Origin of the sequence: Salipiger sp. CCB-MM3, from assembly GCF_001687105.1 — a bacterium.
Classification (GTDB): Bacteria; Pseudomonadota; Alphaproteobacteria; order Rhodobacterales; family Rhodobacteraceae; genus Salipiger.
The window spans coordinates 427501-484159 of the sequence record NZ_CP014596.1 but is presented as its reverse complement, the minus strand read 5'-3'; the positions used below and the strand labels follow the sequence as shown (position 1 = coordinate 484159).

The window sequence follows — 56659 nt, the reverse complement described above, 5'->3', positions numbered from 1 at the left end:
CGCACGCCGACGTACCAATCGTGCACATTGGCGGTGGGATCGCAGTGGCCGGGCACGAGCCTCAGCTTGTCGCCCACCTTCAGCACGCCGCTCGGGTCGGCGATCACGCCATGCTCGTCCGAGCATTTGGTGTAGTCCACGTCGGTCCGGCCAAAGATCACCGGCAGGCCGCTGTCCACCGACTGCGCCTTGAGGCCCGCGTCACAGACCGCGATCTCGGGCTTGGCGTGGCTCATCACCTGCGTGAGGATGAAAAAGGCGTTTTCCCACTCGCCGTTGTCGATGCGGTTGCCGTCCTTGTCGCGGATGCGGCCATAGTCCGCATCCATGAAGGCGTAAGACCCGCACTGCAGCTCGTTGTAGACGCCCGAGTTGCTCTCGAAATAGTAGCTGCCGGTGCCGCCGCCCGAGACCAGCTCGGGCTTCAGCCCCGCTGCCTCCAGCGCCGCCACGGCCTCTTCGACCTGTGCGATGGCGATGGCCAGTTTCTCGCGCCGCGCCTCATAGCTGTCGAGGTGCTGCATCGCGCCTTGGTACGCCTGAATGCCGGTGAATTTGAGCCCCTCGGCGGCGTCGATGGCCTGCGCGATCTCTACCACCGCCGTGGCGGTGGTCACGCCGCAGCGGCCTGCGCCGCAGTCGATCTCGACAAAGCACTCGAGCGTGGTGCCGTGGCGCTGCGCGGCCTCCGACAGCTCGGCGACATTGGCGAGGTCATCGATGCAGACAATGATCTTTGCGCCCAGTTTCGGCAGCCGCGCCAGCCGGTCGATCTTGCGCGGATCGCGCACTTGGTTTGAGACCAGCACGTCCTTGATGCCGCCGCGCACGAAGACCTCGGCCTCCGACACCTTCTGACAGCACACGCCGACCGCGCCGCCAAGCCGCATCTGCAGCTTCGCCACGTCCACGGATTTGTGCATCTTGCCGTGCACGCGGTGGCGCATGTTGTGGGCGCGGGCGTAGTCGCCCATCTTGCGGATGTTGCGCTCGAGCGCGTCCAGATCGAGCACGAGGCAGGGCGTCTGGATGTCTGCCTCGTCCATGCCGGGCAGCGCCGGCACGTCATAGCCCACCTCGAGTTGGTCGAAAGTCACGGGTGCGTTCATGGCTCAGGCTCCTTTGGTCCAGGGCAGGCGGTCGAGATCGACATTGCCGCCGGTGATGATGAGACCGACGCGCTTGCCAGCGAAACGGTCGCGGTTCTTGAGGAGGGTGGCAAGCGGCACGGCGCTGCTGGGCTCCATCACGATTTTCATGCGCTTCCAGATCAGCTTCATCGCGTCGATGATTTCGTCTTCAGACGCGGTGAGAATGTCGCTCACATGGCTCGAGACGAAATGCCACGTCAGATCCTTGAGTGGCACCTTCAGCCCGTCGGCGACGGTCTCGGGGGCGTCATCGGCGATGATGTGCCCGGCCTTGAAGCTGCGGTAGGCGTCGTCGGCCTGCTCGGGCTCGGCGGCGATGACCTGCACCTCGGGGGCCAGCGTGGAGAGCGTCAGGCAGGTGCCCGAGATCATCCCGCCGCCGCCGATCGGGGCGAGCACCATGTCGAGACCATCGGTCTGTTCCATGAACTCGCGCGAGCAGGTGCCTTGCCCCGCGATGACGCGCGGATCGTTGTAGGGGTGGATGAAATCGCCGCCCGTGGCCGCCTGCACCTCGGCGAACACCGCCTCGCGCGACGAGGTGGACGGCTCGCATTCGGTGATGATCCCGCCGTAGCCGCGCACTGCGTCCTTCTTGGCCTGCGGCGCGCTGCGCGGCATGACCACATTGCACGGGATGCCGCGCCGCCCGGCGGCGTAGCTCAGCGACAGCGCATGGTTGCCCGAGCTGTGGGTGCAGACGCCCTTGGCTGCCTCGGCCTCGGTCAGGCCAAAGACCGCGTTGGACGCGCCGCGCACCTTGAAGGCCCCGGCCTTCTGGAAGTTCTCACACTTGAAGAACAGCTGCGCGCCGGTGAGCTCGTTCAGCAACGAAGAGGTCAGCACCGGGGTGCGATGGATGTGCGGTGCGATGCGATCATGCGCCGCCAGCATGTCGTCATAGGTAGGGATGTTCAGCGCGATATCTTTCATCACGCGGCCTCCTGACTGGCGGTGCGGGCGGTGGCGGTGCTGGTGCGGTAAACCTCCTGCGCCGCCGCGACACCCGAGCCCAGAGTGATCTTCAGCCCCAGATCCTTCATGCACATCTCGGCCGTGGCAAGACCCGACAGCGCCATGACGTCGGTCAGGCTGCCCAGATGCCCGATGCGGAACACTTTCCCGGCAACCTCGCCAAGCCCCGTGCCGAAGGCGACGCCATAGGTCTGCGCGGCGTGGCTGACGATATCGGTGGCGTTGAACCCTTCCGGCGTGCGGATCGCGCTGACCGTGTCCGAATAGAGATCGGGCGAGGCGGCGCAAAGCTCCAGCCCCCATGCGCCGACGGCGGCGCGCACGCCCTCGGCGATGCGGTGGTGTCGGGCAAAGACATTCTCCAGCCCCTCGTCCAGCAGCATCCGGCAGGCCTCGTTGAGCCCGTTCAGCAGGCCGACGGCGGGCGTGTAGGGGTAGGCATCATTGGCATAGCCCTTGGCCATGTCATGCACGTCGAAGAACGTGCGCGGCAGTTTTGCGGTTTGCGTCGCCGCCATGGCCTTCTCGCTGAAGCCGGTGATGGCAAGGCCCGGAGGCAGCATGAAGCCCTTCTGCGAGCCGGTGACGGCGACATCGACGCCCCAGTCGTCAAACCGGAAATCCATCGAGGCGATCGAGCTGACGCCATCGACAAACAGCAGCGCCGGGTGATCCACGTCGTCGAGCGCGCGGCGCACTGCGGCGATGTCCGAGCGCACGCCGGTGGCGGTCTCGTTGTGAGTGGCGAGCACGGCCTTGATGCGGCGGCTTTTGTCGGCGGCGAGGATCTCGGCGTAGCGGTCTGCGGGCAGGCCCTCGCCCCACGCGGTTTCCACCACTTCGACGGTCAGCCCGTGGCGCTGGCACATGTCGATCCAGCGGTGGCTGAACATGCCATTGCGCGCCGCCAGCACGGTATCGCCCGGCGAGAGCGTATTGGTCAGCGCCGTCTCCCAGCCGCCAGTGCCGGTCGAGGGAAAGATGAACACCTCGGCGCTGGCGCTCTTCAGCACACGGCGCACGCGCTCGCGCGCGGGGTGCAGGATCTGCCCAAACAGCGGCGAGCGATGGTCGATCGTCGGCATGTCGCAGGCCTTGCGCAGGCTCTCGGGGATGTTGGTCGGGCCCGGAATGAAAACGGGGTTCTGAAAGCTCATGGCCACCTCCTTTGGTCGCTGAAAGCCACCGTAGCCGGGCTGTCCGCGTGTGGAAATTTTTTTGAAATCGTTTTTCAAAAATGTAATTGTCGAGAAGATCAAGCGTTGTCAGAGGGTTGATTTTTTCATATCGTGAATTCGGCTTTCAAGTAGAATGAAAGAGATTTGATGGATTCTCCGAAAGATGCCGAAACCAGCCCCCGCCGCGCGCGTGGCAGGCCGCGCGGCTGGGAGGACAACAGCGCGCAGAACACCATCAAATCGCTCGACCGGGCGATGGAGGTGCTGGACTACCTGAGCGCCCATCCCGGCCTGACCCTCTCGGAACTGGCGGGCGACCTGCGGCAGTCTCCGGCCACGGTTTACCGTATTCTGGTCACGCTCGAGGGGCGGCGGCTGGTCGAGTTCGATCCTGCCGAACAGCTTTGGCACATCGGCCCGCAGGCCTTCGTCATCGGCGCGCGCTTCCTGCGGCGCACCAGCCTTGTGGAGCGGGCCCGACCGATCCTGCGCGCACTGATGGAGGAGACCGGGGAAACCGCCAACTTGGGCATCGTGCGCGAAGCCTCGGTGCTGTTTGTCAGTCAGGTCGAAACGCATGAGAGCATCCGCGCCTTCTTTCCGCCGGGCACGCTGTCGCCGCTGCATGCCTCGGGCATCGGCAAGGCGCTGCTGGCCGAGATGGCTGGGGAGCGTTTGGAGAAGCTGCTGGCGCGTAAGATGGAGCGGTTCACCGCGCATACGCTGGCCGAGCCCGAGGCGCTGCGCGCCGATCTCGCGGCGATCCGGGCGCGGGGCTATTCCATTGATGCAGAGGAAAAGAACCTCGGGATGCGCTGCATCGCGGCGGCGGTCTTCGATGCCTCGGGCGAGGCGGCGGCTGGGATTTCCGTCTCCGGCCCGACGATCCGCATGCGCGAGGACATGACGGATGAAACGAGCCGCGCGGTGATGCGCGCGGCTCGGGAATTGACGTCGGCGATTGGTGGGGTCACTCCGCCGGAGCGCTGATCTTCTTTGCCGCAGGCATGGGCTGGGCGGCGCCAGAGGGGCGCAGCGCCATATGCCGGTTCACGTCCTTGTAGAGCAGGTAGCGGAAGCGGCCCGGCCCGCCCGCGTAGCAGGCCTGCGGGCAGAAAGCGCGCAGCCACATGTAATCCCCGGCCTCGACCTCGACCCAGTCCTGATTGAGCCGGTAGACCGCCTTGCCCTCCAGTACGTAAAGCCCGTGCTCCATCACATGGGTCTCGGCAAAGGGGATGACCGCGCCGGGCTCGAAGGTCACCACGGTGACATGCATGTCATGACGCAGGTCGCTGGGGTCGACGAAACGGGTGGTCGCCCATTTGCCGTCGGTGCCGGGCATCGGGGTGGGCGCGATGTCCTGCTCGTTGGCGATGATCACCTCGGGGTGGGGCAGGCCGGGCACGGCCTCATAGGCTTTGCGGATCCAATGGAAGCGCAGGGTGTCATCACCCTTGTTGCGCAGGGTCCAGAGCGTGGCGGGCGGCAGGAAGGCATAGCCGCCTTCGCGCAGCACATGGCTCTCGCCCTCGACGGTGAGCGTAGCTTCGCCCTCCACGACGAAGAGCACACCCTCGGCGCCCGCTTCGGTTTCGGGATGGTCCGAGCCGCCGCCCGGCTGCACTTCCATGATGTACTGTGAGAAGGTCTCGGCAAAGCCGCTGAGCGGGCGGGACAGAACCCAGAGGCGGGTTTCTTCCCAGAAGGGCAGGAAGCTGGTGACGATGTCGCGCATCGTGCCCTTGGGGATCACCGCGTAGGCGTCGGTGAACACCGCGCGGTCGGTCAGCAGTTGGCTCTGCGGTGGGTGGCCGCCGGTGGGGGCGTAGTAGTTGGGGGTCATTTCTGGTTCCGGTCGGAGAGGCATTGCCCCGAGTATGGGCGGCGGCTGCGCCGGGCGCGACAGGGCGCGAGACGAAAGGTCTTTCTTGGAAAACAAGAAAATCGTGCCCGGTTTTTCGGCAATGCAGAAAGGAAAAGCCGCTCTGCCGGCCCACCAGCGGCGGGCCGGCCTTGCGCGTCAGGCCGGCTGCAACGCCGGTTGCCTCGCCGCGCGCGCGCCGATCTTCTGCGGGGTGCCAGCCACATAGGTCTCAGCCACCGCACGATCATCACCCAGCATTTGCAGCACAAAAAGCTCTTCGCTCAGCGTCTCGGCCCGCTGCATCCGCAGCGCCATCGGCTCGGTCGCCGCGCTGTCGAGCACCACGATATCCGCCTCGGTCCCCGGCTCAAGCGTGCCGATCTTGTCTTCCAGCCCCAGCGCCACGGCATTGCCGCGGGTGATCCAATGGAAGGCACGCAACGGGTGCAGTTTCTGGCCCTGCAACTGCAGCACCTTGTAGGCCTCGTTCAGCGTTTGCAGCATCGAGTAGCTGGTGCCCGCGCCGACATCCGTCGCGATGGCATTGGTGATCCCACGGCCGCGCAGCCCCGCATCGTCAAAAAGCCCGCTGCCAAGGAAGAGGTTCGAGGTCGGGCAGAACACCGGCTTCGCGCCGGTCTCGGCCAGCAGGTCAATCTCGCGCGGCTCAAGGTGGATCGAATGGCCCAGCAGCGCCTTGGGGCCAAGCAGGCCATAGCGCTCATAGACGCCAAGGTAGTCGGGCGCCTCGGGATAAAGGCTCAGCGTATAGGCGATCTCGTCGCGGTTTTCTGACAGGTGGGTCTGCACATAGCACTCGGGGTGCTCGGCGGTGAGCGCGCCCGCCATCTCCATCTGCTCGGGGCTCGAGGTGATGGCAAAGCGCGGCGTGATGGCATAGCTGGCGCGGCCCTTGCCATGCCAGCGGGCGATCAGCCGCTTGGTGGCGTCATAGCCCGATTGCGGCGTGTCGCGCAGCGCCTCGGGCGCGTTGCGGTCCATCATCACCTTGCCGGTGATCATCCGCATGTCGCGGCGCGCGGCGGCGCTGAAGAACGCCTCGGCAGAGGTCTCATGCACCGACGCATAGGCAACGGCGCTGGTGGTGCCATGGGCGCAAAGCTGGCCCATGAACCAGTCTGCCGTGGCTTCGGCATGGGCGGGGTCGGCGAAACGGGTCTCTTCGGGGAATGTGTAGCTGTTAAGCCAATCCAGCAGTTGCGCGCCCCAGGAGGCGATGACCTGCACCTGCGGGAAATGGATGTGGGTGTCGATGAAACCGGGCATAAGCAGATGCGGGCGGTGGTCCACCACCGGCACGCTCGGCGCTTGCCGGGCCAGCTGATCGTAGCTGCCGGTGCCACGAATGATCCCGCCCGCGATCAGGATCGCCCCATCCTCGATATAGCGATAGGCGGCATGATCCTCGGGGCCCTGCGGTTCGGCAGTGAAACTGAGGATGCGTCCGCGCAGGAGCACTTGGTCGGTCTTCATGGGGATACCTTTCGGGAACGGGCGGGGAGGGAAAGAGCGGCGCGGGCCGGGATGGGGCCCGCGCCGCCAGAGAGTGTGTCGCGGTTATTCGGCGGGCGCGGCGGGCGGTTCTTCGACCACCAGATGTTCGTTGTGCGCAGCGCCCTCGCGGTGGAACAGCGGGTAGATATAGAGGAAGGCGGCGGCGATCAGGTAACCGGCCGACACCGGGCCGAGCGCGGGCCAATGCAGGCTGGCACCGTGGATGATCCCCACCAGCGACATCAGCGCGGCAGCGAGCGCGAAGCCCCCGGCGTTGCGGAACCTCCCGTCGATCACGCTGGCGACGATGGCGCCCCAGATGAGCCCGGTCAGGATCGCGCCTTGGCTCAGCGAGAGATGCCCGGCGAAATGCGCGCCCTGTTGCAGCAGCGCGGCGGTCAGCGCCTCGTCACCAAGCTGCGGCAGGCCCTCGACGCCGGTCGCCTGCAGCGCGCCCATCAGCGCCCCCCATTTGATCATCAGGAAGGACGAGACATGCGGCATCATCGCGATGGTGACGGCAGCCATATGCGCGGGCTTCACGCAATGGGCGGTGTTGGTGATCAGGCTCAGCGCCACGAAGACCAGAACCGGTGCGGCGGCGGCCTCGGGGATCAGGTTGTTGAGAAAGGCCAGCAGGCCAAGGAAGGCAGCGAGCGGGATCACCGTGCCGACACCGATGATATAGCCCGCATGCGCGCCCATACGCTTATAGGCCGGGTGGCCGATATAGGCGGTTGTGGGGAAGGGCGAGCCAAAGACCGCGCCGATCATCGTGCCAAGCCCGTCGGTGATCTGGCAGACGCCGACCGGGTAGTGATCCCCGGCGCTTTCGGCGCTCTCGACGTTGTTCATCGTTTCGATGAAATTGTAGATCTGCACGGGCACCAGCACGAGGAAGAGCTCGGGGTTGGCAAAGAGGTGCAGAATGCCCGCGATCAGATCGCCCACATAGGGCAGCGGCGGGTAAAAGCCGGTGCCCTCGAGGCTGATCCGCGCCTCGCCGATGCTGAAGGCCACGGCGGTGCCGACGATCAGCGCCAGCAGGCCCGCGGGAATGTTGAACGGCAGGCGGAAGCGCCCGACAAGGCCCCAGAGGATGATGATCAAAGAGGCAAAACCGATGTAGGGCTGCTCGAAGATCGTCGCCAGCGGCACGGTGCCGATGAACACCAGCGCGATGCCGCAGAGCGTGCCAAGCATCCCGGCGCGCGGGGTGACCCGCTTCAGCCAAGGCCCGACGATGGCCCCGAAGGCGGCGACGATGCCGCCGATGAAGCCCGCGCCGATGCCCACCTGCCACGCCAGCGTGGGATCGTTGGTGGCCCAGTAGATCGGGCCGATGACCCCGAAGAGATAGACGAACATCACCGGCGTCGAGATGCCGTAGGGCAGGGCGGTGACATCGCGCCCGTGGCGCGCAGCGGCGCGTTTGGCCAGCACCACATAGGCCGCGACGCCCGACAGGATCGCCACTGCCGCGCCGGGCAGGATGCGGCCATAGACGATCTCGGACGGCATGCCAAAGACGAACTGGCAGACACCCGCCAGCACCATCAGGTTGATCAGATTGTCGGTGAACAGCGCCCAGAAGGCGCTGAAATCGCTGCGTGAGAACAGCTTGTAGGTGTAACTCCCTTCCCGCATGTGGGATCTCCTCGGGTTGCTTGCGATTGTCCCGCGCCGCCCGCTCCTCTTCGGGCGGGCGCGGGGGTTACTCGGCGGCGATGGCCACGGGCTGCGCCGTGGCCTGCTGGCGGGTGAGGGCGGTCAGCACCTCGGCCACCACGAAGGCGGCGATCACCTCGGGGCGTTTGTCGCGGCTGCCCTGTGCGCCGATCGGGCAGGTGAGCGCGTGGGTCTCCAGCCCATCGCACTGATCCCGCGCGAAGCGGCGGAACTTCTCGCGTTTTGTGGCCGACCCGATCAGCCCGACGTAGCGCGCATCATCCCGCTGCAGCGCCGCCGAAGCGCAGAGAAAGTCGAGCGCATGGTCATGGGTCAGCACGACGAAGGCGCTGCCCGGTGGGGCCATGGCGATCTCAAGTTCGGGCAGGGGGGTGAGACGGGTCTCGACCCGCGCGGCGCTCAGCGCCAGTTCCTCTGCACGGCTGTCGATCAGAACGCAGCGCACCGGCAGGTGCTGCAGCAGATCCGCCAGCGCCCGGCCCACGTGGCCCGCACCGTGGATTTGCACCATGGGCAGCGCAGCGGCCTCCTCTGCCGCCCGCGCCTGCGCCGCGTGCCGGTCCTTTGCGCTCATGCGGCTCAGCGAGACCTCGACCCGCCCACCGCAGCATTGCCCGATCTCGGGACCGAGCGGCACATCCAGCGTCTCGGCCAGATCGCCGCGCGCCAGCAGCGCCCGCGCCGCGGCGATGGCCCGGTGTTCGAGCTGGCCGCCGCCGATGGTGCCATGGCGGGAGTTCTCGCCGACATACATCTCGCATCCTGCCTCACGCGGCGAGGAGCCGCGCACCCGGCTCAGCCGCACCCGCGCGAGCGGGCCGGGTGCGCTCAGGAAGGCGTCGAGCGTGCTCATGACCGCCCCGCCAGCCGTTCGACCGCCAGCAGCACGCGCTCGGGCGTGGCGGGGGCGTCGAGGCGCGGGCATTCGCGGTAGTCCGCGACGCTGGCGACGGCCATCGACAGCGCCTCAAAGACCGAGATGCCCAGCATGAAAGGCGGCTCGCCCACGGCCTTGCTGCGCTTGATGGTGCGCTCGCGGTTTTGCGACCATTCGGCGAGGTCCACGTTGAAGACGCGCGGCCGGTCCGAGGCGAGCGGGATCTTGTAGGTCGAGGGCGCATGGGTGCGCAGCGCGCCCTTGTCGTCCCACCACAGCTCTTCGGTGGTCAGCCAGCCCATGCCCTGAACAAAGGCCCCCTCGACCTGCCCGCGGTCGAGCACCGGGTTCAGCGAGCGTCCCACGTCGTGCAGAATATCGGTGCGCTCGACGCGGTACTCGCCGGTCAGCGTGTCGATGGTGACCTCCGAGCAGGACGCGCCATAGGCGAAGTAGTAGAAGGGCCGCCCCTTGCCCGCCGCGCGGTCCCAATGGATGTCGGGCGTCTTGTAGAACCCCGCCGCCGAAAGATGCACGCGCGCCATATAGGCAGCCTTGATCACCTCGTTCCACGGCAGCAGTTGCGCGCCGACCTGCAGATGGCCCGGCACAAAGCGCACCTCTTCGGGGCGCACGCCCCAATGCCCGGCGGCAAAGTCGATCAGCCGTGCCTTGATCTGATCGGCGGCATCCAGCGCCGCCATGCCGTTGAGATCCGAGCCCGACGAAGCGGCGGTGGCCGAGGTGTTGGGCACTTTCTCGGTGGTGGTGCGAGTGATCTTGATGCGCTCGAAATCCACTTGGAAGGCGTCGGCCACCACCTGCGCGACTTTGGTGTTGAGCCCTTGGCCCATCTCGGTGCCGCCGTGGTTGAGGTGGATCGAGCCGTCCGAATAGACGTGGATCAGCGCGCCTGCCTGATTGTAGTGGGTTGCGGTGAAGGAGATGCCAAACTTCACCGGGGTCAGCGCGATCCCCTTGCGCAGCACGCCGCCCTGCGCGTTGAACGCGAGGATGTCACGGCGGCGCTGCTGGTAGTCGCAGCTCTCTTCCAGTTCCGAGACCACGCGGCCGATGATGTTGTCGGCCACTTCCTGATGGTAGGGCGTCAGGTTCCGCCCATCATGCGCGTCGCCGTAGAAGTTCGCCTTGCGGACCTCCAGCGGGTCCTTGCCGAGCGCATAGGCGATCTCTTCGATCATCCGCTCGGCGGCGACCACGCCCTGCGGCCCGCCGAAGCCGCGAAAGGCGGTGTTCGAGACGGTGTTGGTCTTCATCGGGCGGCTCTGCAGGCGGACGTGCGGGTAGAAATAGGCGTTGTCGGCGTGAAAGAGCGCGCGGTCGGTGACCGGACCCGACAGATCCGACGACCAGCCGCAGCGCGCGGCAAAGCTGCCGTCCACCGCGCGGATGCGGCCCGCGCCGTCAAACGCTACGTCGTAATCGATGACGAAGTCGTGCCGCTTGCCGGTGGCGGTCATGTCCTGATCGCGGTCGGGGCGGATCTTCACCGGGCGGTTCAGCCGCTTGGCGGCCATCGCCGCGACCACGGCGAAGAGGTTCATCTGGCTTTCCTTGCCGCCAAAGCCGCCGCCCATGCGCCGCACGTTCACCACCACGGCGTTCGAGGGCACGCCCAAGACATGCGCCACCATGTGCTGCGCCTCGCTCGGGTGCTGGGTCGAGCAATGCACGATCACGTCTTCATCTTCGCCGGGCAGGGCAAAGGCGATCTGCCCTTCGAGGTACATGTGATCCTGCCCGCCCACCGCGAGCCGCCCCTGCAGCCGGTGCGGAGCGGTGGCCATCGCGGTCTCGACCTCGCCACGTTCGAGCTTCAGCGGGTCGGTGATATGCGGATAGCCCGCCTCCTGCGCTTCGATCGGACCCAGCGCATGGGGCAGCACTTCGGCCTCGACCTTGGCAAGCGCGGCGGCCCGGCGGGCGGCATCGCGGGTTTCGGCGATCACCGCAAAGAGCGGCTGGCCGTGAAACTCGATCTTCTCGGTGGGGAAGACCGGCTCATCGCCGCGCCCGGTGGGGCTGATGTCGTTGTGCCCGGGAATGTCGGCGGCGGTGAGCACATCGACCACGCCGGGGGCAGCACGCACGGCGGAAAGGTCGAGCCCCTTCAGCGTGGCATGGGCCACCGAAGAGACCCCGAGATAGGCGTGCAGCGTGCCAATGGGTTCGGCGATATCGTCGGTGTATTCGGCGAGGCCGCGCACATGTTTGATCGCGCTGTCGTGCTGGCGATCCTCGTGGACCGCGCCGCGGATGTTGGGCTGGTGTTTCATGTCTCTCCTCCCTCAGGCGCTCAGACGGACGGGCTGGCCATCCTGTTCGAGAAAGAACCGCCGCAGCAGGTTCTGGGCGACGCGCATCCGGTAGCCTGCCGAGGCGCGCCAGTCGCTGAGCGGCGCGAAATCTTCGGCCATGGCGCGGGCGGCAGCGGCAAAGCTGGCCTCGCTCCACGGCTGGCCCAGCAGCGCGGCCTCGGCCTTTCCGGCGCGTTTCGGGGTGGCCGCCATCCCGCCAAGCGCGATGCGGGCGCTCTGGATCACACCGCCCTCGACGCTGACGCTGATCCCGGCGGCGACGGCAGAGATGTCTTCGTCGCGGCGCTTCGAGATTTTATAGGCGGCGCAGCGCGTGGCGGGCGATGGCAGCGGCACGCGGATGCTTTCGACGAACTCACCGGGGCGACGGTCCTGCTTGCCATAGTCGATAAAGAACGCCTCGAGCGGCAGGGTCCGGCGGGTTTGACCGTGGCGCAGCGTGACCTCGGCTCCAAGCGCGATCAGCACCGGGGGCGTGTCGCCGATGGGCGAGCCATTGGCGATATTGCCGCCGACCGTGCCCATGTTGCGCACCTGCCAGCCCGCGATACGGTTCCAATATTCCTGAAGATGCGGCAGATGCTCGGCGATCAGCGGCTGCACTTCAGAATAGCTGACGCCTGCGCCAAGGGTGATCGCGCCTTCGGTGACCTCCACGGCTTTCAACGCATCGAGATGGGCGATGAAGATCGCGGGCGAGATCGGGCGCAGGAACTTGGTGACCCAGAGGCCCACATCGGTCGATCCGGCAATCACCGTCGCCTGCGGATGCGCGGCATAGGCGTCCGCGAAATCATCCAGATCGGCGGGCAGGATCGCGCGGTCGCCGTCGGGGCCGGTCTCGACCCGGCGTCCATCCTTGAAGGCAAGCAGCTCCGCCGCCACGCGCCCGCGCTCTTGCATCAGATGATCCGCCTCGGGCGTTCCATACTCGCTCACCGCCACGGCGGCGCGAATGATCGGCGCGTAGCCGGTGCAGCGGCAGAGGTTGCCCTGCAGTGCCGTCTCCACCTGCGCCTCGCTCGGTTGCGGGGTCTGCATCCAGAGCGCATAGAGCGACATGACGATGCCCGGCGTGCAAAAGCCGCATTGCGCGCCGTGATGCTCGACCATCGCCCGCTGCACCGGGTGCAGCGCGCCGTCCGGGCCCGTGAGGTGCTCGACCGTCACCACGTGGCAGCCATCGAGCGAGGCGACGAAGCGGATGCAGGCGTTGACCGCCTCATATCGCAATGCGCCCTCATGCAGACGCCCGACCAGCACGGTGCAGGCCCCGCAGTCACCCTCGGCGCAGCCTTCCTTGGTGCCGGTGAGGCGACGATCAAGCCGCAGGAAATCGAGCAGGGTCTGCGTCGCCGGAACCTGAGGCAGGCTCACGGTCCTCCCGTTGAGCAGAAAACGGATCTCGCTCCGGTGCGTCATGCATCCCTCCGTGGCTGAGCATGTGGCTGGGTTTACGGAGGGGGACGCTAGCAGCGCGCACTCTCTCTGAATACGCGTGGTTTCGCCAAGGACTTTATACGGATTGTTGATAATAATCTGTCGCCCGCCGTAGTATGCCGGGGGCACGGAGGTCAGCAATGCAATATATCGAAAGCCTGCGGGTCTTTGTCCGGGTGGTCGAACTGGGCAGCATCACCTCGGGCGGGCGCGACCTGCGGCTGACGCCCGCGGTGGCCAGCAAGCGGATCAAGGAACTCGAAAGCCGCCTTGGCGTGCGCCTGTTCAACCGCACCACACGCTCCATCAGCCCGACAGAGGTGGGGCGGGTGTTCTACGATCAGGCCAAGACGGTGCTGGCCTCGGTCGATGAGGCCGAAGCGGTGGTGGCCAATTTCTCGGAAACACCTCGCGGGGCGGTGCGCGTGACCGCGCCGCTTGGCATCGGACGCCGGATCATCGCGCCGCTGGTGCCCGCCTTCACTGAGAAATACCCCGAGGTGCAAGTGCAGATGCGCCTGTCGGACCGGCAGGTCGACCTGATGGCAGAGCGGCTGGATGTGGCATTCTTCCTGGGGGTGGCGAAGGATTCCAACTTCAAGCTGCGACAGATCTACGACTGCCCGCGCGTGCTTTGCGCAGCGCCCTCCTATCTCGAAAAGCGCGGCATGCCCGAAACGCCCGAGGACCTTCTGGGCGGGCGGCACAACTGCCTGTTGCTGCGCTACCCGCGCTCGCCCGAATACTTCTGGCAACTGAAGACCGAGACCGGGCTACGCCGTCTTGAGGTCGCCGGCCGGTTCGATGCCGACGACGGCGATGTGCTGACCGCCTGGGCGCTGGAGGGGCATGGAATCGCCAATCGACCACGGCTGGAGGTGGCGCGCCACCTGGGCAGCGGCGCGCTGGTCGAAGTGCTGCCCACAACGCCACCGCTGCCGTCGACCTTTGGCTGCCTCTTCCTGCACAGAAAGCTGCAGGACCCCAAGATCCGCCTCTTCGTCGACTTCATGGCCGAAGCGGCCCGCGAGCGGATTGCGCGGCTCGACAGCTGACGGCCTGTGGCACCTCAAAAATTTCCTCGATTTGTCAGGCGGTTTCTCGCGGATCAATACCTGATCAAAATACACGGTATTGTAAGTTGACCAAATTTGTAGTGATTGATAGCGCGAAGGAACGGCGCGCGCCGCGCCACCCTGCATTGCAAAGCCGGAGCATCGAGCATGACGACCCCCGAGCAAATTTGGCCCGAGAAACTGGCGCAAACCTACGTCGAAAAGGGCTATTGGCAGGGCGAAACCTTCGGTCAGATGCTCGACCGGCTGGCGCAGGCGTATCCCGAGCGCATGGCCGTGATCGCCGGTGAGGCCCGTTGGAGCTATGCCGAACTGGCGCGCCGCGCCCGGATCGCAGCCGAGGGCTTTGCCGAACTGGGGCTGGAGCCGGGCGAGCGGGTGCTGCTGCAGATGCCGAACCGGGCCGAGTTCCTCGCCGCAGCCTTCGGTCTCTTCTATGCGGGGCTGATCCCGGTCTACGCGCTGCCCGCGCACCGCGAGACCGAGGTGCTCCATCTCGCCGCCAAATCCGGCGCGCGCGCCTATGTGGTCGCTGACCGGCACGACGGGTTCGATTATCTGCCGCTTGCCCGCCGCGTGCTGGCCGAGGTCGAGGGCGTCGAGCATGTGATCGTCGCGGGCGATCCCGGCGAGTTCACCGCGTTTGACGCGCTGGGCGGGGAGGGGCTGAGCGCCCCGGTGCCGCGCGATCCGCAGGCGGTGGCCTTTCTGCAGATCTCCGGCGGCTCCACTGGCCTGCCGAAGCTGATCCCGCGCACCCATGACGATTATCTCTATAGCGTCCGCGCCTCGGCCGAGATCTGCGGGCTGAGCGCGCGCAGCGTCTATCTCTGCGCGCTGCCCGCGGCGCATAACTTCCCGATGAGTTCGCCCGGCTATCTTGGCGTGCTGCATGTGGGCGGCACCGTGGTCATGAGCCCGAACCCGCAGCCCGATATCGCCTTCCGGCTGATCGCCGAACATGGTGTGACGATCACCGGCCTTGTGCCGCCGCTGGCGCTGCTGTGGATGCAGGCCGCGCCGCGCAGCAAACACGATTTGTCGAGCCTCGAGGTTCTGGGCGTCGGCGGCGCGAAATTCATCCCCGAGGCGGCGGCGAAAGTGCGCCCGGTGCTGGGCTGCACGCTGCAGCAGGTCTTTGGCATGGCCGAGGGGCTGGTGAATTACACCCGTCTCGACGATCCCGAAGAGATGATCATCAACACCCAGGGCCGCCCGATCAGCCCCCACGACGAGGTGTTGGTGCTCGACGACGACGGCAAGCCGGTGCCCGAGGGCGAGCCCGGCAATCTCTACACCCGCGGGCCCTACACGATCCGGGGCTACCACGCCGAGCCTTCGGCCAACGCCCGCAGCTTCACCCCCGACGGCTTTTACCGCACCGGCGATGTGGTGCGGCGTCTGCCCGGCGGCTACCTCGAGGTGCGCGGCCGCGCTGGCGATCACATCAACCGCGCGGGCGAGAAGATCTCTGCCGAAGAGGTCGAAGATCACCTGATCGCCCATGAAGGGGTTTTCGATGCCGCCGTCGTGGCGCTGCCCGACAAGTTCCTTGGCGAGAAGACCTGCGCTTTCGTGGTGCGCGCGGAAGCGGGGGACGTGCAGTCCAAAGACCTCAAGGCCTTTGTCCGCGGTCGCGGCATCGCCGAGTTCAAGGTGCCCGACCAGATCGTCTTTGTGCCCGAGTTCCAGACCACCGCCGTGGGCAAAGTCAGCCGCAAGGCACTGCGCGCGGCGCTGAAAGACAATTACCTGAACAAAGGAGACGCCGCATGAGCCTCAGTAAGGACAAGATGCGCGCCGATATCGCCGAAGCGCTGGAGATCGCCCCCGAAGAGATCACCGATGAGGCCAACCTCTTCGATCTGGGGCTCGATTCCATGCGCCTGATGTCGCTGGTGATGACATGGCAGGACGAGGGCGAAGAGGGCGATCTTTCGGAGATTTGGGAGCATCAGACCTTCGGCGCCTGGTGGGGCGTGGTCGCCGCGCAGCGCGCGGGGGCCTGACATGGCGGCCGCGGCGCAGGCCTTCCCGCTGACCGAGGCGCAGGAAGGGCTTTGGTACGCGCAGGCGCTCGACCGCGCGAACCCGATCTTCAACTGCGGGCAGTATATCGAACTTTGCGGCCCGCTCGATGTCGCCCGATTTACCCGCGCTTTTGATGCCGCTGTCGCGCAGACACCGGCGCTGCGCCTGCGCTTCGGCATGGTGGAGGGCGCGCCCCGGCAGTGGCTGGCCGAGCAGGGGCTGCGGCTCGAAGTGGTCGATCTGTCGGCGCAGGACGATCCGGCGGGCGAGGCTCTGGCGCGGATGCAGGCCGACAGTGGCCGTGCGGTTGATCTCGCCGCCGAGCAGGCCGGGCATTTCGCGCTCTACCTCCTTGGGCCGGACCGGGCCTTCTGGTACGAGCGCATTCACCATCTGGCCACCGACGGTTTTGGCATCGTGCTGCTGACCAACCGGGTGGGCGAGATCTATTCCGCCGAGACGCTGGACAAGCCCGCGCCCTCCGCCTTTCCGGGGCTGGAGCCGGTGCTTGAGGATGCAGACGCCTATCGCGCCTCGGACCGGCGCGCCGAGGACGGGGCCTTTTGGCGCGGCGAGATGCGCGGGCTGGAAACCGTCGCCGGGCCCGCCGAGGGCCGCGCCGTGACCTCCACCCGTTTCGACCGCGCGCGGCTCGATCTGCCGCTAGAGGTCTGCACCGCGCTGAAGGCGCGCGCCAAATCCGCTGGCGTTGGCTGGCCCGATGCGCTGACCGTGCTGAGCGCGGCCTATTTCTCGCGCGTCTCGGGCAGCGGCGAGCGGGTCTATGGCCTGCCGTTCATGGCCCGCATGGGCTCCAAGGCCGCCCGCGTGCCCTGCATGTGGATGAACGTGCTGCCCTACCGCTGCGCGCCGGACGAGGATGCGCCGCTTGAGGGCCTTCTGAAGGCCGAGGCACAGCGCCTTGCCGCGCTGCGCAAGCACGGGCGTTACCGCTCGGAACAGCTGCGCCGCGATATGCGCCGCACCGCCATCGACGCGCGGCTCTACGGGCCGATGATCAACGTACAGCCCTTCGACATGCCGCCGCGCTTTGCCGGGCTCGAGGCGCATCTGCACATCCTCGGCGCGGGAGCGGTGGATGACATCACCGCCACCTTCCGCGGCGACGCGACCACCTCGCTGTCACTGGAGATCGACAGCAATCCGGCGCTCTACACCGCCGAAGACGCCCGCGCGCATCTGCACCGGCTGGCGGCGTTCCTCACCGCCGCGCTTGAGGCGGAAACGCTCGCCGAAGTGCCGACGCTGACCGCGTCCGAGCAGCAGTGGGCGGTGCAGGAGGTCAACGCCTCGGACCATCCGCTGCCCGAGACCACGCTGACCGAGCTGATCACCGCGCAGATGGCGGCGACGCCGGAGGCGCCCGCCGTGGTCTTCGAGGATCGGACGCTCAGCTATGCCGAGCTTGACCGCCGGTCCGCCGCACTGGCCGCCGCGCTGCGCGCGCGCGGTGCAGGCCCGGGCAAGGTGGTGGGGGTGGCGCTGCCGCGCTCGGAGCATCTGGCGGTGGCGCTGGTGGCGATCCTGCGCGCTGGGGCCGCCTATGTGCCGCTCGACCCCGAGAACCCGGCACCGCGCCTTGCCGTGCTGATCGAACGCACGGGTGCGGTGGCGCTGCTGGCGGAGCGCGATCTCGACGCGGGCGGCATGGCGCCTTTCGCGCCCGAAGACTGGCCCGCGACCGGCGCAGCCCCCGAGCCCGGCATCACCCCGGATGATCTGGCCTATATCCTCTTCACCTCTGGCTCCACTGGCGAGCCGAAGGGGGTGATGATCGAGCACCGCGCCATCGTGAACCGGCTGCTGTGGATGCGCGATCACTATGGCTTTGGGCCCAGCGACCGCATTTTGCAGAAAACCCCCACCACCTTTGATGTGTCGGTCTGGGAACTGTTCCTGCCCTTCCTCTGCGGCGCCACGCAGGTCTTTGCCGCGCCCGGCGCGCATCGCGACCCGTCGGCCATCGCCCGGCTGGTGCGCCGCGAGGCCATCACCACGATGCATTTCGTGCCCTCGATGCTCTCGGCCTTCCTCGAGGCCCCGGCCTCCGAAGGTCTGGCGCTGACCCGCGTGTTCTGCTCGGGCGAGGCGCTGACCGCCGAGCATCGCGAGCGCTTCCATGCACGGATCAGCGCCCAGCTTCACAACCTCTACGGCCCGACCGAGGCGGCGGTGGATGTCACCTATTGGGACGCCGCGCCGGATGATCGCAGCGCGCCGCTGCCGATCGGCTTCCCGGTCTGGAACACCCGCGTTCAGGTGCTGGACGGGCGCATGCGCCCGGTGCCGCCGGGCGTGCATGGGCAGCTCTACCTTGGCGGCGTGCAGCTGGCGCGCGGCTATCTCGGGCGGCCCGACCTGACCGAAGAGCGGTTCATCCCCGATCCCTTCCGCCCCGGCGAGCGGCTCTATGCCACCGGCGATGTGGCCTACCTGCGGCCCGATGGCGCGGTGGTCTATGCCGGGCGCGCCGATCATCAGGTGAAGATCCGCGGCATGCGGATCGAGCCGGGAGAGATCGAGGCGGCGATCAAGCAAACCGGCCTCGTGCGCGACGCCGTGGTGCTGGCCCGCAGCGATGGCGGCACCGAGCCGCGGCTGGTGGCCTATGTGCTCGCCGCGCCCGGTTTCGACAGCGCGCCGCTGCTGGCCGAGTTGGCCACCGCGCTGCCCGCGCATATGGTGCCGTCTGCGGTTGTCACGCTGGACAGCTGGCCGATGACCACCTCGGGCAAGCTCGACCGCAAGGCGCTGCCCGCGCCGCTGCTCGAGATGCCGCAGGGCGCGCCGCCGGTCGGTCCGGTCGAAGAGCGCCTCGCCGCGCTCTACCGCGAGGTGCTGCATCTGCCCGACACGCCGAGCCGTGAAGCGGATTTCTTCGATCTGGGCGGCGACAGCCTGACCGCGCTGACGCTGAGTTTCCGCATCGAGGCCACCTTCGGGCAGGATCCGGGGCTGGGGCAGATCTTCGAGACACCGGGGCTGGCGCAACTGGCCCGCGCGCTGGAGATGGCCGACACCGCCCGCGCCGGTCTGGCGCCGCTGCTGCCGCTGGCAGGCGGCGAGGGCGCGCCGCTCTTCATCCTGCATCCGGCGGGTGGTCTCGGCTGGGGCTACCGGCGGCTGGCACGGGCGCTGACCGAGCCGCGTCCGGTCTACGCGCTGCAATCGCCGCTGTTGACCGGTGAGGGGCTGCCGGGCAGCCTGCGCAGCCTTGCCGCCGATTATGCCGAACGTATCTCGGCGCAGGCCCCTCAGGGGATGATCCACCTCGCCGGTTGGTCGGTGGGCGGCATCCTCGCGCAGGAGGTGGCGGTGGAGCTTTCGGCACGCGGACGCGCGGTTGGGCTGGTGGCGATGCTCGATGCCTATCCTGCGGAATGTTGGCAGGCAGAGCCCGAACTGACCGACGCCGAGGCGCTGCGTGCGCTCTTGGCCATCGCCGGGCATGACCCCGACAGCCACCCAGAGCTCGACAGCCGCGCTGCGGTCGTCGGGTTCCTGAAACAGGGCGGCACGCCGCTCGGCAGTCTGCCCGATGCCGTGCTCGACGCGGTGGTGCAACTGGTCACCGGCACCAACCGGCTGATCCGGGGTCACGACCAGCGCAGCTATGGCGGGCGCGTGCTGCATGTGCGTGCCGCGCGTGATCATGCCGGGCGCGATCTGCACGCGGGTCTGTGGCAGCCGCATGTCGCGGCGGTCGATGCGCTCGACCTGCCGCTGCTGCACCCCGAGATGGTCTCGCAGGCTGCGGCAGAGCGGCTGGGACCGGAGTTCTCGGCCCGTATGGCCGAGGCCGAGGAGGGCGCGTGTGCCCCGGGTGCGCGCCGCGCCTGAGGTCAGGCGCGGGCGGCCAGCGCCAGCGAGCCCGGCAGCGAAGCGGGCAGCGAAGCGATATGCACAGCGCCGGGAAAGACCTGCGCGCTGATCTCCAGCCCGGCGGGGGTGCCGCGCAGCCGCTCGATCATCCGCAGGGTCGGCGGCGGCGGTCCGTCGGGCTGCGCACCTGTGCTGCCGGTGCGTTTCTCGCGGTCGCCGACACCGAAATGCAGCGTCCGCGCGGGGCCGTCGGTGATCTTGCGCGTGTCGATCAGCCGGGTCACCAAAGCTTCGTCCCACCAGACCGAGGGGCTGATCGCGGCGTAGCGGGCAAAGGCGGCGGGTACGCTCAGCGCGGTATAGAGCGTGAAGAGCCCGCCGAAGCTGTGCCCCCAGAGCGTGCGGCGTGCTGCGTCCACCTGCAGGCCCTGCTCAATCTCTGTGCGGATGCCGCCGGTCAGCCGGTCAAGGTACCGCTCGCCGCCGCCCGCCATGCGCTCGGGGTGATGCGGGTCGGGCCTCGGCGTGGCGCCCGGCGTCTCGGGCGGCGAATAGTCAAAGATGCGATGGGCGCGGGCGAATTGCTTGTCGGTGTCATAGCCGATGCCGACGACGATCAGACCCGGAACCGCTTCGAGCAGTGCGGGCGTCAGGAAATCGAAGGCGGCATTGCCATCGAGCATATAGAGGATCGGCCAGCCGCCCTCGGGCGCCGGGGCCTTGGGCAGCGCGAGGAAGACGCGCGTCGCCGGAGCCTCTTTCGCCTCGGGGCCGCAGGTCTCGCGCGGCAGCACCCGGCTGCTCAGCACATGAGAAGAAACCGGAGTCGCAAGGATTTCCAGCGTCGCAGCCTGTCCGCGATGCGGCGGCAGGGAGGGCTGAGGGGCAGGGTCGCGCATGACATTCCGCTCGCGGGCTTATTAGTTGACAATACCACTCAAGTAATTTCCCTTGGCGCCGGCTGCAATGGCCGATCGCGCTGAAGAAAGGACCCCCATGACACTGTGTCTCAGGCATCCGCGCAATATCCGGGCGGGATGGCTCCCGGCATTGTTTCTGGCTCTCGTGCCGCTGCTGACGTTTTTGGCGCTGCCGGCGCAGGCCGAGATCCGCGTGACGGATATTGCCGGGCGCGAAGTGGTTCTGGACGCGCCTGCGAAACGCATCGTGCTGGGCGAGGGGCGGCATCTTGCGGTGTTGGGGATGCTGCATGACAATCCGGTGTCGCTGGTCGCCGGCTGGCGGCAGGACAAGGGGCTCGACCCGGCCACCTATGACGCCTATCTCGCCAAGTTTCCGGCGCTGAAGGATGTGGCGCCGGTGGGGGCGGGCAACCGGCTGCTCTCGGTCGAGAGCACCATCGCACTGATGCCCGATCTGGTGCTGCTGAGCGTGATGGATGCGGACGCGCCGCAGATGGAGATGCCGCTGCGCCAGCTTCAGGCGGCTGGCATCCCGGTGGCCTTTGTCGATTTCTTCACCGCGCCGCTCGAGAACACGCTGCCCAGCCTGCGGCTGATCGGCACGCTCACTGGGGCCGAGGCGCGGGCCGAGGAGTTCGCCGCCTTCTACGAGGAGCATCTGGGTGCGATCCGCGCAAAGCTGAAGGCCGCCCAGCCCGAGCCGCCGCGCGTCTTCATCCATGTGCATGCCGCGCCGACCAATTGCTGCGCCACCATCGGGCCGGGCGTGTTCGACGAATTTGTCGAGGCGGCGGGCGGCTACAACATCGGCCGCGATAGCGTGCCCGGCGTGATGGGCAACGTCGGGCTCGAGAATTTGCTGGCGGCCGACCCGGACGTCTATCTCGCCACGGGCGGCGCCCATATGCAGGCGCGCGGCGGGCTGGTGCTGGGCGCGGGCATCGAAGAAGACACCGCGAAGGACAGCTTTGCGCAGCTGCTCGCAGCGCACGGCTTTGCCGATCTGCGCGCGGTCTCCGAAGGGCACGCCATCGGCATCTGGCATCTGTTCAACGATTTCCCCGCCCATATCGCGCTCATCGAGGCGCTGGCCAAACGCTTCCATCCCGAGGTTTTCGCCGATCTCGACCCCAAGGCCACCATGGCCGAATTCGAAGCGCGGTTCTCACCCGTCGATATGACCGGAAGCTACTGGATCGAAAGCGAATGACCGCGATCGAGACCATTCTGGCCGAGCAGTCCCGGCGCAGCCAGCGGCGGGTTCTGCTGGTCGTTCTGCTGGGGTTGGGGGCGCTGGCCTCGGTGCTGCTCGATCTGGTGTCGGGCCCCTCTGGCCTGCCGCTCGATCAGGTGCTGCGCGCGCTGACCGGGCTGGGCGAGGTGCCCAAGGCGGCAGAGGTGATCGTCTGGCAGGTGCGCCTGCCGGTGGCGGTCATGGCGCTGCTGGTGGGCGCGGCGCTGTCGCTCTCGGGGGCCGAGATGCAGACCGTGCTCGACAACCCGCTGGCCGAGCCCTTCACGCTGGGCATTTCGGCCTCAGCGGCGCTTGGCGCGGGGGTCGCCATCGTGCTCGGCCTTGCGATCCCCGGCATCCCGGCGCTCTGGGCTGTCTCGGGCAATGCCTTTCTCTTTGCGCTGCTGGCGCTGGGGCTGCTGCAACTGGCCTCGGCCCTGCGCGGCGGCGGCTCTGAGGTGGTGATCCTGCTTGGCATCGCGGTCAACTTCACCGCTGCGGCGCTGCTGGCGCTGGTGCAATTCGTGGCCTCCCCCGATGCGCTGCAACAACTGGTGTTCTGGACCATGGGCAGCCTCGTCAACGCGCGATGGGAGGGCATCGCGGTGCTGGCGCTGGTGCTGGCCGCCTGCCTGCCGTTCTCGCTGGCCGCCTCGTGGCGGCTTACGGCGCTGCGGCTTGGCAATGATCAGGCGCAGGGCTTCGGCCTCGACGTGGCGCACCTGCGGCGCTGGACGCTGGTGCGGGTGAGCCTGCTGGCCGCCGCTTCTGTCTCGATGGTCGGGGTGATCGGCTTCGTTGGCCTTGCCGGGCCGCATATCGCGCGCATGGCGGTGGGCGAGGATCACCGCTTCCTGCTGCCTGCAAGCCTCTTCACCGGGGCGCTGCTGATGTCGCTGGCCTCGGTCGCCTCGAAACTGCTGGTGCCGGGCATCCTGCTGCCGGTGGGCATCGTGACCTCGCTGGTCGGCCTGCCGGTGTTCTTCGCCCTCGTACTGCGGAAGGACATGCGATGAGCCTCGAGATCAAGGGCCTTTCAGTGGCGCGCGGCGCGCGCAAGGTGATCGACGGGCTGACGCTGCCGCCTTTCGCCATGGGCGAGTTCGCGGTGATCGCCGGGCCCAACGCGGCCGGCAAATCCACGCTGCTGCGGGCCATCGCCGGGCTGCTGCCTTCGAGCGGCGAGATCACGCTGGAAGGGCAAGCGCTGCACGGTCTTTCCCGCGCCGAACAGGCCAAGCGCGTCGGCTTCATGCCGCAGACGCTGGAAAGCCGCTCGGCGCTTTCGGTGCTCGACAGCTTGATTGTTGCGATGAATGCGGGCGGCGGGCTGACCGGGCGCACGCTGCGCGGCCCGGCGGCGGCACGCCACGCGCTGGAAGTGCTGGAGCGTTTCGGGCTGTCCGATCTGGCGATGCGCCCGATGGCGGCGCTCTCGGGCGGTCAGCGGCAGGCGGTGGGTCTGTCGCAGGCGATGATCCGCGATCCGCAGCTTCTGCTGCTCGATGAGCCGACTTCGGCGCTTGATCTGGCGCGGCAGTTCCACCTGCTGTCGGAGGCGCGCAAGCTGGCGCGCGAGGGGCGCATCGTGATCGCGGTGCTGCACGATCTGGCGCTGGCGGCGCAATGGGCCGACCGGGTGGTGCTGCTGGAAGGCGGCGCGTTGCACGCGGCGGGCGCGCCTTCGGAGGTGCTGACGCCGGACAGCCTGTCGCGGGTCTACGGCATCGACGCACGGGTCGAACGTTGCTCGGAAGGGCGCGTCATGGTCATGGTAGACGGGCTCTCGGGCCCCTAAATTTCTCGGAGATATTAGACACATGCAATTGCTCGACAGTGAAACGCGCTATGGCGCCATCTCGCGGCTGCTGCACTGGGCGCTGGCGGCGCTGATCCTCTGGCAGTTCCTCGGCATGGGATTGAAGCTGCTCTTTGGGCGCAATGGGTTTACCGGGTTTTTCGTCGGCACGCACCAGAGCGTGGGCTTCGTGATCTTCCTGCTGGTGGTGCTGCGGGTGGCCTGGGCGATCCTGAGCCGCAAGCGCCGCCCGTCACATGGCGAGGGCGCTCTGGGCAAGGCGGCAGCGGCGGGGCATGGCGTGCTCTACCTGCTGATGCTGGCGATCCCGACGCTGGCGCTGCTGCGGGCATGGGGCGGCACCCGCGGCTTTGCTCCTTTTGGCACGCAGATTTTCGCCCCGCGCGAGGCGGAACTGGCTTGGGCCACGGCACCGGGCAATCTGGTGCACGGCGAGCTTGGCTGGGTCATGGCCGTGGTGATCGCCGGTCACATCGCCATGGTCGCGCTGCATGAAGGGCTGTGGCGCGATGGCACGCTGCGCCGCATGGCGGGCCGCGGCTGAGACCTAGCGCGGGGCGCCGCCACATGGCGGTGCCCCGCGCGGCACCTTAAAGCTCGGCCGCCTCGGCCTCGAGCCGTTCCAGCACCGGCGTCATGACCCGCCATTCGCTGTACCATGCGTCCACGGCACCGCCGAAGTAGCTGCGGTCCACCGATCGAACCGGGAAACCCGCCTCCTCGATCTTCGCGCGGTAGATCGCGTCGATTTCCTCATAGGTCGCGCGCAGCTCTTCCAGCGTCTCTGCCACCGCGCCGTCGATCAGCGCGCGGTCCTCATGCGACAGCGTCGCCCATCGCCGCCCCGACCCCACTGCGATCATCGGGAAGATCATGTGATCCGAGGCGAGCATCTCGGAGGCATGTTCGAAATAGCGGCTGTTCCACGTGCCTTCGAAGTCGATCTGCATGCCGTCGATCTGGCCGTTCGCCAGCGCATCGTAAAGCGCGGGCAGCGGCAGGGGCGTCGGCGCGGCCCCGACGCGGCGCCAGAAGTCCAGCTCTTGCGCCAGAGGCACGGTGCGGATCTTGCGCCCCTGCAGCGCCTCCCCGGCCGGGGCCGGTTCGCGCAGCAGCACCTGCCGCATCCCCGCCATGCCAAAGCCCAGCCCGACCAGCCCCAACCGCCCGGCCTTGGCCAGCAGTTCCTGCGCCGTGGCGCCTGCCAGCAAGCGCCGCGCCTGACCCATATCGCGCACCAGATAGGGCGCGGTGAGCGCGCCGAACTGAGCGTTCCGGTTCGACAGCTCGCCCAGCGTCAGGAATGCCATATCAAGCGCGCCTGCCTGCAACTGCTGCAGCATCTGCGCCTCGCTGCCGAGTTGACCCGCCGCATGTACCGACAGCGCAATGCGCCCGCCGCTGGCCTCTGCCAGCCGCGCGGCCAGCGCCTCGGCGCTCTTGCTCCACTGGTGGCTCGGCGGGGTGATCAGCCCGATGCGCAGCGTGCCGGGACCGGCCAGCGCTGGCAGGGCAGGGGCGGCGCTCAGGGCGCTGCCCGCGATGACGGTTTTCACGAACGTACGACGGTCCATGGGGGGTCCTCCTAGATGGTCAGCAGCGGCCAGATCGACACGGCGATCAGCACTGCGAAAGCGGCGGCAAGAAAGGGCATCAGCCGCGCGGCGATGCGTCCGGCGGGCTCGCCCGAAAGGCTCGCCGCCGCGAAGAGCCCGGCGCCGACGGGCGGCGTCAGCAGGCCAAGCGACAGGTTCATGCAGATCACCAGCCCCAGATGCACCGGATCGAGCCCGTATTGCCCGGTCCCCAGCGGCAGCAGCACCGGCACCGTCAGCAGCAGCGCCGGGATCGGGTCCATCACCATGCCGACGCCGAGCAGCAGCAGGTTCAGCAGCAGCAGGAAGACAAGCGGGCTCTCGGTGCTGGCGGAAAGCCAGCTGCCCAGTTGCGCCGGGATGCCCGCATAGGCCAACACCCACGCCAGAAGCTGCGCGCAGGCCACCAGAAACAGCACCACCGCCGCCCCGAGCGCGGCGCGGGTGAACAGCCCCGGCAGATCAGAAAGGGTGATCTCGCGGTAGACAAAAAGCCCCAGACCCAATGCCAGCAGCGCCGCCAGCCCGCCAGCTTCGGTCGGTGTGGCCATCCCGCAGAGGATCGAGACCACGACAAAGAGCGGGATCAGCAGCGCCGGCAGCGCCTCGCGCAGCACCCGCGCCCTTTCATTGTTCCCCAAATACGCAGCTTCGACCTCGCCAGAGGCGGCATCGCCTGTCGCTCCTCCCGGCCATGGCACCCGCCGCGCCCGCCAGTAGATCACGCCGAAGAACGCCAGCCCCATCAGCGCGCCTGGGACCAGCCCGGCGACAAAGAGATCGCCGATCGGCACCTGCGCGATCACCCCGTAGAGGATGAACAGCATCGACGGCGGGATCACCGGCGCCAGCATCGCGCCCGCGGCGGTCAGCGCCACGGCATCGGCGCGCGGATAGCCCGCCCGGACCATCTGCGGCACCGCCATACGGCTCATCACCGTCAGCTGGGCGACGGTCGAGCCGAGGATCGCGGCAAGCATGACGTTGGCGATGAGGCTCACATAGGCCAGCCCGCCGCGCACCGGCCCGACCAGCAGCCCCGCCAGCGCGATCAGCCGCCGTCCCGTGCCGCCCGCGTTCATCGCCTCGCCCAGCAGAATGAAGAGCGGCAGCGCCAGCAAGCCATAGCTCTCGATCCCGGCGACGAATTGCTGCGGCAGGCTGGCAAAAAGGATCATGTCGCCGCGCAGGATGATCAGCAGCACCGCGCTCAGCGCCAGCGCCGCCGCGATCGGGACGGCAAGGGTCAGCATCCCGGCAAAGGCAAAGACGGGGATCATTGCGGGGTCTCTCCGCGCAGGTCCATGGCCAGCAGCAGCGCGGCGTGCAGCGTGCCGCCAAGGGTGAAGAGCGGCAGCACCAGCCAGATCCAGATCTTGCGGATGCCCAGCGTCTGCGTCGGTTCGAGGTAAAGAAAGTTGAAGCTCGCATCCGCCAGCGCCTGCGCCGAACCGGCGGCGCGCAGCCCCGGCAGGTCGAACCAGCGCCAGACCACAAGCCCGAGCCCGGCAAAACCCGTCAGCAGCAGCGCATCCGCCAGCACCCGCAGCGCTGCGGTGCCGCGGCGGCCAAGGCGCTCGGGCAGGAAGGTCAGCGCCATATGCCCGCGGCGGCCAAACAGCGCCGCAGCGCCGAGAAAGCCCGACCAGACCATGGCAGCCACCGCCGCCTCATCGGCCCAGATCAGCGGTGTGCCAAGGCTGCGTGCCACAGCGCCAGCACAGCTGATCAGCAGCACCGCCGCGAGCATGAGCCCTGCGAGCCCGGCCTCGATCCGGGCCAGACGCGCGTTCATCGCGGCAAGACGCGGCCGGCAGTCGGCAGGGCTGGAAGAGAGGGCTTGGGCGAGGGGCATCAGGGCTCGGGTCGGCAATCATCAAAAGAAACGCGCGGGCGTTGCGGGCGGTATCGCGCGCATAGATGAGTGTTTCAATCAAGTTTTGCCGTGGCGTCAGACTGATCCCCGGTATCCCGGTCAAGTTGTGGTGAACCGGTGACAAATCCCCGCGCGCCGCAGGCCGATATCCCTGACTTCAACGCGCGAAGACCTCGGCGGCAAGCGCCCGCGCCAGATGCGCATCCACCGGCGCGCCATTGAGCAGCCGGTACCAGAAGGCGCCGTGGATCATCTGCGACAGGATCAGCGGATCGCGCCCTGCGGCAAGCTCGCCGCGCGCTTGCGCCCGGCGCAGCAGGTCGGTGACGATCGCTTCGCGTGGCGCCACAAACCGCGTGTGCAGCGCCGTACGGAATCCGCCGTCTTCCTGAGCGGCGGCGATCAGCGCGCAGAGCGTGTCGCCATCCTCGGTGAGATGCGTGAAGACCTGCGCGAGGAAGGCTTCGAGCTGCGCGGCAAAGCTGCTGCTTTCGTCCGCAGCCGGGAGAGCGACATTGCGACCGGCTTCCTCGAATACCGCGTCGAGCACCAGATCGGCCTTGGTGTTCCAGCGATTGTAGAGCGTCTGTCGCGCCACCCCGGCGGCTTGGGCAATAGCGGCGATCGACATCTTCGCATAGCCGCGTTCCCGCACGAGGCGCAACGCCGCCGCCTTCAACGCGCGGCCCGCTTCCTCGTCGCGCGGTCTGCCGCTCTGCCTTGCCTCGTCCGACATGCACATTCTCCTGTCTGCCGCCGCACAGAACGACCGCATTGATTTATGGACTGTAGTCTATTAAGTGCTTTCTAGACTCAAGTCCATTATTCAGCCCGCGCCGGAGCGGGCGTTCATAGCAGATCGGAAAATTCGCCATGCAGCAACCGCAGCCCGCAAGCTCTCCACCCATTTCGCTCAGCCAAGGCCGCCGCACCGCGATCACCGCGACGCTGGCGCTGCTGTCGATCTTTCCGCCGCTTGCGACCGACATGTATCTTGCCGCCATGGGCGATATCGCCGAGGCCTTCGGCACCGGCCATTCCACCATCGAACTGTCGCTGTCGCTGTTCTTTCTCGGGCTCTGCCTTGGTCAGCTGGTGATGGGGCCGCTGCTTGACGCCTATGGGCGCAAGGGCCCGCTGCTGGCGGGCGTCGCGCTCTTCTCGGGCTGTTCGGTGGCGCTGCTCATGGTCGAGGACATCGCGGTTTTCAACGCGCTGCGTCTGCTGCAGGCGGTCGGGGCCTGCGCGGGCATGGTGGTGGGCCGCGCGGTGGTCAACGATCTTTACGAGGGGCGGCAGGCGGCCAAGGCGATGACCGTTCTGGTGATGCTGATGACCCTCGGGCCGATCGTGTCGCCGACGCTGGGCAGCCTGCTGCTCGAAGGCTTTGGCTGGCGTGCAATCTTCGTGGCGATGGTGCTGGTGGGTCTGCTGGCGCTTGCACTTTCGGCGCTGGTGATCCCCGAAACGCTGCCGCGCGAGCGCCGGGTCTCGGCGCCGTTCCGCAGCGCCGCCCGCACCGCGGGCCACCTGCTGTCGCGGCGCGAGTTTGTCGTCCCGGCTGTGGTCGCGGGGCTGATCCAAGGCGGCATGTTCGCCTTCATCACCGGCTCGTCGGGCGTGTTTCAGGGCGTCTTCGGGCTCAGCTCGCTATCCTACGGCCTGCTCTTCGCGGCGATTGCGGCGGCGCTTTTCCTGTCGGGTCAGCTCAACAACAAGCTGCTCGACCGGTTCGACCCGGCCCGCATCATGGCGGCAGGACTGCCGGTCTACGCGCTGGCGGGGCTGGCGCTGGTCGTGCTTTCGGGCACCGAGGCGCTGTGGGTCTTCGTGGCACCGCTGTGGCTGGCGATCGGCATGGTCGGCCTGCTGAGCGCCAACGCCATGGCGATCACCATGGGCGCGGCGCGCGAGGGCGCGGGCATCGGCTCGGCGCTGCTTGGGGCGATCCAGTTCGGCTTGGCCTTCTCGGTGTCGTCCTGCGTGGCGCTGGGGGGCAGCGGGACGCCCTTGCCGATGGCGCTGGGGCTGCTGGTGCCCGCGTCGCTGGCGTGGCTGCTGTGGACGGTCGGGCACCGGGGGCAGGGTGCCGAGGCGGAGATGGCCGAGGCCTAAGCGCTTACGCGTTTGGTCTGGGCCTGTTCCGGCTCAGACCTTTTCTGCCCGCGCGGCCAGCACCGAGACAAGCGCGGCGACCTGTCCCGCGTTGTCTTTGGCCGGGCTGCCATCGGGGCGCTCGATGTTGTTCTCAAAACCGATCCGCATGCCGCCGCCCAGTTCAGCCGTGCGCAGCAGGCAGGTCTCTTCGGTGCGCCCGAAGGCGCAGGCGGCCCATTGCACGCCCTGCGGCAGCGCCTCCGCCGCGCGCAGGAAACCATCGAGGTCTTCGGGCTGGGCCAGTGTCGGCGGCGCGTAGCGGCCAAGAACGAAGAGCACCTGCCCGGGCGGCGGGATCAGCCCCTCGGTTGCCAGATGTGCCAGTAGCGTCACCTGCTCGGGGGCATAAAGGATGTGCTGAAGGGCGATGCCCTCGGCGTCGGTCTCTGCATAGAAGCGCTGCGCTTCGGCGTCCGGGCAGGGATCGGGCCACATCTCGCGCAGGGCCACCGAGACACCCTCGGGCCTGAGCGTGCGCACCAAAGCGCGCTGCGCGTTGGGGCTGTAGAGCCCGACCGCCTCGGTGGTGATCTGAACCGGCATCTCGGGCACCGCGCGCGCCATCTCTGCCAGCAGTTCGCGGTAGAGCCCGGCGTCGAGCACGTGCTTGGCCGCGGCGTCGCGCACATGGGCGTGCAGCGCTTCTGCGCCGGCGGCGAAAGCGTCTTTCGCCGCACCCACGATCTGCGGGATCGTTTCGGGCAGGGCAGGGTGGTCCGTGCGCGTGCGGCGCGCGCCATTGGGGGCCAGCATGATGCGCGGCAGATGTGCCAACCGGCTCATGCGGCGATGGCCCGATCAATGGCGCGGCTCAGTTTGCCGACCAACTCGCCGATCTGCTCTTCGGAGATGATGAAGGGCGGTGCCAGCAGCACGTGATCGCCATGCTTGCCGTCGAGCGTGCCGCCCGCCGGGTAGCAGATCAGCCCCTCTTCCATCGCGAATTTCTTCACCTTGCCGTTGATCTTCAGCGCCGGGTCGAAGGGGGTCTTGCTGGCACGGTCCTCGACCAGTTCGACGCCACGGAAGAGGCCGCGCCCACGGATGTCGCCCACATGCGGATGCTGGCCGAGCGCCTCGGTCAGCGCCGCCTGCAGAGAGGCGCCCCGGCTGCGCACCTGCGTCAGCAGATCACGCTCCTGAATGGCGGTGAGCACGGCGCGCCCGGCGGCGGCGGCCAGCGGGTGGCCGTGGTAGGTGTGGCCGTGCTGGAACGCGCCCGAGCCTTCGGCGATGGCATTATAGATAGCCGAGGTGCAGAGCATCGCACCGATGGGCATGTAGCCCGCACCAAGGCCCTTGGCGATGGTGACGATGTCGGGCGAGACCCCGTCCTGCTCGCAGGCAAACAGCGTGCCGGTGCGGCCCATGCCGCACATCACCTCGTCGAGGATCAGCAGCACGCCGTGGCGGTCGCAGATCTCGCGGATGCGCTTGAAATACCCCTCGACCGCCGGAACCGCGCCCGCCGTGGCACCCACCACCGGCTCGGCGATGAAGGCCATGACCGACTCTGCGCCGAGGCGCTCGATCTCCGCTTCCAACTCATCGGCGGCGCGCAGCCCGTAAGCCTCGGCGCTTTCGCCGTCTTCGCGCAGGCGGTACTCATAGCAGGGCGCGATATGCGAGGTCTCGACCAGCAGCGGCGCGTATTTCTCGCGGCGCCATGCGTTGCCCCCGGCGGCCAGCGCCCCCAGCGTGTTGCCGTGATAGCTCTGGCGGCGGGCGATCACCCGGTGGCGCCGCGGCTGGCCGGTCTCGAGGAAATACTGCCGCGCGAGCTTGATCGCCGCCTCGACCGCTTCCGACCCGCCCGACAGCAGGTAAACCTTGTCGATCCCCTGCGGGGCGTTCTGGATCAGCAGATCGGCCAGCCCCTCGGCAGGCTCGGAGGTGAAAAAGCCGGTGTGGGCAAAGGCCAGCTGGTCGAGCTGTGCATGGATCGCGGCCCGCACGTCCGGGTCGGAATGCCCGAGGCAGGACACTGCCGCGCCGCCCGAGCCGTCGAGATAGGCGCGGCCCTCCGCGTCGTGGATATAGCATCCCTCGCCGCGCACCGCCAAAGGCAGCTGCGCGTTCGAGCGTCCGAAGACATGTCCCATTGAAGTTCTCCGATTATTCGCCGCGCACGACGAAGACAGATTGTTTGGCATGGCGGACCACCCGGGCGGCGTTCGGCCCCAGCAGGTAGTCCGCAAGTTCGGGGGTGTGCGAGGCCAGCACGATGGCATCGACCGAGAGCTTGTCGGCGGCGCGCAGGATCTCGTCGTAGATGCGCCCGTGCAGCACATGCGGATGCACGGTGACGCTATCGGGGACGTTCTCATTCACCCAAGTCTTCAGCTTTTCGCCGACCTCTTGCAGGGCGCCTTTCTCGAAGCCCTCCTTGAAGAAGCCGCTGACCACAGACATGCCGAAATCGGGCAGCACCGTCACCACATGCAGCACCACGCCCTCGCCGCCCAGTTGCAGCGCGGTGGGCAGCGCCTTGGTCCAACTGGTGGGGGCCGAGAGATCGACGGGCAGAAGGATCGTCTTATACATGGCTTCGCTCCTCAGAAGGCCGGCTTGGTCTGGCGACGGCGTTGCATCAGGATGACCAGCCCCAGCAGTAGCAGCGCGGGGATGTAGAAGATCTGTGCGGGCAGACGATCCTGCGGCACGAGAACCGAGGCGAGGGTGACCGGCGTGTCGGCGTAGAAGTCGAAGTTCGCCAGTTTCTCGGCGGTGGGCGTGCCGAACATCGGCTCGTCAAGCTTCACCACATCGCCCTCGGGGAAGAGCATCAGGCCGGAATTGTCGATCCGCTCCTGCGCGCTGTCGCCATGGGCGTCCATGACCAGCGTGGTCGAGGCGGTCTCGCCGGTGTTGAAGTCCGGCCCCGCGATTTCCAGCCGGATGCGGCTGCCTTCGGGCAGATCGGCCAGCACCTGCTCGAACTGCGCGGGGGGCACATTCTCGAACGGGCTCTGCACCCAGTTCAGCCAGACGTTGGGCACGAAGAGGGTGAAGGCGACCAAAAGCAGCGCCGCGCTTTCCCAAATGCGCGACCGGGCCAGGAAATAGCCCTGCGTCGCAGCGGCGAAGAGCAGCATGGCGAAGGTCGCCACCACGAAGACGAAGGCCGCGTGGAAGATGCCCGAGGCAGTGCCGAGGTCGACGCCATAGAGGATCAGCGTGGGGTTGAAGATGAACAGGAAGGGCAGCGCGACGGTCCGCAGCGAGTAGAAGAAGGCGGTAAAGCCGGTCTTGATCGGATCGCCTCCCGACACGGCGGCGGCGGCGAAGGAGGCAAGGCCCACGGGCGGCGTCACATCGGCCATGATGCCGAAGTAGAACACGAAGAGATGCGCCGCGATCAGCGGAACGATCAGCCCTTCTTGGGCGCCAAGCGAGACCACCACATTGGCCATCAGCGACGAGACCACGATGTAGTTGGCAGTGGTCGGCAGGCCCATTCCAAGGATCAGCGAGAAAAGCCCCACGAGGATCAGCATGATGATCAGGCTGCCGCCCGAAAGCTGCTCGACGAGGCCTGCAAGCTCGGTGCCGATGGGGGTCTTGGTGACGGTGGCGACGATGATGCCCGCCGCCGCCGTGGCGACGCCGATGCCGATCATGTTGCGTGCCCCGGCGATGAGCCCCTCAATCAGATCGCCAAAGCCCGCCTTGAACTCCGCCGCCAGATGCGCGCCTTCGCCGCGGAACACCGCCTTCAGCGGGCGCTGGGTGATAATGATCAGCAGCATCAGTGCGGTGGCGTAGAAGGCCGATTTCGCCGGGCTCTGACGTTCGACCATCAGGAACCACACCAGCACCACGATGGGCAGGATGTAGTGCAGGCCGGTGGCATAGACCTCGCCCACCGTGGGCAGCTTGATGTTGGGGTTGCTCGGATCGTCGACCTCGAGATCGGGGCGGCGTGCGGCGATGGCCACCAGCCAGAGGTAGAGCCCGGCCAGCACCAGCATCATGATCGGCCCGGCCAGCGCGGGCATCGCGCCCTTCAGCGCGCCGACGACGTAGATCAGCGCGGTGAACCCGGCACCGGCGACGGCAAAGCCGATGAAGAACTTGAGGATCATCCCGGCAAAGGATTTGGCCTCGCCAAGCGCGGGCATGTCCTTTTTCAGCGCCTCAAGATGCACGATGTAGACCAGCGCGATGTAAGAGATCACCGCCGGGATGAAGGCGTGTTTGATCACCTCGACGTAAGAGATGCCGATGAATTCGACCATCAGGAAGGCGGCGGCGCCCATCACCGGCGGCATGATCTGGCCATTGACCGAAGAGGCGACCTCGACCGAACCCGCCTGCTCGTTGGAAAAGCCGACGCGCTTCATCAGCGGGATGGTGAAGGTGCCGGTGGTCACCACGTTGGCGATCGACGAGCCCGAGATCAGGCCGGTCATCGCCGAGCCCACCACCGCGGCTTTGGCCGGGCCGCCGCGCAGGTGGCCAAGACCGGCAAAGGCCAGCTTGATGAAGTAGTTGCCCGCGCCCGCCTTATCGAGCAGCGAGCCGAACAGCACGAAGAGGAAGACGAAGGCGGTCGAAACGCCCAGCGGAATGCCAAAGACGCCCGCGGTGTCGAGCCATTGCGCGTTGATCAGTGCGGTGAACGACAGGCCCTCGTGCTCGATCAGTTCGGGGATCAGCCAGCCGGTGCCCATATAGGCGTACAGCAAGAACAGCGCGCCGACGATGGTCAGCGCCGGTCCCAGCGCGCGGCGGCTGGCTTCGAGCAGGATCAGCAGGCCGACCGCGCCGATGATCACCTGCAGCTGCGTCGGCAAGCCTGAGCGGGCGGTCATCGCGAGGTGGTCGGAGAAGAGAAACACGTAGAAGGCGCAGAAGCCGCCCACCGCCATCAGCAGCCAGTCGGTCAGCGGCACGCGGTCGCGCGGCGAGGACTTGAGCGCCGGATAGGCGAGGAAGGCCAGAAGAATGGCGAAGGTGAGGTGAATGGGCCGGGTCTGCGACGAGTTCAGCGCAGGCAGGATGTCGGCGAACCAAAGCTGCGGCTGCGCGATCCAAAGCTGGAACAGCGACCACGCCAGCGCCAGCCCGGCGATCAGCATCGCGACGTAGCGGTTGCTCGGTGCGCGCGCGCCACTGTCCGTGCTGGCAACGAGGTCCTGAAGCTCCTCGTCGCTGAACTGGCGTCCGCCCTGCTGTGGATTGTCGCTCATGCTGAGGCCCCTCTGATGCCGTCTTCCGGTAAGGCCCGGGCGCTGCTCTGAGCGCCCGGGCCGACTGTCTTTGCGAAAGCTGTGCCGATCTTACTCGATCAGGCCAGCTTCCTTGAAATAGCGCTCGGCACCTGCGTGCAGCGGCGCCGACAGACCGGCAGACGCCATTTCTTTGGGGTCGAGGTTGGCGAAGGCCGGGTGCAGGCCGCGGAACTGGTCGATGTTCTCGAACACGGCTTTCACCACTTCGTAGACCACATCTTCCGGAACGTCTTCGGAGCTGACGAAGGTCGCGCCGACACCGAAGGTGTGGGTGTCTTCGTCATTGCCGCGATACATGCCGCCGGGGATGGTGGCGGTGCGGTAGAAGGGGTTCTCGGAGACAAGCTCATCAACCGCTTCGCCCGACACTTCGACCAGCACCGAGTCGCACGCGGTGGTGGCTTCCTGGATCGAGCCCGACGGGTGGCCGACGGTGTAGACCATCGCGTCGATGTTGTTGTCGCAGAGCGCCTGCGACTGTTCAGCCGCCTGCAGCTCGGAGGCCACGGCGAAATCGTCCATCGTCCAGCCCAGCTTGCCCATCAGCACTTCCATCGTGCCGCGCTGGCCCGAGCCGGGGTTGCCGACGTTCACGCGTTTGCCCTTGAGGTCCTCAAAGGTCTCGATGCCCGCATCGGCGCGGGCGACCACGGTGAAGGGCTCGGGGTGCACCGAGAAAACCGCGCGCAGGCCTTCGAAGGCGCCGGTTTCCTCAAAGCGCGAAGTGCCGTTGTAGGCGTGGTACTGCCAGTCGGACTGGGCGACGCCGAATTCCAGCTCGCCGCCACGGATGGCGTTGATGTTGAACACCGAGCCGCCGGTCGACTCCACGCCGCAGCGGATGCCGTGCTCGGAGCGGCCACGGTTCACAAGACGGCAGATCGCGCCGCCGGTGGGGTAGTAGACGCCGGTGACGCCGCCGGTCCCGATCGAAATGAAGGTCTGGTCCTGCGCGGCGGCAGCGCCTGCGCCAAAGGCCGTTGCGGCAGCGACGAGGGCGCCGATCAGCGGTTTGGTCATGTTGAATGTCTCCCTGAGTTTGTCCGAGATTCGGATCTCACGTGTCAGTGAAACATTTCATTCCCCCCGGTCAAGCAAAACAAAACATTTGTATCGTTTTGCCAATACCGTTTACCTAGGACGGAATTCTGCCGGGTAAAGCCTTGGGGAGACTGCTCTGACAACGTCCCTATCCCTCGATGAACTTGCGGGCGCGCTGCGACGGCTCGGAGAGTCCGGCGCGCCGCGCGTGGCGGCCTTGGCCCGCTGGGCTGCGGAGCAACCCGAAGAGATCGCGCTGAACTCGGTGCGCGGGCTGGCCGACCGGTCCGGGGCGAATGCAAACACGGTTGTGCGCCTGTCGCAGGCGCTGGGATTTTCCGGCTATGAGGCCTGCCGCAACGCCTTTCAGGACGCGCTGCGCCGGGGCGGCGATCTTTATGGGCCTCGCGCCGGTGCGCTCTCGGGGCATGATGCCGCGTCGGTTCTGGATGCCATCCACGAGTCGGGTCATCGCAATCTCGACAGCGCCTTTACCGAGAAGAACTGCGCCGCGATCGAGGCGGCGGCCGCCCTGATGCTGAACGCGCGGCAGGTGCATGTCTTTGGGGTGCGCAGTTGCTACGCCATTGCCGACTATCTTGGTTATGTCGCCCGCATGGCCTTTGACAATATCGCGCCGCGCGCCTCCGCGCCCGGCGATATCCGCGACCGGATCGCGCTTGCGGGTCCGGCGGATGTGGTGCTGTCGATCTCCTTCCGGCACTACTCGGTCGAGACCATCGCTGCGCATGAGCTGGCGCTGCGGCAAGGCGCGCGGACCATCGCAATCACCGATACCACGGACAGTCCTCTGGCCCATGGCGCCGATGTGGTGCTGATGCCGCAGATGCATGGGCCGCAGCCGCTGCCGAGCATGCTGGGCAGTTTCGCCATGGCCGAGGCCATCGTGGCGGCGATGATCGTGCAGTCAGACGGGGCGCTCTCGCATATCACCCGCTTCGAGCAGGGCCTGCACGAGGCGGGGGCGTATCGGTAGGCTGACTGGGCCAGCGCGCAATCGCGACCGGAATCAAGGCGAAGCCGCCGGGCGAGCGCCTGCCCGCCCCGGAGGGCTGGCGCTTTGGGCATGAAGCACGACGCTCAAGTCTTGGACGGACTTGGCTGGGATAAAGCGCAGACCTCATCGTTTGCAGCGCCATCCCACGGGCAGGCGCCCGCCCGGCTCGCGTTCCGTCCTCACTCCCGCGCCAGCGCCACCACCGGGTCGAGCTTCGAGGCCGAGCGCGCGGGCAGATAGCCGAACACCACGCCGATCAGCGTTGCCGAGCCGAAGGCCGCCGCCACGGTCGCGCCGGAGTAGACCATCCGCATCGAGGGGGCCACGACGCCCATCAACGCGCCGAAGCCGAAGGCCAGAACCACCCCCAGTGCGCCGCCTATCAGGCACACCAGAACGGCCTCGATCAGGAACTGCGCGGTGATGTCCGACTGCCGCGCCCCCACCGCCTTGCGGATGCCGATCTCGCGCGTGCGCTCGGTGACCGAGACCAGCATGATGTTCATCACCCCGATGCCGCCGACGAAGAGCGAGATCAGCGCGATGGCCGAGATCAGCCATGTGAGCGTCTGCGAGGTGCTCTGGATCGTCTCGCGGATCGTGTCGGTGTTGGTCAGGAAGAAATCCACCGTGCCGTGGCGCTGGCTGAGGATCGCGGTGATCTCCTGCTCGGCCTGATCCATGTCGTAATCATCGACCACCTGCACCGAGATGGAATCCACCGTCTCGCCACCGGTGATCCGCGCCATGGCGGTGGTGTAGGGGGTGAAGACCTTGATCGACTGCGGGCCAAAGCTGGCTCCCGAGGCCTCGACCACGCCGATCACCTGCAGCGGCACGCGGCCGATCATCACGCGCTGGCCAAGCGGGCTTTCGGTGCCAAAGAAGGTCTCGGCGGCGTCGCTGTCGAGCACCGCCACCTGCGCGCGGGCCTTGAGGTCGGCCTCGGTGAATGTCGCGCCCTCGGTCACCGAGTAGGCGCCCAGTTGGAAATAGCCCGCCGAGACGCCCTTGACCGAGGCCGAGGCGCTGGTGCCCGCGTGGATCACCGTCGCGGTGGTCGACACCTCGGGCGAGACCGAGGCGGCGAAGGCGCGCCCGTCCAGCGCATCCGCATCGCCGCCGACCAGCGTGTCGACGCGGTTGGCGCGCCGGTCGCCGAAGCCGGTGCCGGGGCGGATGTCGATGGTCGAAGTGCCGATCGACGAGATATTCTCCAGCACCTTCTGCTGGCTGCCGTTGCCAAGCGCCACCACCGAGACCACCGAGGTGATGCCGATGATGATCCCGAGCATGGTCAGGAACGAGCGCAGCTTGTGCGAGGCCATGGACTTCAGCGCCATACGCGTCGCCTCGCGCAGCCGGTCGGCCAGCGCGCCAAGACCCGAAGCGGCGGGGTGATCCGTCTCCACGCGGGCCGGTGCATTGTGCGGGCGCTTGCGGGTGTCGGCGGTGATCTCGCCATCGGAGATCTCGATCACCCGGTCGGCGGCCTCGGCGATCTGCGGGTCGTGGGTGACGAGGATCACCGTGTGCCCCTCGGCATGAAGCTCGCGCAGAAGCGCCATCAGCTCGGCCCCCGAGGCGCTGTCGAGCGCGCCGGTGGGCTCGTCGGCAAGGATCACCGCGCCGCCGTTGATCAGCGCGCGCGCCACCGAGACCCGCTGCTGCTGGCCGCCCGAGAGAGCGCCGGGCTTGTTGCCAAGCCGCTCGCCAAGGCCCAGTCGGGTGAGCAGCGCCTTCGCCCGCTCGCGCCGTGCCTTGCGCGCCGCGCCGCGATAGACGGCGGGGATCTCGACGTTGCCCACCGCATCCAGTTCGGCCATCAGCTGATAACGCTGGAAGATGAAGCCGAAGTGGTCTCGGCGCAGCTCGGCCAGATCGAGATCGCTCAGTTGCTGCACATCGCGTCCGTCGAAACGGTAGCTGCCTGTGGTGGGTCGGTCGAGGCAGCCGAGGATGTTCATCAGCGTCGACTTGCCCGAGCCGGACTGGCCGATGATCGCGACCATCTCGCCCGCCTCGATGCAAAGGTCGATGCCGCGCAGCACGCGCACGGTCTGCTCGCCTGCGGTGAAGGACCGCTCGATATCGGAAAGCTCTATGAGTGCCATGACGTGCTCCTTACAGGCCCATCATCGGCGGCGGGCCGCCCCGGCCCCCCGGCCCGCGACCGCTGTCCTGCGCGCCGCTTGGCGGTGCGGGCGGGGCGGAAGAGATCACCTCATCCCCCGGCTCCAGCCCGGCGGTGACCTCGAACGAGGTGGCGCCTTTCAGCCCGACCTCGATCACCTGCCGTTTGGGGCGCCCGTCCGCGCCCAGCACGTCGAGCATGGTGCGCCCGTCGGGTCCGGCATTGGGCAGCAGCGCCAGCGGCAGGGTCGGCACATCCTCGGCGCGGCCAAGGAAGATCGTCACATCCGCCGACATGCCGATCCGCAGCAGACGATCGGCGTTCTCGACGGTAAAGCGGGCGTTGTAATAGATAGCGCTGTCGGTATCGATCTCGTCGTCATCCTCGATCGACGAGGGCGCCGGTTCGACAGAGGCCAGTTCCGCCCGATAGGTCAGATCCGGCGCGCCGAGCAGGGTGAACTCCACCTCTTGGCCCGGCTTCACGTTCACCACATCGGCCTCGGAGATCTCGGCCTTCACCTCCATCCGGTCAAGCTGCGCCAGTTTGACGATGGTCGGTGCCTCCTGAGAGGCGTTCACCGTGGTGCCCTCGCCGTTGACCACCGCCACCACGGTGCCATCGATCGGCGCGGTGATTTTGGTGCGCTCGAGATCAAGCTCGGCGGTCGACACCTCGATCTCGGCCCGCGCCTGCTGTGCGTTCAGCGATTGCAGGTTGGCCTTGTTCATCGCCAGCGTCGCCTCTGCGGCTTCGAGGTCCGATGTGGCCGACAGGCGCTTCGCGCTCAATCCCTGCTGACGTTCGAGGTCCAGTTCGGACTGACGGATCTCGGCCTGTTTGGCTTCGATCTCCGCCTCGATCTGCGCCAGATCGGCCTTGGCCTGCGCCACCGCGTTCTGTTGCTCCAGCGAGTCGATGCGCGCGATGAGATCGCCCTGCGCCACCTCGTCGCCGACCGAAACCGCCAGCTCCTCGATCAGCCCCGAGGTGCGGGCACCCACCGAAACGAGGTTCTCGGCCTCGATCAGCCCGGTGGCCAGCACGGTGCTTTCGACCGTGCCCGTGGAGACGGCGACGGTCTGCGGCGCGGTCTCGGCGGGGGCGGCGCTATGGTCCAGATAGGCCCAGCCCGCCCCTGCGCCAGCAAGGGCGAGCAGGGCGATGATCACGGCTGTTTTGCGCAAACTCATGGGCTGCTCCGAATTGCTTTCAGAGGGTTACACGGGGACCGCCGCGGCTTCCGTCGCAAAAACTTTGCCTTCAGAAACGCGTGCGGGGACCATGGAACGAAAAAAGGCGCCCGGTCTGCGGGCGCCTCGTAGACTGCAGTCTATTTATTGTCGGCAGAGGGGCGGTTCAATGGCCGCCCCCGCGCGCTTTGCGCATGGCTGCCCTGCGCCGCAGGGCAGGGGGTCAGAAGCCGAGCGCCATGCCGTCCTTGCGCGTGTCCGACCCGCCCGAGAGCAGCCCGGTCTCCTCGCTGATGCGGATCGCCTGACTGCCGCCGATGGGGCTGTCCATGACCTTGAGCTTGTGGCCGCGCGCCTCAAGCTCGGCGCGCGCCTCTTCGGACACGCTTGGCTCGATCTGCAACTCATCGCCGAAGGCGAAGCTGCGCGGCGCGTCCATCGCCGCCTGCAGGTCCAGCCCGAGGTCCAGAACGCCCGACAGGAAGGCCGCGTGGCCCGCCGCCTGATATTGCCCGCCCATCACGCCGAAGGGCATCACCGCCACGCCGTCCTTGCACAGCATGCCGGGGATGATCGTGTGCATCGGGCGCTTGTGCGGCGCGATGGCGTTCGGGTGCCCCTCGATCAGCCGGAAGGACGCGCCGCGCGAGTGGAACAGCACGCCGGTCTCGGGGTCGAGGCGGGTGGAGCCGAAGCCATGGAAAATCGAGTTGATGAAGGAGATCGCATTGCCCTCGGCATCGACCACCGACAGATAGATCGTGTCCTTGTGCTCGGGCTCGTCCCAGAGCGCAGGCGGCATGGCGCGGCCCATGTCGATGCGCGCGGCGAGCGTGTCGATGACCTCATCCGACAGCAGGGTTTCCACCACGCCCTCGCAATGCGCCGGATCGGCGATCAGCGCGTCGCGGTGGTGGTAGGCCAGCTTGGTGGCCTCGGCGTGCAGGTGGATGCGGTCGGCCTCGGACATCTCGGCGGCCATGTCGAATTTCGACAGGATGCGCAGGATCAGCAGCGCCGCGAGCCCCTGCCCGTTGGGCGGGCATTCGACCACGTCATAACCGCCGTAGGGGGCCGAGATCGGATCGGTCCAGAACGCCTGATCGGTGCCGTCGTGGAAATCCTGGGTCGTGTGCAGCCCACCCAGCGATTGCAGATGCGTCGCCATCTTCGCGGCGGTCTCGCCCTGATAGAAGCCCGCCGCGCCCTTCTCGGCGATCTCGCGCAGACGGTCCGCCAGCAGCGGCTGCGCGTGGCGCTCGCCCGCCACCGGGGCGCGCCCGCCGGGCAAGAAGACCTTGGCGGCGTGCTCGTCCTTGCCCACCAGTTCGGCATTCTCGGCCCAGTCCTGCGCCACCCGCGGCGTCACCGCATAGCCGTTTTCCGCATAGCCGATGGCCCGCTCGAAGAGCTTCGCCAGCAGCATAGAGCCGTGGTCCTCATGCAGGCGGCACCATGCCGAGATCGCGCCGGGGATGGTCACCGAATGCGGGCTGGTCTGGGGGATCTCATCGCCAAGTCCCGCGTCCTTCAGCGCCGCGACCGTGGCGGCGGCGGGCGCGCGGCCCGAGCCGTTCAGCGCCTTCACCGCGCCGCCCTTCGGCGCGTAGAGCGCAAAGCAATCGCCGCCGATGCCGGTCATCAGCGGATCCACCACGCATTGCACCGCGACGGCGGCGATGGCCGCATCGACCGCATTGCCACCCGCCGAGAGAACCTCGAGGCCAGCGGCGGTGGACAGCGGATGCGAGGTGGCGATCATCGCCTGCGAGGCCAGCGTGCTGGGGCGTCGGGCAGAAAAGAAGTCGAACATGCGTGGGTCGTCCTGTCGGTGATAAAAGGTGCCGAGTGTTTTTCCGTGAGTGATGGCGGTCTCGGCAGAGTCTCGTCAAGTGTCTGATGGGCTGAGCGGATGCAGGCAGGCCACCGCGCGACCGGTGCCGTAGCGTCCAAGCTGCGGGTCGCGGGCGCGGCAATCCTCGCGCGCCATGGGGCAGCGGGTCGAGAAACGGCAGCCCTTGGGCAGATCGAGCGGGCTGGGGATCTCGCCCGGCAGCGGCTCGGGCATCGGCTCGAAGAAGCGCGGCGCGGCACCGCGCAGCGCGGCGGCATAGGGATGCGCGGGGTTGTTCAACACGGCGTCCGTGGGGCCGGTCTCGACGATGCGGCCAAGGTACATGATGGCGATCTGCTCGCAGAGGTAGCTGGCGACGCCCAGATCATGGGTGATGAAGACCAGCGTCAGCCCCATCTCCTGCTGCAGCCTGCGCAGCAGCGTCAGAAGCTGCGCCTGGGTCGAGACATCCAGCCCCGAGACCGCCTCGTCGGCCACCAGCACCGAAGGCTCGGAGGCCAGCGCGCGGGCGATGGCGACGCGGCGCACCTGACCGCCCGAAAGCGCCGAGGGATAGCGTTTCGCCGCATCGGCGGGCAGGCCAACGCGCTGCAAAAGCTCGGCCACCCGCGCCTCTTCCTGCGCCTTCGGCACGATGCCGAAATGGCGCAAGGGCTCGGCGATCAGCGCGCCGATGGTCATCCGCGGATCGAGCGAGCCGCGCGCATCCTGATAGACCATGGCCACATCGCGGGCAAAGCCCGGCCCTTCGGCGCGCACCTCGCGGATCGGACGGCCATGGTAGAGCGCCCGCCCGCCGCTTGGCGCATCAAGCCCCAGCAACACGCGCAGCAGGGTGGACTTGCCCGAGCCGCTTTCGCCCACCAGCGCCAGCGACGCGCCCTTTTCGACGCTGAGCCGCACCCCGTCGAGCGCGCGCAGCCCCACTTTCTCGCGGGTGAAGCGGCGGCCCGGCGGGCGCACCTGAAAGACCTTCTCGACCTCAATGAGCTCGAAGACGGGCGCGGTGCGGGCCGGGGCGGTTTCGGCTTTGGCGGTATCGAGCATCATTCCGGGTTCCAGCAGGCAAAGAGATGGTCACGCGCGCCGCTGCGCGCCGGGTCGGCGGGGGTCAGCGGCGGCGCGTCTCCGGCGCATTTCGCCAGCGCCCGCGGGCAGCGGGTGGCAAAGCGGCATCCGGTGGGCATCTGGTCATGCGAGGGCACGGTGCCCTCGGGGGCCACCAGATCCTTGCGCCCGATCTCCAGCACGCAGCTTTCCAATTGGCGCGTGTAGGGGTGGCGGTGCCGTTTCAGCACCTCCTCGGCGGGGCCGGATTCCACGACCTGCCCGGCATAGAGCACCACGATCCGGTCGCAGGACTGGCTCGCCAGCGCCAGATCGTGCAGCACGAAGATACAGCTCGCGCCGCGTTCGCGGGTGAGCTGCAGGATCAGCCGGATGATCTGCGCCTGAATGGTCACATCGAGCGCCGATGTGGGCTCATCCGCCAGCAGAAGATCGGGGTTACAGGCCAGCGCGATGGCCACCATGACCCGCTGCTGCATGCCGCCCGAAAGCTGATGCGGGAAAGCCGAAAGCCGCGCCTCGGCGTCATTGATGCCGACTTGGGTGAAAAGTTCGATGGCACGGGTCCGCGCCTCGTGGCGCGAGAGGCCAAGGTTGCGGCGCAGCGTGGTGATCAGCTGCCGCCCCACCGTATAGGCCGGGTTGAGCGCCGCGCCCGCGTCCTGAAAGATCATCGACAGGCGCTGGCCGCGCAGCTTCACCATCTGGCGCGGCCGCAGCGACAGCAGATCGCCCGCGCCTTCGAATTCGGCGCTGCCCTCCACATCGGCCCCGTCCAGCAGTTGCATCAGCGCGGTGGCGATGGTGGATTTGCCCGCGCCGCTTTCGCCGACCAAGGCCAGCGTTTCACCCTTGGCGAGCGACAGGCTCACCCGATCGAGGATTTTCGCCGGACCGCGATACACCGTCAGATCCGAGACGCTCAGCAGCGCCTCGGCGTTTATTTGTTGCACCATCATGCGCCCCTCCGGCTCTTGGGGTCGTATTCTTCGCGGATGCCGTCGCCGACGATCGACAGCGCGATCAGCAGCAGTGCGAGCGCGAAGCCCGGCATCGCCGACATCCACGGCGCGAAGCTGACGAAATCGCGCCCTTCGGCGATCATCAGGCCCCAATCGGGGGTGGGGGGTGTCACGCCGATGCCGAGGAAGGACAGCGAGGACGACACAAGAATGGCCTCGGAGATGCGGATCGTCACCTGCACCGCCAGCGGAAAGATCACATTGGGCAGGATGTGGCGGCGGATCACCTGCAGCGAGGGGATCGACATGAGGTGCGCCGCCTCGACAAAGCCCTGCACTTTCACCTGCATGACGTCGGCGCGCACGGTGCGCGAGAACGGCCCGACCATGGAAAGCCCCACGGCGATCACCACTTTGTCGACGCCCTGCCCGAGAATGGCGATGAAGGCGACGGCGAGGATCAGCGAGGGCAGGGCGAGGATCGAGTCGATGAGCCGCATCAGCGCCCATTCCACCCAACCGCCCGACAGCCCGGCGGCAAGGCCGATCACCAGCCCACCGGCGGCGCCGATGAGCACCGAGAAGATGCCGATCACCAGCGCGTAGCGCGCGCCGTAGATGACCCGCGAGAGGATGTCCTGCCCATAGCTGTCGGTGCCCAGCGGATGCGCGCCGCTGGGCGGCTGCATCATCGCCTCCATCGACTGCATGACCGGATCATAGGGCGCGACGAAGGGCGCGAAGACGGCGGCCAGCACGTAGCCAAGTGCGACGATCAGCGCCACGGTGAAGAACGGGCGGCGCAGGAAGATCGAGCGCCGGGCGCGGCGCGCCTTGCCGGGGCTTCTGTGGCCGGGCTGCGGCCCGGCGGGCGGCAGCGTTGCGGGGGCCGGGGAATTGGTGGCCTCTGCGCTCATTTGCGGTCTCTCAGTCTTGGGTCAAGGATCGGGTAGGACAGGTCCACCAGCAGGTTGACCGCGATGAACAGGAAGGCGGTCATCATCACGCCTGCCTGCACCACCATGTATTCTCGCCCCAGCACCGCCGAGGTCAGCATCTGGCCGATGCCCGGCAGGTTGAACACGGTTTCGGTCAGCACGGTGCCCTGCAGCAGCGTGCCCAGTTGCAGCCCGAGGATGGTGACCAGCGGCATGGCGATATTGCGCACGCCATGCACCCAGATCACCCGCCAGCTTGGCTCGCCGCGCGCGCGGGCGGCGGCGATATAGGGCTGGTCGAGCACTTCGATCAGCGTGGCGCGGGTGAGGCGGGTGATCATCGCGATGAAATACGTCGACAGCGTCAGCCCCGGCAGGATCATGTGATAGATGCCGCCCCAGAAATCCTCCCACGGCGAGACATATCCCATCACCGGAAACAGCCCCAGTTTCACCCCGAAGAACCAGATCAACAGGATGCCAAGCAGGAACGACGGAAAGGCGGTGCCGGTCAGCGCAAACACCGCCGAGCCCGCGTCGAAGGCGGTGTCTTTCTTGACCGCCGACAGCACGCCAAGCGGCACCCCGATCAGCACCGCGAAGGCGAGCGAGAAGCTCGCCAGCGTCAGCGTCACCGGCAGCGCCTCTTTGAAGGCATAGGTGAAGATGTCGGTGCGGGCGACAAAGGAGGTGCCCCAGTCGCCCGACACGAAGTTTACCGCCCAATCGGCGTATTGGGCCAGAAAGGGCCGGTCCAGACCCATTTCGGCGGTGAGCGACTCATAGGCCTCTTGCGAGTATTCCGAGCCGAGCATGATCTGCACCGGGTCGCCCGGCGCCAGCTTCAGAAGTCCGAAGGTGGCCACCGAGACGATGAACAGCACGACGAGCGTCTGCCCGATCTTTCCGAGAGTCTGGACCAGTATCATCAGGCGAGGCTGACCGTATGCAGGTTCACGAGGTCGGCGGGGATGTAGTTGAAGCCCTGCACCTTGTCCGAGAACACCTTGTAGATCGGCATATGCGCCATGATCGCGATCGGCGCCTCATCCATCAGCAGGTCTTCTGCCGAATGGTAGAGCTTGGCGCGCTCTTCGGTTTCAAGGATCACCTGCGCCTGCTTGCACAGGTCGTCGAAGTCGGTGTTGACCCAGCCGCAGAAGTTCCACGCCCCGTCCGATTTGAACTCGGGGTAGATGGTCTCGTCGGGGTCGAGGTCGGCCACCCATTCGAAATCGTAAAGGTCGAAGTCGCCCTCGTTGCGGCGCTTGACCCATGCGGCGGGTTCGATCAGCTCGAGGTTCACCTTGATGCCGATCTCGGCCAGCATCGGTGCCACGGTCTGTGCCACGCGGGTGCCCACCGGGCCACGCTCGGCCATCATGTAAGTGACCTCGATCTCGTCCTGATTTTCCGCCATGGCGCGGAATTCCTTGGCCTTCTCGAGGTCGAACCACTGGCCGCGGCCCGAGGTCGCGATGTCGGGATCGAAGAAGCCGGTCATCGGCGGCGAGATCGGGGTATAGGCCTGCTGGGCACGCCCGAAATAGGCCTGTTTCACCAGTTTCTCGCGGTCCAGCGCCCAAGCGACGGCGCGGCGCAGATTGATGTCGGTGAACGGGCCTTTCTTGCAGTTCATACCGACGAACGTGTAGTTGCCTTCGATCTCACCGTAGAGCGTCGCCTTGGGGAAGGCGTCGACCTGATCCACCAGCTGCATCGGGCAATCGGTCATGCCGTCGATCTGGCCCGACATCAGCGCGGCCAGCGCGGTCGAAGCCTCGTTCATCAGCACGAAGGTGACGCGCTCGAGCTTGGGCAGGCCTTCCTCGAAATACTCGGTGTTGGCCTCCAGTTCGATGGCGTCATTCTCGCGCCACGAGACGAATTTGAACGGGCCGGTGCCGACCGGGTTGCGGCCATAGTCGGTGCCGTATTTCTGCGCGGCGGCGGGGCTGACGATGGTGCCGGCGCGGCCGGTCGAGCCGTTCAGCGCAACGGGCAGGAACGCATAGGGCTGCGAGAAGTGCAGCTTCACGGTCAGATCGTCGACGACCTCGATCTCTTCGAGCAGTTCCAGCTTCCACGCGTGCGGCGATTTCGGCTCGCCTTCCTTGACGCGCAGCAGCGAGAATTTCACCGCTTCGGCGTCGCAGGGGGTGCCGTCGTGGAATTTCACGCCCTCGCGCAGCTTGAACACATGGGTTTTGTCGTCTTCGAGATCCCAGGTCTCGGCCAGATCGGGCTCAAAGGTCACCTGCTCGCCGTCATAGGCGATCTTCAGCAGGCCGTTGTGGATGTTGTTGATGATCTGGATCGCCGACAGGAAGCCGGTGAAATGCGGATCAAGCGTGTCGATCACCTTGACCGAGGCGATCTTCAGATGGCCGCTCTGCTGCGCGCGCGCGATGGCCGGGAAGCTGCCGGCGCTGGTGGCGGCGACGATGCCGGCCCCGAGACCCTTGAGGACCGCCCGGCGGCCGAAGCGGGCCGAGAGGCGCTCGGCGAGCACTTTCTTGTGGTCGACTTGCGTCATGTCTTGTCTCTCCTGTTGGCATGATCTCCTCCCTTGTACGGACGAGTGCAAAGGGCCGAATCTGCCCGGTTCCCCCGGTTTTCTTGGCGTTCAGCCCAAATGGACGGCATTTTTTCTGTTTCCTCCGGTACCGACCTGTCGTCACGTGATTTCAGGTTGCGGGCACATGTATACATAAACAAGATAAAAGTGTTCATTTTAGCGAAGGCGCGCGGCGGATGATTATTCGGACAGCAGAAAGCATTTTCGACACGCTTGTGGACCGGATCGTTGCGGGCCGGATGCAGCCCGGTGAGCCGCTGGCCGAGCAGGCCTTGGCCGAACAATTCGGTGTCTCGCGCACCCCGGTCCGTGAGGCGCTGCACCGGCTCGAGCAGGCCAACCTCGCCGAGCGCGGCGCGCGGCGCGCCTTCGTGGTCCGCCAGATGAAGGCCAGCGATCTGGCCGAGCTCTTCGAGGCGGTGGGCGAGGTGGAAAGCGTTCTGGCCGCGCTCGCGGCGCATCGGATGACCGAGATCGAGCGTCAGCACATGCAGGCCATTCTCGAAGAGGGTAAAAACTGCGGCGACGATGCCGAGCGCTACAGTGCGATCAACGCGCGCTTCCATGCCACGCTCAAGACCGGCGCGCGCAACGCCGCGCTTTCGTCGGTTCTGGATGAGCTCAATCTGCGCACGCAGGCGTGGCGGACGGCGAACTTCCATGTGGACACCTCGCGGCTGGGCAGCTCGCGCGCCGAGCATGATTCCATCGCCCAAGCGATCCTCGCGCAGGATGCCGAGGCCGCGCGCGGGCTGATGCGCAGCCATGTGGCGGCCTCTTATATCGTGCTCGCCGACATCCTCTCGCGCCGCGACCTCTAAGCACGCTTTCCGGCTTTTCCTGTCTTTCGAGGGCCCCGCTTGCTACGTCTTGAGGGTCAACGGAGAGGGAGACCGCATGACATTGCTCAGCGAAGCACACGAGATTTCCGACATCGCCTTCGGCTTCATGGGATCAAAGGCGCTGTTTGCCGCGCTGGAGTTTGGCCTGTTCGACGCATTGGCCGAGGGGCCGCGCAGCGCCGAGGAGATCGGCGCCGCCTGCGATCTGCATCCCGAACGCGCGCGCACGCTGCTCACTGCGCTGACCGGGCTGGGGGTGGTGTCGGTCGAAGGAGGCCGCTTTGCCAATTCCCCCGCCGCCGCCGCTTTTCTGGTGAAGGGCGAGAAATATGATTTCAGCGACTACCTGCGCCTTCAGGTTGGGCGCCAGATGTACCCGTTGATGAGCCAGCTTGAAGCGGCGCTGAAGGACGATCTGCCCGAGGGCGCCACCGGGTCTTACGCACAATGGTTTTCTGATCCCGAAGAGGCGCGGCTCTATTCCGACAGCCAGCACGCGGGCTCGCTGGGTCCGGCGGGCGTTCTGGCAAGGCGGCTCGATCTGTCGAATGCGCGGCGGATGCTGGACGTGGGCGGCGGCACCGGGGCCTTCTCGATCACCTTCTGCAAAGCCTTCCCGCAGCTGCAGTCGACCATCGTCGATTTCCCCAATGTCGTCGCCGTCGGGCGCGAGAAGGTGGCGGAGGCGGGCCTTGAGGCGCGCATCACCTATAAGGAAGCCGATGCCACCAACCTCGACTGGCCAGAGGGGCAGGACGTCGTGCTGATGTCTTATCTTCTGTCGGGCGTGCCCGCCGCAGCCCATGCGCCGCTTTTCGAGGCCGCTTTCCGTGCTCTGCGTCCGGGCGGGCTGCTGCTGGTGCATGACTTTGTGGTGCGCGGCGACCGGAGCGGGCCGCATCTCACCGCGCTTTGGCAGTTGCAGCACACCGCCTTCACGCCGCAGGCCGCCTCGCTCGACGCTTCGGGTCTGTCTTCGGCGCTTGGGCAGGCCGGGTTCGCCGAGGTCACGGTCGGGCCAATGATCCCAGAGATGACGATGCTCGCCCAAGCGCAGAAGCCAGAGTAAATCGCTCGCCTTTCGCTTTTGTGCGTGGCACTCTTCGCCGGGTCCGGCTATTTCGGGCGAGAAAGGATTTTTGCCATGCATTCCAGACAGATTGCCGCCGCTGCGGCGAGCTTCACCCTGATCACTCTGATCTCCGCCGCGCCCGCGCTGGCGCATGCCGGGGATGTTGCCGCGGGCGGGTTCATCACCGGCTTCCTGCATCCGATATTTGGCTGGGATCACGTCATCGCCATGGTTGCCGTGGGCCTGTGGGGCGCGTTCCTCGGTCAGCCCGCGATCTGGCTGCTGCCGGTGACCTTCCCGCTGGTCATGGCGTTTGGCGGTATGCTGGGCGCCACCGGCGTGCCGCTGCCGGGGATCGAGATCGGCATCGCCGCCTCGGGCGTGGTGATCGGCCTCGCGGTGCTCTTCGCCGCCCGCCCGCCGCTGACGGTGGCGGCAATCGTCGTGGCGGTCTTTGCGATCTTCCACGGCCACGCCCATGGCGCCGAGATGCCTGGCGCGGTGCATCCGCTGGCCTATGCGGGCGGTTTCGTGATCGGCACCGGGCTGCTGCACCTTGCCGGGATCGCCTTCGGGATGCTCACCCGCACCAAGCTGGGCACGCTGGCCGTGCGCGGCGCTGGCGGGGTAATCGCGGCCTTCGGTGCGGTGTTTCTGGTCGGCGCGCTGTGAGCATCGGCACCGCGGCGCGGCGTGCGCTGCTGGCAGCGCCGCTTCTGGCGTTGCCGGGCGCGGCCTCGGCGCATAACGCGTTCGGGGACCTGGGGCCGTTCTACGCGGGGCTGCTGCATCCGCTGATGGCGCCCGAACAGACGCTGCTGCTGGCCGCGCTGGCGATCTTTCTGGCGCGCCAGCCGATTGCCAATGTGCGCATCGCCCTGCCGGTCCTGCTACTAGCCTCGGCGGCGGCAATAATCCTGCATCCGCTTTGGCCCGCAACAAGCCTGCCGCTGCGCGTCACCGCGCTGTCGGCGCTGCTGCTGGGGGCGCTGGCGCTCTGGGGCGCGGCGCTGCCGCGGGCTCTGGTGGCTGTGCTGGCGGCGGCCACAGGGGCGCTCGCGGGTCTTGCCGGGGACCCGGCGGGTCTCTCGCAACAAGGCCTGCTATCCGGTCTGGGCGGGCTCTTGGGGATCGCCGCCTTCAGCCTGCTGGTCTGGGGAATTGCCGATATCGCTCAGGCGAAGCTGGGCCGTGTCGCCGGAGCGGTGCTGGCCTCTTGGGTGGTCGCGATGAGCGCCATGGCGGCGGTGCTGCCCGCCTAAAGCGCCATCCGCAAGCGCCGTTAGCTGGTGGCGCCGCAGGTCGACCCCGTCATCGCCGCCTTGGTCAGCGCCATCTGCAGGCCTGCCGGGTTGATCGGCTTGAGGCTGCAGCGCGCCTGCGGATAGCGCGCGGCGATCTCTTCTTCGTTGACGTGCCCGGACTGGAACACCAGGCCAACGCCCAACTCCTGCAGCCGGTCTGCCAGCGGATAGACCTCGCCATCCTTCAGCCGCACGTCGAGCAGCGCAACATCAGGGCGCAGCCCCTCTATGGCGGCGAACCCCTGTGCCACGCTGGGGAAGGGGCCGATCACCTCATAGCCAAAATCCTCGAGGAGCATCTGCAGATCCATCGCGACGATCACCTCGTCCTCGCAGATCATCACCTTGCCTTTAGCCGGGCCCTTAGCCGAGGTCGTCTCACCGCTCATCGGGGACATAGCGCAGCACCATCCTTCGTTCGTGATCACCGTATTCGACAGAGACCGTTCCGTTCAGCTGCACGGCCGAAAGTTGGACCAGCGTCGAGCCGAAGCCCTCGGCTCCGTTGTCAGGTTCAACACGCGCTTCGTGGATTTCGTTCCATATCAATTCGACGGTTCCGCCGTCCTGTGTCCAATTCACCTCAAGTCGGCCCGGAGAATGCCCAAAGACTCCGTATTTCGACGCGTTGGTCGACCACTCGTGCAGCAGCAGCGAGAGCGAGGTCAGCTCATGATTGGCCACGGGCACCGCCGGACCGGAAATCGTCACCTCGGCGTCGCCCTGATAGGGCTCGATCGAGGCGCGGACCGCATCCTCTAGGCTGAAGTGACGGGCGCGCGGCGAGCGCTGCGTCAGGTCATGCGACCGCGCCAGAGCGTTGATCCGCGTCTGCACGCCATCGACCAGACCGGGGATCGACTCGGCCCGGCGCCCGGCCATGCGCACCATGCTCGAGATGATCGAGAACATGTTCTTCACGCGGTGGTTCATCTCGCGCAGCATCATCTCGCGCACGTCTTTGGCGTCCTGCTCTTCGGTCACGTCGAAGAGCACGCCCAGCACCCGCTCGGCGCTTTGGGTCGCGATGCGCCGTCCGACCACTTGGATAGAGCGCGCGTGCGGCCCGTCCGAGGCCAGCTTGGCGATCACGTCGATGACCTCGCCGCCGGTCAGCGCGTTCTGCAGGGCACCGGCGACGGCGTCGCGCTGCCCCGGCTCCACCAAGTGCAGGAACTGCTCCACCGACAGTTGCTGCGCGTCGATGCCCAGCATCCGCCTGCCACTGTCGTCGAGCGCAAGCGTGCCCGCCTTGGGATCGCACTCCCAGACCGCAAGGCCCGAGACGTCGAGCGCCAGCCGCAGGCGTTCGCCCTCATGCTTCAGCGCCGCCTCAAGCCGCAGCGAGTCGGTCACTTCGGTGAAAACCAGCGTCGCGCCGTTCAGATCGCCATCGCGGCTGCGATAGGGCGTGATGACCAGCGACCACGTGCGGCTGTCCGCCCGGTCGTTGACCCGCATATGGCGCACGTCGCCGTCGCGCATCACCTCGCCGATGGCGGTCAGCACCTCTTCGTTCTGGCGCAGCGTACTGGTGACTTCGGTCAGCGGGCGGCCCCGGTCGGTGCCGCGGAACGGATAGATCGACTGGATCGCATCGGTGAAATTGCGGATCGCCATGCGCTGATCGACCACCACCAGCGGCAGCGCTGTCGACACGAAGAAGTTGGTCAGGTCGGCATTGGCCACCGAAAGCTCGTCGACCTTGCTCTTGAGCTCGTCGTTGACCGTCGAAAGCTCTTCGTTGGTCGACTGAAGCTCCTCGTTCATCGACATCATTTCTTCGTTGGAGCTTTTCAGCTCCTCGTTCGCGGTCTCCAGTTCCTCCACCGTGGTGTGCAGCCGGGCGCGGGTGTCGCGCAGCTCGTGCTCTAGGCTCTGCACATGGCTGTCGGTGGGGTCGAGCTCTTCAAACTCGTCGTCGTCCAGCGCCTCGAAGCGGTCGCGGTCGCGGAACACCAGAAGGATCGTGCCATCCTCCAGCGGGTCGGCGATCAGGTCAAACGACTGCTGGCCGAACTCCGACCGCGCCGAAAGATCGCGCGAAATGGTGCGCTTCTTGCCGCGCGCCACCTGCCGCAGGATCGCCGAAAGCGCCTCGCGCACGCCCGCGCGTGCCAGCGAGGGGGCGAAATTGTCGCTGTCCTGTCCGGGCGTGACCTCGAGATATTTGCCCAGCTTGCCGGTCGAGCGCAGAATCTCGCCGCGCGGCGTCACGCGCAGCGTCGCCGGCGCATAGGCCGAGAGGATCCGCTCGGCGACATCGCTCTGGCCCCAATCGAGGCGGGTCGGCGGCTCGGAATCGGTTTCCGCGTGGCGGCGGCCCGAGCTTTGGGTGCGCTGCGGGCTGCGCAGATGCAGCGGATATTCCGGCCTGCTGTTGTTGCGCTGAAAGATCCGCGCGCTCTGATCCAGCGGCTTGAAGATATGGTCATAGCGCCCGACGGTCTCGGACGGGCCAAGGAACAGCGTCGCGCCGGGCTTCAGCGCGTAATGGAAGATCGGCAGCGCCGAGGACTGCAGCGTGTCGCCGAAGTAGATCAGCAGGTTGCGGCAGGACAGCAGGTCGATGTTCGAAAACGGCGGATCGCGCACGATGGAATGCACCGAGAAACGGATCATGTCGCGGATCTTGGCCGAGATGCGGAACCGCCCGTCGAGCGCGATCGTGTAACTGTCGCGCATCGCTTCGGGGATGTCGGCCAGCGCCGCCTGCGGATAGGTCGCCTCGCGCGCGATCCGCAGCATCTGCTCGTCGATGTCGGTGGCGAAAAGCTGGATATTGACCGTGCGCTGCTGTTGCCGCGCCTCGTCGGCGAACATCATCGCGATGGTATAGGCTTCCTCGCCGCTGGAGCAGCCTGGCACCCAGATGCGGATCTCGTCATCGCTGCCCGCATCCCGGATCAGCGGCTTCACCGCCGTCTCGCGCAGCCGGTCGAAATGCGCCGGGTCGCGGAAGAAACGGGTGACGTTGATCAGCAGCTCGCGGAACAGAACCTCGCACTCGCGCGAGTCTGCCCGCACCCGCTTGAGATAGGCGCTGGCGTCGGGCAGGTCGAGCACCTGAATGCGCCGCTGCACCCGGCGGATCAGCGTCGACTTCTTGTAGCCCGAGAAGTCATGCCCGACGAAGTTGCGCACCACCGAGCAGATGTCTTCCAGATGCGCCTCGACGGTGTTCGCCAGCTGCCGGTCGGCGGTATCGACAAGCGTATGCGAATAAAACTGCTCGATCGCCTCGACGATCTGGTCGGGACGGCGCACAAAATCCACCAGACCGGTGTTCTGCGCCGAGGTCGGCATGCCGTCATATTTCGCGGTGCCCGGCTCCTGCACGAGGCACAGCCCGCCATGCTCTTTGATCGCCCGCAGCCCGGCGCTGCCGTCCGCCCCGGTGCCCGACAGGATCACGCAGGCGGCAAAGCGCCCCTGATCCACCGCGAGGCTCTCAAAGAAATCGTCGATCGGCCGCCGCAGCCCGCGCGGCTGCGCGAACTCGGTCAGGTTCAGCACGCCATCCGTCACCGACAGCCCATGCCCCGGCGGGATGATATAGACATTGCCCACCTCGATCTTCTCGCCGCCCGAGGCCTGCCGCACACGCAGCTCGGTATGGCGCGCCAGAAGCTCGGCCAGCAGGCTTTCGTGGTTCGGATCGAGGTGCTGGATCACCACATAGGCCAGATTGCTCTCGGCCCGCGCCTCCGCCAGCATCTCGCGGATCGCTTCGAGCCCGCCTGCGGACGCGCCGATGCCGACAATGCAGAGGCGCTCGCGCTCTTCGCGGGTCATCTCGCCCTGCTGGAGATCCTTGTCTTTCATCTGGGGTCCGCTCGCTGCCTGTTCGCGCCTGCCGTCTCAGCGCTCGTCTTCGTCGAGTGACAGCTTTGCCATCATCGCGATCGAGTCCGCAATCAATTGTGCCGAGCCCACCATCGCCAGCCCGAACTCGCGCCCGATCTGCTCCACATCGCTCAGAACGCGGCGCAGCGTCTCATCATTCTGCGCCAGCCCCGAGCGGCGCAGTGCCGTCGTCATGTCGAACTGCGAGGCCAGAATAAAGCGCGGCTTGCGCTCCGCGCCAAGCAGCCGCGTCATGAAGACGAAGTTGAGAAAGCTGCTGCCGTCCTTGCGATAATTCAGGATCGGAAAGCGGCCATTGTCCGGGCCCTCGCCATGCACGAAATCATGCAGCGGCTGACGCATCTCTTCGCTGGTGTCCGGGCCCTGCAAGAAGCGGCAGTTGTGTCCGACCACCTCTTCATTGCTGTAACCGGTCAGTTTGCAGAAAGCGTCATTTACCAAGATGAGCGGCGCGTCGTCTTCGGTCTGGGACACCGCAAGCGCGATGTTGGACTTTAGAATATAGTCGCGAAGCGACGTGGGCAGGGTCTCTGGGGCTGTCATCTCGGCGTAAGGCTGAAGGTGGACACATTGCAGAAGATGCATCGGAGCACGCGCAAGGCAAGGACGATGAGCGATAATCATGCCCCGCCGCTGCCTGCGGCACGATAATGCATCACGCACCGCCGCCTACCACACGGCTTCGGCATGCATCGCCAGCGGCCCATCCTCGGCAGCGGTCCACAGGCCCAGCCCGTCGCCCTCGGCGCAGGCGTTGAGCGAGAAGGCATGGGTGTCGAAGATCGGCGCAAGGCTGCGGAAGCTGAAGCGCGCGGGCACCGCGCCGCGCAAATCGGCAGCGAATTGCGCCAGCAGCGTGGCCTGCAGCGGGCCGTGCACGATCAGCCCCGGATAGCCCTCTTCGCCACTCGCATAGGGGGTATCATAATGTATGCGGTGGCCGTTGAAGCTCAGCGCCGAGTAGCGGAACAGCAGAACCGGATCGGGCGGCAGCATCCGCCGCGCGGCCCCGGCGGGCGCGGGCGGCAGGGCAGGGGGCTCGGCCCCACCGGCCTCGCGATAGACGATGTCCTGCCGCTCGGTGAGCAGCCGGCGCGGGCCCGCGCTGATATGATGGGTGACGGTCACGAAACACAGCACACCGCTGCGCCCATGTTTCAGGGTCACATCTTCGATCACCGAGCGGCGGGTGATCGTCTCGCCGATGCGCGGTGCGTCATGAAACTCAAAAGCGCCGCCTGCCCACATGCGGCGGGGCAGGGGCACCGGTGGCAGAAAGCCTCCGCGCGCCGGATGCCCGTCCGGGCCAAGCTGCGCGCCGGGCACGGCGGGCTGACACAGACACAGGTGAATGAGCAGCGGCGCCTCGGCCCCGTCCTCGAGCGGGCCTTCACGGTCGAAGGTCGCGTTGAACCGCTGCACCTGAGCCGCGGTGAGAAGTTCGGACTGGCGCTCTTCGCGCCCGATCCAGTCGCGCAGATGATCGAGGTCTAGGGTCATGCGCGCGATAGGATACCCGCGCGGCGCCGCTGTCCAGCGTCATCACCCGGCCTCATCATCCTGCGGCAAGAATGTCCCGAAGGGCGCAATGGCGGGCGCGGGGCAGATTGGCCCCACGCCATATCACATGTACCGGGTCTTGGTCCCCTGTCTCAGGCCCAATAGTTAGGCGCGGTAGTCGGCGCCGATGCCCTCGATCGAGCGCAGATGCGCCTGCCACTCAAGCTCGAGATCGCCGTCATCCTCGTTCATCTGCACAGTCTGCTGATAGACCCGCGCGGCAATCGCATCCTCCACCAGCCGCAGCGGCTGGCCGCTGGAGGTGGCGGCGATCTGAATCTCGCACGAGCGTTCCAGATAGAACATGTTGTTGAACATCTCGGCGGCGCTGCGGCCCGTAGCGATGAGCCCGTGGTTGCGCAGCATCAGCACCGGATGGTCGCCAAGGTCCGCGACGATGCGCTCGCG

At 67.1% G+C, this 56659-nt stretch carries 47 protein-coding genes (2 of these 47 running past the window's edge); 15 read left to right on the top strand and 32 right to left on the bottom strand.

Annotation, left to right across the window (positions count from 1 at the left end):
• The 3 genes in view from bhcC to bhcA are tightly spaced (at most 3 nt apart) and all read right to left on the bottom strand, a layout consistent with a single transcriptional unit that may run on beyond the window.
• A protein-coding gene (gene bhcC / locus AYJ57_RS16085; protein WP_066108221.1) for a 3-hydroxy-D-aspartate aldolase BhcC crosses the window boundary here: on the bottom strand, positions 1 to 1109 show its 5' portion. 55 nt of this gene lie to the left of the window's left edge; 1109 of the gene's 1164 nt are visible here — the first part of the coding sequence; the start codon lies at positions 1107 to 1109; its stop codon lies beyond the left edge, outside the window.
• Between the two features lie 3 nt (positions 1110 to 1112).
• Entirely contained in the window at positions 1113 to 2084 is a 972-nt protein-coding gene (gene bhcB / locus AYJ57_RS16080; protein WP_066108218.1) for a beta-hydroxyaspartate dehydratase BhcB, read from the bottom strand.
• Complete coding sequence (bhcA, locus tag AYJ57_RS16075; RefSeq protein WP_066108214.1) at positions 2084 to 3283, bottom strand: L-aspartate--glyoxylate aminotransferase BhcA; 1200 nt, start codon at positions 3281 to 3283, stop codon at positions 2084 to 2086. Before bhcA ends, bhcB begins: the two co-directional genes overlap by 1 nt.
• Before the next feature lie 168 nt (positions 3284 to 3451).
• On the opposite strand from bhcA, the gene bhcR reads away from it, so the two are divergent.
• Positions 3452 to 4294, top strand: a complete 843-nt coding sequence (gene bhcR, locus AYJ57_RS16070) for an HTH-type transcriptional regulator BhcR (protein ID WP_066108211.1) — start codon at positions 3452 to 3454, stop codon at positions 4292 to 4294.
• Here bhcR and AYJ57_RS16065 read toward each other — a convergent pair.
• From AYJ57_RS16065 to xdhA, 6 genes are all read right to left on the bottom strand, one after another.
• Positions 4275 to 5150 carry a bifunctional allantoicase/(S)-ureidoglycine aminohydrolase gene (locus AYJ57_RS16065; RefSeq protein WP_066108208.1) on the bottom strand — a complete coding sequence of 292 codons (876 nt, stop codon included), beginning with the start codon at positions 5148 to 5150 and terminating at the stop codon, positions 4275 to 4277. The two genes, bhcR and AYJ57_RS16065, sit on opposite strands and share 20 nt — an antisense overlap.
• A 177-nt stretch (positions 5151 to 5327) precedes the next feature.
• Positions 5328 to 6665, bottom strand: a complete 1338-nt coding sequence (gene guaD / locus AYJ57_RS16060; protein ID WP_066108205.1) for a guanine deaminase — start codon at positions 6663 to 6665, stop codon at positions 5328 to 5330.
• An 84-nt stretch (positions 6666 to 6749) separates the two neighbouring features.
• Complete coding sequence (locus tag AYJ57_RS16055; protein ID WP_066108202.1) at positions 6750 to 8333, bottom strand: xanthine/uracil/vitamin C permease; 1584 nt, start codon at positions 8331 to 8333, stop codon at positions 6750 to 6752.
• Positions 8334 to 8400: 67 nt separating this feature from the next.
• Positions 8401 to 9228: a xanthine dehydrogenase accessory protein XdhC gene (gene xdhC, locus AYJ57_RS16050; RefSeq protein WP_066108198.1), complete on the bottom strand. Its 828-nt coding sequence runs from the start codon at positions 9226 to 9228 to the stop codon at positions 8401 to 8403.
• Positions 9225 to 11549, bottom strand: coding sequence for a xanthine dehydrogenase molybdopterin binding subunit (xdhB, locus tag AYJ57_RS16045; protein ID WP_066108194.1), 2325 nt, complete (start codon positions 11547 to 11549; stop codon positions 9225 to 9227). The genes xdhC and xdhB overlap by 4 nt, the downstream gene beginning before the upstream one ends.
• A 12-nt stretch (positions 11550 to 11561) precedes the next feature.
• Positions 11562 to 13013 (bottom strand): xanthine dehydrogenase small subunit, encoded by a 1452-nt coding sequence (gene xdhA / locus AYJ57_RS16040; RefSeq protein ID WP_066108190.1) that lies wholly within the window; start codon positions 13011 to 13013, stop codon positions 11562 to 11564.
• A 158-nt stretch (positions 13014 to 13171) separates the two neighbouring features.
• Here xdhA and AYJ57_RS16035 point away from each other — a divergent pair, with 158 nt between their 5' ends.
• From AYJ57_RS16035 to AYJ57_RS16020, 4 genes are all read left to right on the top strand, one after another.
• Positions 13172 to 14086: a LysR family transcriptional regulator gene (locus AYJ57_RS16035; RefSeq protein WP_066108187.1), complete on the top strand. Its 915-nt coding sequence runs from the start codon at positions 13172 to 13174 to the stop codon at positions 14084 to 14086.
• Positions 14087 to 14254: 168 nt separating this feature from the next.
• Positions 14255 to 15883 (top strand): (2,3-dihydroxybenzoyl)adenylate synthase, encoded by a 1629-nt coding sequence (locus tag AYJ57_RS16030; RefSeq protein WP_066108184.1) that lies wholly within the window; start codon positions 14255 to 14257, stop codon positions 15881 to 15883.
• Positions 15880 to 16116, top strand: a complete 237-nt coding sequence (locus AYJ57_RS16025) for a phosphopantetheine-binding protein (protein WP_066108181.1) — start codon at positions 15880 to 15882, stop codon at positions 16114 to 16116. The genes AYJ57_RS16030 and AYJ57_RS16025 overlap by 4 nt, the downstream gene beginning before the upstream one ends.
• Position 16117: 1 nt before the next feature.
• Complete coding sequence (locus AYJ57_RS16020; protein WP_066108179.1) at positions 16118 to 19999, top strand: non-ribosomal peptide synthetase; 3882 nt, start codon at positions 16118 to 16120, stop codon at positions 19997 to 19999.
• Positions 20000 to 20001: 2 nt separating this feature from the next.
• Here the strand turns inward: AYJ57_RS16020 and AYJ57_RS16015 are convergent, their stop codons facing one another.
• Complete coding sequence (locus AYJ57_RS16015) at positions 20002 to 20880, bottom strand: alpha/beta hydrolase (protein ID WP_066108176.1); 879 nt, start codon at positions 20878 to 20880, stop codon at positions 20002 to 20004.
• A 151-nt stretch (positions 20881 to 21031) separates the two neighbouring features.
• Here AYJ57_RS16015 and AYJ57_RS16010 point away from each other — a divergent pair, with 151 nt between their 5' ends.
• The 4 genes from AYJ57_RS16010 to AYJ57_RS15995 are packed head-to-tail and all read left to right on the top strand — an operon-like array spanning position 21032 to position 24501.
• Positions 21032 to 22114, top strand: coding sequence for an ABC transporter substrate-binding protein (locus AYJ57_RS16010; protein WP_237220255.1), 1083 nt, complete (start codon positions 21032 to 21034; stop codon positions 22112 to 22114).
• Positions 22111 to 23154: a FecCD family ABC transporter permease gene (locus tag AYJ57_RS16005; RefSeq protein ID WP_066108170.1), complete on the top strand. Its 1044-nt coding sequence runs from the start codon at positions 22111 to 22113 to the stop codon at positions 23152 to 23154. The genes AYJ57_RS16010 and AYJ57_RS16005 overlap by 4 nt, the downstream gene beginning before the upstream one ends.
• The gene (locus AYJ57_RS16000) at positions 23151 to 23936 is read left to right on the top strand and encodes an ABC transporter ATP-binding protein (RefSeq protein ID WP_066108167.1); all 786 of its coding nucleotides are present in this window, start codon (positions 23151 to 23153) and stop codon (positions 23934 to 23936) included. The genes AYJ57_RS16005 and AYJ57_RS16000 overlap by 4 nt, the downstream gene beginning before the upstream one ends.
• A gap of 22 nt (positions 23937 to 23958) precedes the next feature.
• Positions 23959 to 24501, top strand: a complete 543-nt coding sequence (locus tag AYJ57_RS15995; RefSeq protein ID WP_066108165.1) for a cytochrome b — start codon at positions 23959 to 23961, stop codon at positions 24499 to 24501.
• 46 nt (positions 24502 to 24547) lie between these two features.
• Here the strand turns inward: AYJ57_RS15995 and AYJ57_RS15990 are convergent, their stop codons facing one another.
• The 4 genes from AYJ57_RS15990 to AYJ57_RS15975 form a co-directional block, all read right to left on the bottom strand.
• Complete coding sequence (locus tag AYJ57_RS15990; RefSeq protein WP_066108161.1) at positions 24548 to 25531, bottom strand: TRAP transporter substrate-binding protein; 984 nt, start codon at positions 25529 to 25531, stop codon at positions 24548 to 24550.
• Positions 25532 to 25542: 11 nt separating this feature from the next.
• The gene (locus AYJ57_RS15985; protein WP_066108159.1) at positions 25543 to 26832 is read right to left on the bottom strand and encodes a TRAP transporter large permease; all 1290 of its coding nucleotides are present in this window, start codon (positions 26830 to 26832) and stop codon (positions 25543 to 25545) included.
• Positions 26829 to 27407 carry a TRAP transporter small permease gene (locus tag AYJ57_RS15980; protein ID WP_066108157.1) on the bottom strand — a complete coding sequence of 193 codons (579 nt, stop codon included), beginning with the start codon at positions 27405 to 27407 and terminating at the stop codon, positions 26829 to 26831. The genes AYJ57_RS15985 and AYJ57_RS15980 overlap by 4 nt, the downstream gene beginning before the upstream one ends.
• Positions 27408 to 27585: 178 nt before the next feature.
• Positions 27586 to 28164, bottom strand: a complete 579-nt coding sequence (locus AYJ57_RS15975) for a TetR-like C-terminal domain-containing protein (protein WP_066108155.1) — start codon at positions 28162 to 28164, stop codon at positions 27586 to 27588.
• A 137-nt stretch (positions 28165 to 28301) separates the two neighbouring features.
• On the opposite strand from AYJ57_RS15975, the gene AYJ57_RS15970 reads away from it, so the two are divergent.
• Positions 28302 to 29543 (top strand): multidrug effflux MFS transporter, encoded by a 1242-nt coding sequence (locus tag AYJ57_RS15970; protein WP_066108152.1) that lies wholly within the window; start codon positions 28302 to 28304, stop codon positions 29541 to 29543.
• 33 nt (positions 29544 to 29576) lie between these two features.
• Here AYJ57_RS15970 and AYJ57_RS15965 read toward each other — a convergent pair whose 3' ends face one another.
• The 5 genes from AYJ57_RS15965 to AYJ57_RS15945 all read right to left on the bottom strand — a co-directional run bounded on the left by AYJ57_RS15965 (position 29577) and on the right by AYJ57_RS15945 (position 35839).
• Positions 29577 to 30368, bottom strand: a complete 792-nt coding sequence (locus AYJ57_RS15965; protein WP_335740019.1) for a 3-keto-5-aminohexanoate cleavage protein — start codon at positions 30366 to 30368, stop codon at positions 29577 to 29579.
• On the bottom strand, positions 30365 to 31687 hold the full coding sequence (locus tag AYJ57_RS15960) for an aspartate aminotransferase family protein (RefSeq protein WP_066108147.1): 1323 nt from the start codon (positions 31685 to 31687) through the stop codon (positions 30365 to 30367). The genes AYJ57_RS15965 and AYJ57_RS15960 overlap by 4 nt, the downstream gene beginning before the upstream one ends.
• Positions 31688 to 31700: 13 nt before the next feature.
• The gene (locus AYJ57_RS15955) at positions 31701 to 32129 is read right to left on the bottom strand and encodes a universal stress protein (RefSeq protein ID WP_066108145.1); all 429 of its coding nucleotides are present in this window, start codon (positions 32127 to 32129) and stop codon (positions 31701 to 31703) included.
• A gap of 11 nt (positions 32130 to 32140) precedes the next feature.
• Positions 32141 to 34777 (bottom strand): TRAP transporter permease, encoded by a 2637-nt coding sequence (locus AYJ57_RS15950; RefSeq protein WP_066108142.1) that lies wholly within the window; start codon positions 34775 to 34777, stop codon positions 32141 to 32143.
• 90 nt (positions 34778 to 34867) lie between these two features.
• Positions 34868 to 35839, bottom strand: coding sequence for a TAXI family TRAP transporter solute-binding subunit (locus tag AYJ57_RS15945; protein WP_066108140.1), 972 nt, complete (start codon positions 35837 to 35839; stop codon positions 34868 to 34870).
• A gap of 229 nt (positions 35840 to 36068) precedes the next feature.
• Here AYJ57_RS15945 and AYJ57_RS15940 point away from each other — a divergent pair, with 229 nt between their 5' ends.
• Positions 36069 to 36857, top strand: a complete 789-nt coding sequence (locus tag AYJ57_RS15940; protein WP_066108137.1) for a MurR/RpiR family transcriptional regulator — start codon at positions 36069 to 36071, stop codon at positions 36855 to 36857.
• 200 nt (positions 36858 to 37057) lie between these two features.
• Here the strand turns inward: AYJ57_RS15940 and AYJ57_RS15935 are convergent, their stop codons facing one another.
• The 8 genes from AYJ57_RS15935 to AYJ57_RS15900 form a co-directional block, all read right to left on the bottom strand.
• A complete protein-coding gene (locus AYJ57_RS15935; protein ID WP_066108134.1) occupies positions 37058 to 38992 on the bottom strand; it encodes a MacB family efflux pump subunit in 1935 nt (644 codons plus the stop codon).
• A 10-nt stretch (positions 38993 to 39002) separates the two neighbouring features.
• The gene (locus AYJ57_RS15930) at positions 39003 to 40205 is read right to left on the bottom strand and encodes an efflux RND transporter periplasmic adaptor subunit (protein ID WP_066108131.1); all 1203 of its coding nucleotides are present in this window, start codon (positions 40203 to 40205) and stop codon (positions 39003 to 39005) included.
• Between the two features lie 223 nt (positions 40206 to 40428).
• Entirely contained in the window at positions 40429 to 42018 is a 1590-nt protein-coding gene (gene ggt, locus AYJ57_RS15925) for a gamma-glutamyltransferase (protein ID WP_066108127.1), read from the bottom strand.
• A 75-nt stretch (positions 42019 to 42093) separates the two neighbouring features.
• Positions 42094 to 43110 carry an ABC transporter ATP-binding protein gene (locus AYJ57_RS15920; RefSeq protein WP_157374213.1) on the bottom strand — a complete coding sequence of 339 codons (1017 nt, stop codon included), beginning with the start codon at positions 43108 to 43110 and terminating at the stop codon, positions 42094 to 42096.
• Positions 43107 to 44087 (bottom strand): ABC transporter ATP-binding protein, encoded by a 981-nt coding sequence (locus AYJ57_RS15915; protein ID WP_237220254.1) that lies wholly within the window; start codon positions 44085 to 44087, stop codon positions 43107 to 43109. Before AYJ57_RS15915 ends, AYJ57_RS15920 begins: the two co-directional genes overlap by 4 nt.
• Entirely contained in the window at positions 44084 to 45007 is a 924-nt protein-coding gene (locus AYJ57_RS15910) for an ABC transporter permease (RefSeq protein ID WP_066108125.1), read from the bottom strand. Before AYJ57_RS15910 ends, AYJ57_RS15915 begins: the two co-directional genes overlap by 4 nt.
• Complete coding sequence (locus AYJ57_RS15905; protein ID WP_203595290.1) at positions 45004 to 45957, bottom strand: ABC transporter permease; 954 nt, start codon at positions 45955 to 45957, stop codon at positions 45004 to 45006. Before AYJ57_RS15905 ends, AYJ57_RS15910 begins: the two co-directional genes overlap by 4 nt.
• Positions 45957 to 47564, bottom strand: coding sequence for an ABC transporter substrate-binding protein (locus tag AYJ57_RS15900; protein WP_066108122.1), 1608 nt, complete (start codon positions 47562 to 47564; stop codon positions 45957 to 45959). The genes AYJ57_RS15905 and AYJ57_RS15900 overlap by 1 nt, the downstream gene beginning before the upstream one ends.
• A gap of 218 nt (positions 47565 to 47782) precedes the next feature.
• Here AYJ57_RS15900 and AYJ57_RS15895 point away from each other — a divergent pair, with 218 nt between their 5' ends.
• From AYJ57_RS15895 to AYJ57_RS15880, 4 genes are all read left to right on the top strand, one after another.
• Positions 47783 to 48427 (top strand): GntR family transcriptional regulator, encoded by a 645-nt coding sequence (locus AYJ57_RS15895; RefSeq protein ID WP_083191323.1) that lies wholly within the window; start codon positions 47783 to 47785, stop codon positions 48425 to 48427.
• Positions 48428 to 48503: 76 nt separating this feature from the next.
• Entirely contained in the window at positions 48504 to 49517 is a 1014-nt protein-coding gene (locus AYJ57_RS15890) for a methyltransferase (protein ID WP_066108116.1), read from the top strand.
• 75 nt (positions 49518 to 49592) lie between these two features.
• On the top strand, positions 49593 to 50192 hold the full coding sequence (locus tag AYJ57_RS15885; protein WP_066108114.1) for a HupE/UreJ family protein: 600 nt from the start codon (positions 49593 to 49595) through the stop codon (positions 50190 to 50192).
• On the top strand, positions 50189 to 50782 hold the full coding sequence (locus tag AYJ57_RS15880; protein WP_066108111.1) for a HupE/UreJ family protein: 594 nt from the start codon (positions 50189 to 50191) through the stop codon (positions 50780 to 50782). The genes AYJ57_RS15885 and AYJ57_RS15880 overlap by 4 nt, the downstream gene beginning before the upstream one ends.
• 20 nt (positions 50783 to 50802) lie before the next feature.
• Here AYJ57_RS15880 and AYJ57_RS15875 read toward each other — a convergent pair whose 3' ends face one another.
• The 5 genes from AYJ57_RS15875 to AYJ57_RS15855 form a co-directional block, all read right to left on the bottom strand.
• Positions 50803 to 51222, bottom strand: coding sequence for a response regulator (locus AYJ57_RS15875; protein WP_237220253.1), 420 nt, complete (start codon positions 51220 to 51222; stop codon positions 50803 to 50805).
• Complete coding sequence (locus AYJ57_RS15870; RefSeq protein ID WP_066108105.1) at positions 51203 to 54649, bottom strand: chemotaxis protein CheB; 3447 nt, start codon at positions 54647 to 54649, stop codon at positions 51203 to 51205. The genes AYJ57_RS15875 and AYJ57_RS15870 overlap by 20 nt, the downstream gene beginning before the upstream one ends.
• 36 nt (positions 54650 to 54685) lie before the next feature.
• Positions 54686 to 55234 (bottom strand): PAS domain-containing protein, encoded by a 549-nt coding sequence (locus AYJ57_RS15865; RefSeq protein ID WP_066110390.1) that lies wholly within the window; start codon positions 55232 to 55234, stop codon positions 54686 to 54688.
• A 126-nt stretch (positions 55235 to 55360) separates the two neighbouring features.
• Positions 55361 to 56191, bottom strand: a complete 831-nt coding sequence (locus tag AYJ57_RS15860; RefSeq protein ID WP_066108101.1) for an FAS1-like dehydratase domain-containing protein — start codon at positions 56189 to 56191, stop codon at positions 55361 to 55363.
• A 165-nt stretch (positions 56192 to 56356) separates the two neighbouring features.
• Positions 56357 to 56659, bottom strand: partial view of a class II aldolase/adducin family protein gene (locus AYJ57_RS15855; protein ID WP_066108098.1) — the 3' portion only. The gene runs 432 nt beyond the window's last position; the window shows 303 of its 735 coding nt (coding positions 433-735); its start codon lies beyond the right edge, outside the window; the stop codon is at positions 56357 to 56359.

Bases quoted from the DNA above. Each gene is read 5' to 3' on its own strand.
- bhcB (WP_066108218.1), bottom strand. From the start codon at position 2,084: ATGAAAGATATCGCGCTGAACATCCCTACCTATGACGACATGCTGGCG.
- bhcA (WP_066108214.1), bottom strand. From the start codon at position 3,283: ATGAGCTTTCAGAACCCCGTTTTCATTCCGGGCCCGACCAACATCCCC.
- bhcR (WP_066108211.1), top strand. From the start codon at position 3,452: ATGGATTCTCCGAAAGATGCCGAAACCAGCCCCCGCCGCGCGCGTGGC.
- AYJ57_RS16065 (WP_066108208.1), bottom strand. From the start codon at position 5,150: ATGACCCCCAACTACTACGCCCCCACCGGCGGCCACCCACCGCAGAGC.
- guaD (WP_066108205.1), bottom strand. From the start codon at position 6,665: ATGAAGACCGACCAAGTGCTCCTGCGCGGACGCATCCTCAGTTTCACT.
- AYJ57_RS16055 (WP_066108202.1), bottom strand. From the start codon at position 8,333: ATGCGGGAAGGGAGTTACACCTACAAGCTGTTCTCACGCAGCGATTTC.
- xdhC (WP_066108198.1), bottom strand. From the start codon at position 9,228: ATGAGCACGCTCGACGCCTTCCTGAGCGCACCCGGCCCGCTCGCGCGG.
- xdhB (WP_066108194.1), bottom strand. From the start codon at position 11,549: ATGAAACACCAGCCCAACATCCGCGGCGCGGTCCACGAGGATCGCCAG.
- xdhA (WP_066108190.1), bottom strand. From the start codon at position 13,013: ATGACGCACCGGAGCGAGATCCGTTTTCTGCTCAACGGGAGGACCGTG.
- AYJ57_RS16035 (WP_066108187.1), top strand. From the start codon at position 13,172: ATGCAATATATCGAAAGCCTGCGGGTCTTTGTCCGGGTGGTCGAACTG.
- AYJ57_RS16030 (WP_066108184.1), top strand. From the start codon at position 14,255: ATGACGACCCCCGAGCAAATTTGGCCCGAGAAACTGGCGCAAACCTAC.
- AYJ57_RS16025 (WP_066108181.1), top strand. From the start codon at position 15,880: ATGAGCCTCAGTAAGGACAAGATGCGCGCCGATATCGCCGAAGCGCTG.
- AYJ57_RS16020 (WP_066108179.1), top strand. From the start codon at position 16,118: ATGGCGGCCGCGGCGCAGGCCTTCCCGCTGACCGAGGCGCAGGAAGGG.
- AYJ57_RS16015 (WP_066108176.1), bottom strand. From the start codon at position 20,880: ATGCGCGACCCTGCCCCTCAGCCCTCCCTGCCGCCGCATCGCGGACAG.
- AYJ57_RS16005 (WP_066108170.1), top strand. From the start codon at position 22,111: ATGACCGCGATCGAGACCATTCTGGCCGAGCAGTCCCGGCGCAGCCAG.
- AYJ57_RS16000 (WP_066108167.1), top strand. From the start codon at position 23,151: ATGAGCCTCGAGATCAAGGGCCTTTCAGTGGCGCGCGGCGCGCGCAAG.
- AYJ57_RS15995 (WP_066108165.1), top strand. From the start codon at position 23,959: ATGCAATTGCTCGACAGTGAAACGCGCTATGGCGCCATCTCGCGGCTG.
- AYJ57_RS15990 (WP_066108161.1), bottom strand. From the start codon at position 25,531: ATGGACCGTCGTACGTTCGTGAAAACCGTCATCGCGGGCAGCGCCCTG.
- AYJ57_RS15985 (WP_066108159.1), bottom strand. From the start codon at position 26,832: ATGATCCCCGTCTTTGCCTTTGCCGGGATGCTGACCCTTGCCGTCCCG.
- AYJ57_RS15980 (WP_066108157.1), bottom strand. From the start codon at position 27,407: ATGCCCCTCGCCCAAGCCCTCTCTTCCAGCCCTGCCGACTGCCGGCCG.
- AYJ57_RS15975 (WP_066108155.1), bottom strand. From the start codon at position 28,164: ATGTCGGACGAGGCAAGGCAGAGCGGCAGACCGCGCGACGAGGAAGCG.
- AYJ57_RS15970 (WP_066108152.1), top strand. From the start codon at position 28,302: ATGCAGCAACCGCAGCCCGCAAGCTCTCCACCCATTTCGCTCAGCCAA.
- AYJ57_RS15965 (WP_335740019.1), bottom strand. From the start codon at position 30,368: ATGAGCCGGTTGGCACATCTGCCGCGCATCATGCTGGCCCCCAATGGC.
- AYJ57_RS15960 (WP_066108147.1), bottom strand. From the start codon at position 31,687: ATGGGACATGTCTTCGGACGCTCGAACGCGCAGCTGCCTTTGGCGGTG.
- AYJ57_RS15955 (WP_066108145.1), bottom strand. From the start codon at position 32,129: ATGTATAAGACGATCCTTCTGCCCGTCGATCTCTCGGCCCCCACCAGT.
- AYJ57_RS15950 (WP_066108142.1), bottom strand. From the start codon at position 34,777: ATGAGCGACAATCCACAGCAGGGCGGACGCCAGTTCAGCGACGAGGAG.
- AYJ57_RS15945 (WP_066108140.1), bottom strand. From the start codon at position 35,839: ATGACCAAACCGCTGATCGGCGCCCTCGTCGCTGCCGCAACGGCCTTT.
- AYJ57_RS15935 (WP_066108134.1), bottom strand. From the start codon at position 38,992: ATGGCACTCATAGAGCTTTCCGATATCGAGCGGTCCTTCACCGCAGGC.
- AYJ57_RS15930 (WP_066108131.1), bottom strand. From the start codon at position 40,205: ATGAGTTTGCGCAAAACAGCCGTGATCATCGCCCTGCTCGCCCTTGCT.
- ggt (WP_066108127.1), bottom strand. From the start codon at position 42,018: ATGTTCGACTTCTTTTCTGCCCGACGCCCCAGCACGCTGGCCTCGCAG.
- AYJ57_RS15920 (WP_157374213.1), bottom strand. From the start codon at position 43,110: ATGATGCTCGATACCGCCAAAGCCGAAACCGCCCCGGCCCGCACCGCG.
- AYJ57_RS15915 (WP_237220254.1), bottom strand. From the start codon at position 44,087: ATGATGGTGCAACAAATAAACGCCGAGGCGCTGCTGAGCGTCTCGGAT.
- AYJ57_RS15910 (WP_066108125.1), bottom strand. From the start codon at position 45,007: ATGAGCGCAGAGGCCACCAATTCCCCGGCCCCCGCAACGCTGCCGCCC.
- AYJ57_RS15905 (WP_203595290.1), bottom strand. From the start codon at position 45,957: ATGATACTGGTCCAGACTCTCGGAAAGATCGGGCAGACGCTCGTCGTG.
- AYJ57_RS15900 (WP_066108122.1), bottom strand. From the start codon at position 47,564: ATGACGCAAGTCGACCACAAGAAAGTGCTCGCCGAGCGCCTCTCGGCC.
- AYJ57_RS15895 (WP_083191323.1), top strand. From the start codon at position 47,783: ATGATTATTCGGACAGCAGAAAGCATTTTCGACACGCTTGTGGACCGG.
- AYJ57_RS15890 (WP_066108116.1), top strand. From the start codon at position 48,504: ATGACATTGCTCAGCGAAGCACACGAGATTTCCGACATCGCCTTCGGC.
- AYJ57_RS15885 (WP_066108114.1), top strand. From the start codon at position 49,593: ATGCATTCCAGACAGATTGCCGCCGCTGCGGCGAGCTTCACCCTGATC.
- AYJ57_RS15875 (WP_237220253.1), bottom strand. From the start codon at position 51,222: ATGTCCCCGATGAGCGGTGAGACGACCTCGGCTAAGGGCCCGGCTAAA.
- AYJ57_RS15870 (WP_066108105.1), bottom strand. From the start codon at position 54,649: ATGAAAGACAAGGATCTCCAGCAGGGCGAGATGACCCGCGAAGAGCGC.
- AYJ57_RS15865 (WP_066110390.1), bottom strand. From the start codon at position 55,234: ATGACAGCCCCAGAGACCCTGCCCACGTCGCTTCGCGACTATATTCTA.
- AYJ57_RS15860 (WP_066108101.1), bottom strand. From the start codon at position 56,191: ATGACCCTAGACCTCGATCATCTGCGCGACTGGATCGGGCGCGAAGAG.